59 protein-coding genes and 2 pseudogenes (1 of these 61 running past the window's edge) are annotated in these 56,510 nt (G+C 45.7%); 30 read left to right on the top strand and 31 right to left on the bottom strand.

All coding sequences use genetic code 11. The features are described from left to right. Both VHA02S_RS04205 and VHA02S_RS04200 read left to right on the top strand, forming a co-directional pair. Positions 1 to 337, top strand: partial view of a LysE family translocator gene (locus VHA02S_RS04205; protein ID WP_038899311.1) — the 3' portion only. It extends 275 nt beyond the left edge of the window; 337 of the gene's 612 nt are visible here — the last part of the coding sequence; the start codon falls outside the window, past its left edge; it ends in the stop codon at positions 335 to 337. Between the two features lie 108 nt (positions 338 to 445). Next, complete coding sequence (locus VHA02S_RS04200; protein ID WP_038899310.1) at positions 446 to 796, top strand: rhodanese-like domain-containing protein; 351 nt, start codon at positions 446 to 448, stop codon at positions 794 to 796. Between the two features lie 79 nt (positions 797 to 875). Here the strand turns inward: VHA02S_RS04200 and VHA02S_RS04195 are convergent, their stop codons facing one another. Then, positions 876 to 1,958 carry a protein kinase family protein gene (locus VHA02S_RS04195; RefSeq protein WP_038899309.1) on the bottom strand — a complete coding sequence of 361 codons (1,083 nt, stop codon included), beginning with the start codon at positions 1,956 to 1,958 and terminating at the stop codon, positions 876 to 878. 128 nt (positions 1,959 to 2,086) lie between these two features. After that, positions 2,087 to 2,956 carry an SDR family oxidoreductase gene (locus VHA02S_RS04190; RefSeq protein ID WP_038899308.1) on the bottom strand — a complete coding sequence of 290 codons (870 nt, stop codon included), beginning with the start codon at positions 2,954 to 2,956 and terminating at the stop codon, positions 2,087 to 2,089. Positions 2,957 to 3,143: 187 nt separating this feature from the next. Here VHA02S_RS04190 and VHA02S_RS04185 point away from each other — a divergent pair, with 187 nt between their 5' ends. Beyond that, on the top strand, positions 3,144 to 3,689 hold the full coding sequence (locus VHA02S_RS04185; RefSeq protein ID WP_038899307.1) for a TetR/AcrR family transcriptional regulator: 546 nt from the start codon (positions 3,144 to 3,146) through the stop codon (positions 3,687 to 3,689). Positions 3,690 to 3,781: 92 nt separating this feature from the next. On the opposite strand, the pseudogene VHA02S_RS04180 reads toward VHA02S_RS04185, so the two are convergent. Next, positions 3,782 to 4,237 (bottom strand): annotated as a pseudogene (locus tag VHA02S_RS04180) (LysR substrate-binding domain-containing protein); the annotation flags it as partial. Between VHA02S_RS04180 and VHA02S_RS04175 the strand changes: the two are divergent. From VHA02S_RS04175 to VHA02S_RS04165, 3 genes and pseudogenes are all read left to right on the top strand, one after another. After that, a pseudogene (locus VHA02S_RS04175) lies at positions 4,230 to 4,484 on the top strand (enoyl-CoA hydratase/isomerase family protein); the annotation flags it as partial. The pseudogenes VHA02S_RS04180 and VHA02S_RS04175 sit on opposite strands and share 8 nt — an antisense overlap. A gap of 216 nt (positions 4,485 to 4,700) precedes the next feature. Continuing rightward, positions 4,701 to 5,132, top strand: a complete 432-nt coding sequence (locus VHA02S_RS04170; RefSeq protein WP_038899306.1) for a DUF2000 domain-containing protein — start codon at positions 4,701 to 4,703, stop codon at positions 5,130 to 5,132. A 340-nt stretch (positions 5,133 to 5,472) separates the two neighbouring features. After that, on the top strand, positions 5,473 to 7,209 hold the full coding sequence (locus VHA02S_RS04165) for an ABC-F family ATP-binding cassette domain-containing protein (RefSeq protein WP_038899305.1): 1,737 nt from the start codon (positions 5,473 to 5,475) through the stop codon (positions 7,207 to 7,209). A 45-nt stretch (positions 7,210 to 7,254) separates the two neighbouring features. Here the strand turns inward: VHA02S_RS04165 and VHA02S_RS04160 are convergent, their stop codons facing one another. Both VHA02S_RS04160 and VHA02S_RS04155 read right to left on the bottom strand, forming a co-directional pair. After that, entirely contained in the window at positions 7,255 to 8,139 is an 885-nt protein-coding gene (locus tag VHA02S_RS04160) for a glutathione S-transferase C-terminal domain-containing protein (protein WP_038899304.1), read from the bottom strand. Between the two features lie 63 nt (positions 8,140 to 8,202). Beyond that, complete coding sequence (locus VHA02S_RS04155; protein WP_038899303.1) at positions 8,203 to 8,742, bottom strand: NADPH-dependent FMN reductase; 540 nt, start codon at positions 8,740 to 8,742, stop codon at positions 8,203 to 8,205. Between the two features lie 149 nt (positions 8,743 to 8,891). Between VHA02S_RS04155 and VHA02S_RS04150 the strand changes: the two genes are divergently transcribed. Next, entirely contained in the window at positions 8,892 to 9,842 is a 951-nt protein-coding gene (locus VHA02S_RS04150; RefSeq protein WP_038899302.1) for a LysR family transcriptional regulator, read from the top strand. A 116-nt stretch (positions 9,843 to 9,958) separates the two neighbouring features. Here VHA02S_RS04150 and VHA02S_RS04145 read toward each other — a convergent pair whose 3' ends face one another. From VHA02S_RS04145 to VHA02S_RS04120, 6 genes are all read right to left on the bottom strand, one after another. Next, positions 9,959 to 10,390, bottom strand: coding sequence for a VF530 family protein (locus VHA02S_RS04145; RefSeq protein WP_005436283.1), 432 nt, complete (start codon positions 10,388 to 10,390; stop codon positions 9,959 to 9,961). A gap of 165 nt (positions 10,391 to 10,555) precedes the next feature. Beyond that, positions 10,556 to 12,160: an ABC-F family ATPase gene (locus VHA02S_RS04140; RefSeq protein WP_078609968.1), complete on the bottom strand. Its 1,605-nt coding sequence runs from the start codon at positions 12,158 to 12,160 to the stop codon at positions 10,556 to 10,558. A 206-nt stretch (positions 12,161 to 12,366) separates the two neighbouring features. Next, positions 12,367 to 12,825, bottom strand: a complete 459-nt coding sequence (locus VHA02S_RS04135) for a hypothetical protein (RefSeq protein WP_038899301.1) — start codon at positions 12,823 to 12,825, stop codon at positions 12,367 to 12,369. 13 nt (positions 12,826 to 12,838) lie between these two features. Beyond that, a complete protein-coding gene (locus VHA02S_RS04130) occupies positions 12,839 to 14,512 on the bottom strand; it encodes an LruC domain-containing protein (RefSeq protein ID WP_038899300.1) in 1,674 nt (557 codons plus the stop codon). A gap of 226 nt (positions 14,513 to 14,738) precedes the next feature. Further along, complete coding sequence (locus VHA02S_RS04125) at positions 14,739 to 15,158, bottom strand: VOC family protein (RefSeq protein ID WP_038899299.1); 420 nt, start codon at positions 15,156 to 15,158, stop codon at positions 14,739 to 14,741. Between the two features lie 4 nt (positions 15,159 to 15,162). After that, complete coding sequence (locus VHA02S_RS04120) at positions 15,163 to 15,963, bottom strand: PhzF family phenazine biosynthesis protein (protein WP_038899298.1); 801 nt, start codon at positions 15,961 to 15,963, stop codon at positions 15,163 to 15,165. 346 nt (positions 15,964 to 16,309) lie between these two features. On the opposite strand from VHA02S_RS04120, the gene VHA02S_RS04115 reads away from it, so the two are divergent. From VHA02S_RS04115 to cydX, 8 genes are all read left to right on the top strand, one after another. Then, on the top strand, positions 16,310 to 17,266 hold the full coding sequence (locus VHA02S_RS04115) for an MBL fold metallo-hydrolase (RefSeq protein WP_009702263.1): 957 nt from the start codon (positions 16,310 to 16,312) through the stop codon (positions 17,264 to 17,266). Continuing rightward, entirely contained in the window at positions 17,256 to 17,570 is a 315-nt protein-coding gene (locus tag VHA02S_RS04110) for a hypothetical protein (protein WP_005453102.1), read from the top strand. The genes VHA02S_RS04115 and VHA02S_RS04110 overlap by 11 nt, the downstream gene beginning before the upstream one ends. Then, entirely contained in the window at positions 17,558 to 18,424 is an 867-nt protein-coding gene (locus VHA02S_RS04105; protein WP_038899297.1) for an MbnB/TglH/ChrH family RiPP precursor modification enzyme, read from the top strand. Before VHA02S_RS04110 ends, VHA02S_RS04105 begins: the two co-directional genes overlap by 13 nt. After that, positions 18,417 to 19,148, top strand: coding sequence for an HvfC/BufC family peptide modification chaperone (locus tag VHA02S_RS04100; RefSeq protein ID WP_038899296.1), 732 nt, complete (start codon positions 18,417 to 18,419; stop codon positions 19,146 to 19,148). The genes VHA02S_RS04105 and VHA02S_RS04100 overlap by 8 nt, the downstream gene beginning before the upstream one ends. Beyond that, positions 19,145 to 19,744 (top strand): HvfX family Cu-binding RiPP maturation protein, encoded by a 600-nt coding sequence (locus VHA02S_RS04095; protein ID WP_009697956.1) that lies wholly within the window; start codon positions 19,145 to 19,147, stop codon positions 19,742 to 19,744. The genes VHA02S_RS04100 and VHA02S_RS04095 overlap by 4 nt, the downstream gene beginning before the upstream one ends. Before the next feature lie 89 nt (positions 19,745 to 19,833). Continuing rightward, on the top strand, positions 19,834 to 21,429 hold the full coding sequence (locus VHA02S_RS04090) for a cytochrome ubiquinol oxidase subunit I (protein WP_038899295.1): 1,596 nt from the start codon (positions 19,834 to 19,836) through the stop codon (positions 21,427 to 21,429). A 9-nt stretch (positions 21,430 to 21,438) separates the two neighbouring features. Further along, positions 21,439 to 22,575: a cytochrome d ubiquinol oxidase subunit II gene (cydB, locus tag VHA02S_RS04085; protein ID WP_029788296.1), complete on the top strand. Its 1,137-nt coding sequence runs from the start codon at positions 21,439 to 21,441 to the stop codon at positions 22,573 to 22,575. A 10-nt stretch (positions 22,576 to 22,585) separates the two neighbouring features. After that, a complete protein-coding gene (gene cydX / locus VHA02S_RS25195) occupies positions 22,586 to 22,693 on the top strand; it encodes a cytochrome bd-I oxidase subunit CydX (protein ID WP_010453186.1) in 108 nt (35 codons plus the stop codon). A 78-nt stretch (positions 22,694 to 22,771) separates the two neighbouring features. On the opposite strand, the gene VHA02S_RS04080 is transcribed toward cydX, so the two are convergent. The 6 genes from VHA02S_RS04080 to VHA02S_RS04055 all read right to left on the bottom strand — a co-directional run bounded on the left by VHA02S_RS04080 (position 22,772) and on the right by VHA02S_RS04055 (position 26,470). Then, the gene (locus VHA02S_RS04080) at positions 22,772 to 23,263 is read right to left on the bottom strand and encodes a GNAT family N-acetyltransferase (RefSeq protein ID WP_038899294.1); all 492 of its coding nucleotides are present in this window, start codon (positions 23,261 to 23,263) and stop codon (positions 22,772 to 22,774) included. 94 nt (positions 23,264 to 23,357) lie between these two features. Then, positions 23,358 to 23,825 (bottom strand): Sbal_3080 family lipoprotein, encoded by a 468-nt coding sequence (locus VHA02S_RS04075; protein WP_009697960.1) that lies wholly within the window; start codon positions 23,823 to 23,825, stop codon positions 23,358 to 23,360. Positions 23,826 to 23,969: 144 nt separating this feature from the next. Beyond that, positions 23,970 to 24,434 carry an NUDIX domain-containing protein gene (locus tag VHA02S_RS04070; RefSeq protein ID WP_038899293.1) on the bottom strand — a complete coding sequence of 155 codons (465 nt, stop codon included), beginning with the start codon at positions 24,432 to 24,434 and terminating at the stop codon, positions 23,970 to 23,972. A 30-nt stretch (positions 24,435 to 24,464) separates the two neighbouring features. Then, positions 24,465 to 24,794: a hypothetical protein gene (locus tag VHA02S_RS04065; protein WP_038899292.1), complete on the bottom strand. Its 330-nt coding sequence runs from the start codon at positions 24,792 to 24,794 to the stop codon at positions 24,465 to 24,467. 141 nt (positions 24,795 to 24,935) lie between these two features. Then, positions 24,936 to 25,484 (bottom strand): nuclear transport factor 2 family protein, encoded by a 549-nt coding sequence (locus VHA02S_RS04060; protein WP_038899291.1) that lies wholly within the window; start codon positions 25,482 to 25,484, stop codon positions 24,936 to 24,938. An 11-nt stretch (positions 25,485 to 25,495) separates the two neighbouring features. Next, a complete protein-coding gene (locus VHA02S_RS04055; protein ID WP_038899290.1) occupies positions 25,496 to 26,470 on the bottom strand; it encodes an alpha/beta hydrolase in 975 nt (324 codons plus the stop codon). A gap of 191 nt (positions 26,471 to 26,661) precedes the next feature. Between VHA02S_RS04055 and VHA02S_RS04050 the strand changes: the two genes are divergently transcribed. Next, positions 26,662 to 27,567: a helix-turn-helix transcriptional regulator gene (locus VHA02S_RS04050; protein ID WP_038899289.1), complete on the top strand. Its 906-nt coding sequence runs from the start codon at positions 26,662 to 26,664 to the stop codon at positions 27,565 to 27,567. Between the two features lie 145 nt (positions 27,568 to 27,712). Here the strand turns inward: VHA02S_RS04050 and VHA02S_RS04045 are convergent, their stop codons facing one another. Both VHA02S_RS04045 and VHA02S_RS04040 read right to left on the bottom strand, forming a co-directional pair. Then, on the bottom strand, positions 27,713 to 30,136 hold the full coding sequence (locus VHA02S_RS04045) for a formate C-acetyltransferase/glycerol dehydratase family glycyl radical enzyme (RefSeq protein WP_038899288.1): 2,424 nt from the start codon (positions 30,134 to 30,136) through the stop codon (positions 27,713 to 27,715). 2 nt (positions 30,137 to 30,138) lie between these two features. Next, positions 30,139 to 31,080, bottom strand: a complete 942-nt coding sequence (locus VHA02S_RS04040) for a glycyl-radical enzyme activating protein (protein WP_038899287.1) — start codon at positions 31,078 to 31,080, stop codon at positions 30,139 to 30,141. A gap of 254 nt (positions 31,081 to 31,334) precedes the next feature. Between VHA02S_RS04040 and VHA02S_RS04035 the strand changes: the two genes are divergently transcribed. Further along, positions 31,335 to 32,009 carry a fructose-6-phosphate aldolase gene (locus VHA02S_RS04035; RefSeq protein WP_038899361.1) on the top strand — a complete coding sequence of 225 codons (675 nt, stop codon included), beginning with the start codon at positions 31,335 to 31,337 and terminating at the stop codon, positions 32,007 to 32,009. 239 nt (positions 32,010 to 32,248) lie between these two features. Here VHA02S_RS04035 and VHA02S_RS04030 read toward each other — a convergent pair whose 3' ends face one another. The 4 genes from VHA02S_RS04030 to VHA02S_RS04015 all read right to left on the bottom strand — a co-directional run bounded on the left by VHA02S_RS04030 (position 32,249) and on the right by VHA02S_RS04015 (position 36,232). Beyond that, positions 32,249 to 32,677 (bottom strand): ribosomal maturation YjgA family protein, encoded by a 429-nt coding sequence (locus VHA02S_RS04030; protein ID WP_038899286.1) that lies wholly within the window; start codon positions 32,675 to 32,677, stop codon positions 32,249 to 32,251. After that, on the bottom strand, positions 32,664 to 34,004 hold the full coding sequence (gene creD, locus VHA02S_RS04025; protein WP_038899285.1) for a cell envelope integrity protein CreD: 1,341 nt from the start codon (positions 34,002 to 34,004) through the stop codon (positions 32,664 to 32,666). The genes VHA02S_RS04030 and creD overlap by 14 nt, the downstream gene beginning before the upstream one ends. Positions 34,005 to 34,079: 75 nt before the next feature. Further along, positions 34,080 to 35,522, bottom strand: coding sequence for a two-component system sensor histidine kinase CreC (creC, locus tag VHA02S_RS04020; protein ID WP_038899284.1), 1,443 nt, complete (start codon positions 35,520 to 35,522; stop codon positions 34,080 to 34,082). After that, positions 35,522 to 36,232 carry a response regulator gene (locus VHA02S_RS04015; protein WP_038899283.1) on the bottom strand — a complete coding sequence of 237 codons (711 nt, stop codon included), beginning with the start codon at positions 36,230 to 36,232 and terminating at the stop codon, positions 35,522 to 35,524. Before VHA02S_RS04015 ends, creC begins: the two co-directional genes overlap by 1 nt. A gap of 261 nt (positions 36,233 to 36,493) precedes the next feature. Here VHA02S_RS04015 and VHA02S_RS04010 point away from each other — a divergent pair, with 261 nt between their 5' ends. Beyond that, on the top strand, positions 36,494 to 37,006 hold the full coding sequence (locus VHA02S_RS04010; protein WP_038899282.1) for a DUF2799 domain-containing protein: 513 nt from the start codon (positions 36,494 to 36,496) through the stop codon (positions 37,004 to 37,006). A 26-nt stretch (positions 37,007 to 37,032) separates the two neighbouring features. On the opposite strand, the gene VHA02S_RS04005 is transcribed toward VHA02S_RS04010, so the two are convergent. Then, positions 37,033 to 37,491 (bottom strand): GNAT family N-acetyltransferase, encoded by a 459-nt coding sequence (locus tag VHA02S_RS04005; RefSeq protein ID WP_009697975.1) that lies wholly within the window; start codon positions 37,489 to 37,491, stop codon positions 37,033 to 37,035. Between the two features lie 91 nt (positions 37,492 to 37,582). Next, on the bottom strand, positions 37,583 to 38,053 hold the full coding sequence (locus tag VHA02S_RS04000) for a GNAT family N-acetyltransferase (protein WP_038899281.1): 471 nt from the start codon (positions 38,051 to 38,053) through the stop codon (positions 37,583 to 37,585). A 132-nt stretch (positions 38,054 to 38,185) separates the two neighbouring features. Between VHA02S_RS04000 and VHA02S_RS03995 the strand changes: the two genes are divergently transcribed. Further along, entirely contained in the window at positions 38,186 to 39,376 is a 1,191-nt protein-coding gene (locus VHA02S_RS03995; protein ID WP_038899280.1) for an MFS transporter, read from the top strand. After that, entirely contained in the window at positions 39,351 to 40,319 is a 969-nt protein-coding gene (gene yidZ / locus VHA02S_RS03990; RefSeq protein WP_009697978.1) for an HTH-type transcriptional regulator YidZ, read from the top strand. Before VHA02S_RS03995 ends, yidZ begins: the two co-directional genes overlap by 26 nt. A 47-nt stretch (positions 40,320 to 40,366) precedes the next feature. Here the strand turns inward: yidZ and VHA02S_RS03985 are convergent, their stop codons facing one another. Then, positions 40,367 to 41,257: an alpha/beta hydrolase gene (locus VHA02S_RS03985; protein WP_005453194.1), complete on the bottom strand. Its 891-nt coding sequence runs from the start codon at positions 41,255 to 41,257 to the stop codon at positions 40,367 to 40,369. A gap of 148 nt (positions 41,258 to 41,405) precedes the next feature. On the opposite strand from VHA02S_RS03985, the gene VHA02S_RS03980 reads away from it, so the two are divergent. After that, on the top strand, positions 41,406 to 42,323 hold the full coding sequence (locus VHA02S_RS03980) for a LysR family transcriptional regulator (RefSeq protein ID WP_038899279.1): 918 nt from the start codon (positions 41,406 to 41,408) through the stop codon (positions 42,321 to 42,323). A gap of 8 nt (positions 42,324 to 42,331) precedes the next feature. Here VHA02S_RS03980 and VHA02S_RS03975 read toward each other — a convergent pair whose 3' ends face one another. Further along, the gene (locus VHA02S_RS03975) at positions 42,332 to 43,207 is read right to left on the bottom strand and encodes an aspartoacylase (RefSeq protein WP_038899278.1); all 876 of its coding nucleotides are present in this window, start codon (positions 43,205 to 43,207) and stop codon (positions 42,332 to 42,334) included. Positions 43,208 to 43,268: 61 nt separating this feature from the next. Beyond that, on the bottom strand, positions 43,269 to 44,147 hold the full coding sequence (locus tag VHA02S_RS03970; RefSeq protein WP_038899277.1) for a 6-carboxytetrahydropterin synthase: 879 nt from the start codon (positions 44,145 to 44,147) through the stop codon (positions 43,269 to 43,271). A 201-nt stretch (positions 44,148 to 44,348) separates the two neighbouring features. Here VHA02S_RS03970 and VHA02S_RS03965 point away from each other — a divergent pair, with 201 nt between their 5' ends. The 8 genes from VHA02S_RS03965 to VHA02S_RS03930 all read left to right on the top strand — a co-directional run bounded on the left by VHA02S_RS03965 (position 44,349) and on the right by VHA02S_RS03930 (position 53,293). Next, a complete protein-coding gene (locus tag VHA02S_RS03965) occupies positions 44,349 to 45,218 on the top strand; it encodes a DMT family transporter (RefSeq protein WP_038899276.1) in 870 nt (289 codons plus the stop codon). A gap of 392 nt (positions 45,219 to 45,610) precedes the next feature. Continuing rightward, complete coding sequence (locus VHA02S_RS03960) at positions 45,611 to 47,785, top strand: FUSC family protein (protein WP_038899275.1); 2,175 nt, start codon at positions 45,611 to 45,613, stop codon at positions 47,783 to 47,785. 10 nt (positions 47,786 to 47,795) lie between these two features. Further along, positions 47,796 to 49,481, top strand: a complete 1,686-nt coding sequence (locus VHA02S_RS03955; RefSeq protein WP_038899274.1) for a TolC family protein — start codon at positions 47,796 to 47,798, stop codon at positions 49,479 to 49,481. Next, entirely contained in the window at positions 49,481 to 49,684 is a 204-nt protein-coding gene (locus VHA02S_RS03950; protein WP_005453214.1) for a DUF1656 domain-containing protein, read from the top strand. The genes VHA02S_RS03955 and VHA02S_RS03950 overlap by 1 nt, the downstream gene beginning before the upstream one ends. A gap of 12 nt (positions 49,685 to 49,696) precedes the next feature. Further along, positions 49,697 to 50,584 (top strand): HlyD family secretion protein, encoded by an 888-nt coding sequence (locus tag VHA02S_RS03945; RefSeq protein ID WP_005453216.1) that lies wholly within the window; start codon positions 49,697 to 49,699, stop codon positions 50,582 to 50,584. A 19-nt stretch (positions 50,585 to 50,603) separates the two neighbouring features. Then, the gene (locus tag VHA02S_RS03940; protein ID WP_005453218.1) at positions 50,604 to 51,290 is read left to right on the top strand and encodes a potassium channel family protein; all 687 of its coding nucleotides are present in this window, start codon (positions 50,604 to 50,606) and stop codon (positions 51,288 to 51,290) included. Continuing rightward, positions 51,283 to 52,428 carry an AI-2E family transporter gene (locus tag VHA02S_RS03935; RefSeq protein ID WP_005453220.1) on the top strand — a complete coding sequence of 382 codons (1,146 nt, stop codon included), beginning with the start codon at positions 51,283 to 51,285 and terminating at the stop codon, positions 52,426 to 52,428. Before VHA02S_RS03940 ends, VHA02S_RS03935 begins: the two co-directional genes overlap by 8 nt. 193 nt (positions 52,429 to 52,621) lie before the next feature. After that, complete coding sequence (locus VHA02S_RS03930) at positions 52,622 to 53,293, top strand: DUF2057 domain-containing protein (RefSeq protein WP_005453222.1); 672 nt, start codon at positions 52,622 to 52,624, stop codon at positions 53,291 to 53,293. 63 nt (positions 53,294 to 53,356) lie between these two features. Here VHA02S_RS03930 and VHA02S_RS03925 read toward each other — a convergent pair whose 3' ends face one another. From VHA02S_RS03925 to VHA02S_RS03915, 3 genes are all read right to left on the bottom strand, one after another. Then, entirely contained in the window at positions 53,357 to 54,193 is an 837-nt protein-coding gene (locus VHA02S_RS03925; RefSeq protein ID WP_005453224.1) for an outer membrane beta-barrel protein, read from the bottom strand. Between the two features lie 126 nt (positions 54,194 to 54,319). Further along, positions 54,320 to 54,763: an RDD family protein gene (locus VHA02S_RS03920; RefSeq protein WP_009697987.1), complete on the bottom strand. Its 444-nt coding sequence runs from the start codon at positions 54,761 to 54,763 to the stop codon at positions 54,320 to 54,322. 118 nt (positions 54,764 to 54,881) lie between these two features. After that, positions 54,882 to 55,646 (bottom strand): ferredoxin--NADP reductase, encoded by a 765-nt coding sequence (locus VHA02S_RS03915; protein WP_009697988.1) that lies wholly within the window; start codon positions 55,644 to 55,646, stop codon positions 54,882 to 54,884. A gap of 209 nt (positions 55,647 to 55,855) precedes the next feature. Between VHA02S_RS03915 and VHA02S_RS03910 the strand changes: the two genes are divergently transcribed. Continuing rightward, a complete protein-coding gene (locus VHA02S_RS03910; RefSeq protein ID WP_017818419.1) occupies positions 55,856 to 56,308 on the top strand; it encodes an acyl-CoA thioesterase in 453 nt (150 codons plus the stop codon). Positions 56,309 to 56,510: the final 202 nt, after the last annotated feature.

Here is a 56,510-nt window from a genome sequence, read left to right as displayed (position 1 = left end):
TTCTCAGCAGAAGATAGAGGGGGAAACACAAGAAAGCATCTCCATTTGGCAGTTCTTTTTCCAAGGCTTTTTGTGCAACGTACTTAACCCAAAAACCATGTTGTTTTTCTTAAGTATCTTTAGCCAAGTCATCGACCCGAATGCAGCATCGCAGCACTTAGCTTTAGGCTACGGAGTCTACATGATTGCGCTGCACGGGATTTGGTTTTCTATGGTTGCCATCTTATTTACCTCACCTCGATTACAGAGTTTATTACTGCACGTGAAACACAGGTTGAACCAAGCTTGTGGCGCTGGATTATTGGTGTTTGGTGCCATGCTAGGGTTAAAGTCATAACACACTGAATTACGACATTTCGACCAATGCCACATCGAAGTTTGATAATCACACGTATAATCCTCGTCAAGACTGTTTAGGGCAATTGACCTTGAGGAAAGGAACTCAATGAAAAAACTACTCCCGATCATATTCACTTGTTTGAGCTTAGCTTTCAGCGCGCCATCGGTATTGGCTTCTGAACGTGCAGTGCAGGGTTGGCAATGGATTGAGCAAGGCGCAATGATTGTCGATGTGCGCACACCACAAGAGTTTGCCGATGGTCACTTGGACAATGCGATTAACTTTCCGCTTTCTGAGTTGGATAAACACTTTGCTAATGTCGAGAAAGATACGCAAATCGTGCTTTACTGCCGCAGCGGCAATCGCTCAGGGCAAGCGTATCAGTACCTACAATCTCAAGGGTTTACCAACCTTCATAACGCGGGTGGCTTGGCTGAGATGCAACAAGCGAAGTAATGCCACTTAGCACCTGCCTAGACTATGGAATGGAAAAGCACACCTCTCGTGTGCTTTTTTGTTTTCTCGACACCGAAAACTAAAGTTGGTACTGCAGCACCAATTCGTGTTTCTCTTGGTAGGTTTGAATCAGTTCGGCTTTACTCTTAGCGGCATTTTGATAAAACAACGCACCTCCTTCAACCAACAAATCATAATGTTGCTGCAGCATATCTAAAACAAACTGCACACGTTTAATTGTGGTTGGCGTGCAACTCTTACCATCCAAATCATCTTCAATATCGAGCACATGCGAACGAAACATCTCAAGCGTAAAAAGATGTTCCAACTCAGCATCAGATTTTAGCGCTGTTTGTATCTTTTCCATCGACGTTTGCACTCGCTCTACGATTTCTGGCACGGCATAGTTTTGAACTAACCAGTCCCGCTTGTATTCAAGCATCTTAAAGCCTTGTTGTTTAACGTTTTTGAATAGCTGCATTGCCTCTTTTCGGGAATAATTTTGCTCCAATAACCAACCAGAGAAGAAGCGCGTTTCAAATCGCTCACAAGTATCAAACATAGGGTCATGCATACCATTACTGTTGAACTCTCTTAAAGGGTCAAACCGATACATATAACCAAAATCGAACAACTTTAGCTGACCTTGTTTATCCACCAGCAAGTTCCCTGAACACAAATCCCACTCAAACAACCCACTTCGCTCACAGACAAATAGAGTCGAGAATAGCTGCCCTAATAAGTCCTCAGTTAGGGCTTGAATTGGCGAACCTTCAATCCAATCTGAAACAATGATTCCTAAACGATAATCAGCATAAACAGTCTCAACAATATGTTTAAAATCCTCAGTTAAATTCGGATTGTCTTTTTGAGTTTGAAAATCAAGACGACGTTGAACTTCATTCAGAAAGGAGTACTGACCATCAGGGTTCTGCACTTTCGCCTGTGGGCGTTTTTTCTTGAGCGTATAGTCTCGTCCGCCGACACGAATATGAAATACCTGCGCCGTCAAACCACTTTCAAACGTTTCGACAACATACTCTGAGTTCGCTGTCGTAAACGCCAAGATTTCTGGTGGCAATGGACATTGATCCACATTGCCGACAATTAAGTTTTGATCACTTAAGTCAAATGCTTGCTGCTGTAATTGGCGTTGGTTCATGAAGTGCTCCCTGCTAACGATTCAGATATTGTTTACTTTATCGACAATGAAGCACATGACCTCCCCCTTTCTAACCAAAGTCATGGTTGAGTACTTGGGTGGAGTCCCGTTTAAATCGATGAATTGATTCAGATGTTGTCTTCTTCAGAGAGCTTGCGAAAGTAGTCTTCCAGTCGATGATGACCATAAGTCGGTGCGATATTGTCACCGCCTAACATGGTCAGGAAGAACTCAGCAGGACCGCCCCACTTCTCTGGTAGGTGGCTGACCATTACGAGAGCAGCTCTGCGCAACAAATCCGGCAAATGCGTATTTTTCTCCGGCTTATTCTGAGATTTGAATGCAAGCTGAGCAATTTGGTTCACTGAAAACACATTCGGTCCGCCTACGTTAATCTCCGTTTCAGTGCTATCGATAGCCTCAACACAAAATCTCGCCAAATCTTTTCCGTGAATGGGGTTAAGCAAGTTTTCACCATCGCCAAAAGTAAACACTCGACCCGATTTCGCCATGTTGTACACCTCGGTAATATCAGAGAAAAAACCATTCGGACGAATCACACAAGGGGTTAATTTTGTTGATTGCAGAAGCCGACCCGCAAAGCGCTCTTTCGCCTCTAGCAGACGAACTTGAGGATATTTCTGAGCATTGAACGCAGAGATGTAAATGAATTTACCAACACCTGCTCGTTCTGCTTCTTCGAGTAAGTTCAAGTTTGCTTGGTAGTCGACATCCAAATAACCTAATCCATCTTGCTGACGAGTAATGCCCAAGCATGAGATAACAACGTCCACACCCTCGCAAACTCCTTTTAGCTCATCGGGGTGAGTCACCTGAGCTTCTACTGCCTGCGACTCTTGTAAGCCCATCGCAAGGAGCTTGGTTTTGTTTCTCGCCAACGCTTTAAACTCGGCGTGCTGCGCCATGAGAAATTCAACAATATTCGATCCTAAATAACCCGTTGAACCGACGATTAAAATTCGAGGCTGCGTTTTCATATCGATGTTTCCTATTCTTGGTAGAGGAACAAGACAAAGAGTCCCTTCGTCTTTATTTAGACCAACCGGTCTTTTTAAGTTAGTACGATTCAAACACAAGGTAAAGATCTTTCTTGCCCACTTGGTCTAAAAAAAGAATCTTGTGATATACTGCCGTGATTACGCTAACCATCGAAAAGAGAAAAATATGCCTAAAATCGTCGATCACGATAAAAAACGAGAAGAAATAGCGCTAAAAGCAACAGGTATATTTCTTGAATTTGGCTACAAAAATCTTGGGATGAGACAGCTTTGTGAACAGCTTGGCATGAGTAAAAGTGCGGTCTATCACTACTACAAAAGTAAAGATGAGCTGTTCAAAGCCGCTACCGAGGCAATGGTTAACTTCGATGCAGAAATATTGGCAGGAAGACCGAGCGCAACAAGCGCTAGCCCTGAACAACAAGCAGAGAACTTTGTATTAATTTTCCAACAGATGGCACCGCGTTTCTTCCAAGAGATGAAGTTAGTGTCTGATTATATTGATGTGATTGGGCAAGAAAACGTAGCTACCGATCCATGCATGTTACTAGCGAATCAAAAGTACATGACGATGCTGGAAAACTACGTTTCAGCACAACACAAAGAATCACTTTATACCCTAATGCTTGGACTGCTAAACCACCAGTTGATGTTAGGTAAAGCACTAGAAGAAGCGTTTATTATTGAGCAAGTTGATCGCATTTTAGTTTAGATTCAGACTCGCCTTTAAAATCAACGTGAAAGAGGCTCCGTCGAGCCTCTTTTTTCTAGGTTAATATGGTGAAGCCTAGTCGCTTAATAGCTCTACTTCCCTTGCCCATACATCTTGTCGAAGTTTGGGATGTTCTTCTCCCAAATGGGCGTCTCTTCTCCCACAATGGATTTGAGTGTATCGATAAACAACTTGGTTTTGATTGGTGCATCTCGGTGCGGATACACGGCGTAGAAGGTGCCGAAATCATCAATATTCAAGTGCGTCATGATCGGCACTAACTTGCCTTGTTTGATTTCGTCTTGAACCATTTGTGCAGTCACCACAGCAAGCGTATTTCCTCCTGCAGCGCTTCTTGCCAACATTTCCACATCATTCACTTTATAAGCGACATTAAGCTGAAAATGCTGTTGTTTACCTTGCTCATCTTGATAGCCGAATTTATCGAATAACAAACCTGGGGCGGCGTAAATAGTGGCGGGTAAAGATTCCAACTTCTCCAGACTGTTCACCTCACCATGCTTTTCTAAAAACGCAGGGGCGGCAACATTGGGCGTGATTAGCCAATTAGAAGTGCGTGACATCGTAATGTACAAAGAGATCATCGCAACCTCTATCAAAGATGAAGACGCAGGTGCAGAGCTAGAGTTGCGTTACTTCTTAGAGCGCGCAAAAGAGCAGAAAACCGCAGCGATCATCGATGCGTTCCTAAAACACGGTGGTCAAACAGAGCGTGAAGCGAAAGACATCAAAGGCATCTTTGTTGATACCGCGGCAGAGCTAAACAAACAATAAAATTTAGTTCATCATTTACTTAGGCACCGACCTTCCGTTGGTGCCTTGTCTATTTGCAAACTCTGGGGAATCTTATTGCATGAAAAACGATTAAATCATTCGTTTATTGCAAACTTGGCTTTCCGACAACAATGTTAGAAACAAAATTGCGCGTGCGAGGAAATACAATGGAGACAGTTAAACAATAGCCAGATTATTAGAGAAACGAGGTCCTCCATGAATCAACTTCCCGACGAAAACCAAAAACGATTTGTTGCCGTAATCAGTAAAAAAGTCGAGGTGGGACGTGCCGTTAACGTATTAGGACACTTGAGTGTAAGCCTTGCGGATCAACTTTCTGATGGAGACGCAGTCTATACCGACTATCACGACCTCGACGGCAATGTTCATCCAAATATCTCGCACTATCCGTTTATCGTCTTGAGAGCGGATAACTCCAACAAAATCAGAAAGCTTCGCCAAGAAGCACTCGATAAAGGTATCCCCTTCTCTGATTTTACTCACACCATGGTAGAAGGTGGCTCTGAAATACAACAGCAAACCACCAAAAACACATCAGAAGCAGAGCTAGAGTATTTGGGTATTTGTTTGTTCGGCGAGACTGAAACTCTTCGAGAATTGACCAAGAAGTTCAGCTTATACCGCTAAAAGCACGTGATACCTTGGTGATCCTCTCATCATTTTTTCATCAAGCTATCTGTACATTGCCACTTTTAGGGTTAGAATCTAGCGCATCTATCAACCAAAAGTGGCAACACTTACAACGAAATTAAGGAGGAATTTATGTCTTTGTGGTGTTCAATCAACCCACGTTTTTATGGCATGAAGGACCGCTCAAGAGTTTCAGATTTCGCGCTGCGATAATCTCGACTTGAGCGAATAATTACCTTTCGACGAAAACACGTCACCCGAGTACTTTCCCTCAAGCTCGAAGAATTATTGTCAGCTATGACAAAGGCGTCTTACGCCCAAAATTCTTGAGAACACTATGAGTACTTTTTTAACTGCACAATCATTAACCCTTTCTCACACAGCAACACCAATCTTCAAAGATCTAACGTTTACGATTCATCGTGGCGACAAAATTGGTCTTATCGGTCATAACGGCTGTGGTAAAAGCTCCCTACTCAAACTGCTTAGCGGTCAATTTGAACCAAGCCAAGGCACGGTTGCCAAAGCCAGTTCATGTTTGATGCGTTATGTTGAGCAACATTTACCTGAATCTTTAAGCACACATTCTGTCTTAGATGCGTTAGCGGAATCCTTATCCGATGATGAGATTTGGCGCGCCGAACTCTTATTGGATGAACTCGGATTTTCAAACACAGAACGACACATGCCGGTTGAGAATTGCAGTGGTGGTCAGCAAATGCGACTCCTGCTTGCTCGTGCGATTATCCATCAACCTGACTTACTGCTTCTGGATGAACCAAGCAACCACTTGGACTTGCCATCGCTCCTTTGGTTAGAGCAATTCCTATCAAACTGGAAAGGCTCATTCGTATTGGTATCTCACGATCAAACCTTACTCGATCGCGTCACCAACACCACTTGGGTCATGCGAGATCGATCTCTGCGTCATTTCTCTCTGCCTTGTTCTCAAGCAAGACAAGCATTGAAAGAGAAAGATGAAACCGATCAACTTCGCCATGCCAACGAGCAGAAAGAGATCGACCGAATCGAAAAAAGCGCCAAGCGTTTAGCCACTTGGGGCAAAGTCTACGACAACGAAGATCTTGCTCGAAAAGCCAAGACGATGTTTGCGCGCAAAGAACGTTTAGAGGAAGAACAAACCGAACTGACAGAAGGCACACCGTGGGCGCTACAACTTCAAGGTGAGTCAATGCCAGCAAATCGACTGTTAGAGATTTTGCCTTTCTCGGTAATGCCACCAGACAGTGATTATCACTTGTTTGATATGGCAGAAATGCGCGTGAAAAGTGGCGACCGAATTGCCGTTCTAGGCAGTAATGGTTGCGGTAAATCGACTTTGTTGAATCTGCTTTATCGTCAGTATGAAGCATTCCAAAATGACCTAGGCAACCAACATGAGAGTGTGACTTTCCACGATCGCTGTCGCTTGGGTTACTACGATCAATCCCTAAAGCAACTCGACGATCATCAATCCATCACGGATGCGTTGCAGTCGTTTGCCAGCATCAGCAGTGAACAGGCAAAACGTTCGCTAATTGGTGCAGGATTTGAGTACGCAAGACACGAGCAGAAAGTCATCAGTCTAAGTGGTGGAGAACGAGCAAGGCTGCTGTTTGTCGGCTTAACCCTCGCTCGTTACCACATGTTGTTTTTAGATGAACCGACCAACCATTTGGATATGGAAGGCAAAGAAGAGCTGATTGAAACTCTGCAAAACTTCGAAGGTGCCGCCTTATTGGTGAGTCACGACCGAAGCCTGATAGAGCAAAGCTGTAATCGATTCTGGTTTATTGAAAATGGCTTACTGACGGAGTATTTAATCGCGGAAGATGTGTATCAACGCGTAACTGATACAGCACCGAAATCAGCCATCTCGCATCATTGCAATGAAGTAATGTCGATGGAAACAAACACCGCGCCTGATGAGCAATCCGAAGAGCAAGTGCTGGAAAGACTGTTGGAACTGGAAAGCTTGCTGGAAGCCGATTTGGAGCGAAAACCCAAACATCAAAAACCAGCGATGCAAAAGCAGTGGCAGCAAGAGATAGAGGAAATTACGGCGCAGCTATAAAAACAAAGCCGGAGGTAATCTCCGGCTTTCTTTATTAGATTCAAATTAGATCCACTCAATCTCAGGTCCTGCGGGCACAATCCCATTTGGGTTGATGTGCTTGTGCGAGAAGAAGTAATGCAGCTTCATGTAATCAATATCGATTGTGCTGCGAATGCGTTCATCGACAACCAAATCCAGCATGTAACGATACAAGTTTTGGTGCGCCTTTAGGGGCTTTTTGTTGGCTTTGAAGTGCACTTCATACACCGCCTCGAAGCGCACTAACGTTGGCAGCAAGAACAAGTCTGATAGGGTAACGTCTTCACCATGCAAGTAGCGCGACTGCCCCAAACGCTTATCCAGCTGCTCTAGCGCATCAAACAAGGTTTCACTCGCTTGGTCATATTGCGCTTGCGTGGTTGCAAAGCCGAGTTGATATACCTTGCCATTCACATTGCTGTGAAGCCATCGATTTAGGCTTTCGATCTCTTCACGCAATACGGCTGGTACCAACTCCACCGGATGTTTTGCCAAAGGTAGCCAATTCGTAGCGAGGTCCATTGCCATTGCGGCTGAATCATTGCCCACAATCGCATGGTTTTGCTTATCCCACAGTAGAGGGACGGTTACGCGTCCGGTGTAATCGCTTTTCGCTTTCACATACAACGCCGCTAGATTATCCGCGCGGTATAGAGGATCAGGATGTGCACCATCAAACTCCCAACCATTGCTGTAACGCTTTGCTGCAACGGAAGATATGGAAATGACCTCATCCAAGCCAAGGTAATTGATCACTAGGTAAGGGCGATGGGCAAATGGACAAGCCAACGACATATACAAGTGATAGCGATCCGCTTCGATCTGACTTGGTAACGCGAATTGATCTTCTGCTGTCAGCTCACTTGCGTCTTTGTTTGGATACCAAACGCCTTGTTCTAATACCGCCATACCTTACCTACCTTTCTTGATTAGCTACCCTGATGAATCACTACTTATGCGAGTATAGATAACTTACAGAGACTTCTCGAAAGACATCATTAGCTCACTCAGTTCCGCTGAGGTCGCAGCATCAAATTTGCCATCTTGGAACTTGTCGTAGAAGCCGCCTAGGCTGTATGTGCCTTTTACATCGCCACCCCACCACGGCATCAACTCAGCCATGGTTTTGATGTTAGTTGCGCCGCCGTTTGCACCTGGAGATGTGCTCACTAGCAGAACCGGTTTCTTGGTGTCACCAAAGAAAGACGTACCTTGGGGTGCAACACGCGATAGCCAATCAATCGCATTTTTCAGGAATGCTGGCATTGAGCCGTTGTGCTCTGGTGATGCAATGATGATCGCATCGTATTCGTTTAACGTTGCACGCAGTTTGTGTGCGTTTTCTGGGATGCCCTGACCTTCAACGTCCAAGCCGTACATTGGCAATTCAAAGTCATTTAGGTCAATGGTGTTTACTTCTGTTTGTTTAGCTTGGTTTGCCAACGCTTGAACTAAAAGGCTGTGGATTGATTGGCTGTTGTTGCTACCAGTAAATGCGACAATCTTTTTCATAGTGGAATCCTAATTACGTTTGCCCCTACTTATGTCGGGCACTCAGTGAATGAGGTGATATTAATTAACTCCCACCAGTGAATAAACACTATAATAGTGGCTATATAGTTCACCATTAGTGAACAATAAAAACATGAGGAAACTAATGCGTGGATAAGATCAGAGCATTAACCGTATTTCGTCGAGTGGTGGAGCTAGGTAGCTTCGTCGCGGCAGCAGAAGATTTAAATCTCTCAAAAGCCGCAATAAGTAAGAACATCAATGAACTAGAGAGCTATTTGAAAAGCCCTTTGATTAACCGCACGACGCGTAACTTGCACATTACCGATAATGGTCAGCTCTATTATCAGCAAGTGTGTCAGGTTATCGATGCACTCAACAACGCAGACCGCTCGGTGATTGAGTCTTCCCACACATTAAAGGGCACACTCAAAATCAGTATGCCGATGTCATTAGGGTTGATTGAGCTGAATCCCATCATCTGTGAGTTTATGAAGCTGCATCCAGAGCTATCCATCGAAGTGGTGATGAGTGATGAACATATTGATTTGATTGAGCAAGGGGTTGATATTGCCATTCGTGGCGGAGGCGAATTGGGTAACTCTAGCCTACGCTCGCGTAAACTATTGGATATCCGCCGTGTACTTTGCGCTTCCCCTCAATACCTTGAAGAGTCGCAGCCGTTTCAATCTCCACGTGACGTTATAAACCATCGCCTACTTAGCTATAGCCTCTCTTCAACGTCTCGCCGTTGGACATTTCAAAATGGCAGTGAGGTATTGGAAGTTGATCTGCCTGCGAGTGTTTACACTGTCAACAGTGGTTTGGCGCTCACCCAAGCGGCATGTGCCGGACATGGGGTTGCGTTGTTGCCAGACTTCTTTGTTGAGCCTCAATTAACTTCAGGTGAATTGGTTGAAATTACTCCTGAATGGCAGATGGAAAAGCACGCGCTGTATATCGTTTACCCTTACCACAAAGAGCAATCGCAAAAGTTACGAGCCTTTATTGATTATGTGGTGGAGAGCTTCCAAGCGCGATTCAGCCGTCAGTCAGACCCGCAGCAGATGTACTCTTCGATTATCAAGCTAGGGTCTTGATAACGAGGTTTAGCCAAAGAAAATACAATAAAAAAGCCAAACTGGATAGTTTGGCTTTTCATCAAAATCATCCTTGCTCTTAGATATCAAGCCTACAGAACAAGAGAATTGAAAGTTTATCGACGGCGGTTATTAAAGCGAGCACGATCTGAGCGTTGCTTTGCTGAACGCTCTTTGTGCGCAGACGCAGCCTTTGCTTGTGAAGCCAGAATCGATTCTACCGTCAGCTCCATTGGTTCACGTGGCTCCAATCCATGACGGAAAGTACGTGCGCGTGGTGGCAGGTTGTACTCGTATTCAGATGCCTTTGGCATGCGCTTGTAGCGGTATAGGTAAAAGTTCTCTACACGCTCGCGAGCCCATTCTGTTTTCTTCAGGTACTTAACACTGCTCGCAATACTTGGCTTGGTGTTGAAACAGTTCATACGCATTGCTGTGTCGAGGATTTCCCAACCGTAATGGTCAACAAGCTGCTGCAACATGTCTTCTAATTTAAGACCATGCAGAGGGTTGTTCTTCTGCAGTTCAATACGTTCTTCGTCGGTCATAAATTCATGGCTCATGAACGGCTCCTTAATTGTGGGTGGCGAGCGTTGTACTCACCACCTTACCTCTATTAGGTTTAGATTAAATCATTATTGCGAATAATCTGTTGTTTTCTTCGTCTCAAAGACGATCTTTACGTCCAATTATTCACGATGATCGGCGCTTGGTTACGCAGCGCTAAGCACCTTTTGTTGGTGTGCCATGTACTCTTCAAATGTACCTTGGAAACTCACCAACTGTTTGTCTTTTACATCAATGATTGAAGTCGCCAATGACGATACAAACTCACGGTCATGACTAACGAAGATCAAAGTGCCAGTGTAGTCTTTTAACGCGCTGTTTAACGCTTCAATTGCTTCCATATCCATGTGGTTGGTTGGCTCATCCATAACCAAAACGTTGATGTCTTGCATCATTAGCTTACCAAACAGCAGGCGGTTCTTCTCACCACCCGAGCAGTTTTTCGCTTTTTTGTTGGCATCGTCAGCGGTGAACAGCAAGCGACCTAGAATGCCACGCACCATTAGGTCATTGTGCTTCACGGTACGCCATTGTGAGATCCACTCAAAGATGGTCAGATCATTATCGAAGTCCGCGCTACTGTCCTGTGGGCAGTAACCAATCGAAGCGTTTTCAGACCATTTTACTACGCCCTGAGTTTGCTCTAGTTCGTTCACTAGGCAACGTAGCAAGGTCGTTTTACCCACACCGTTTTCACCGATGATCGCAAGGCGAGTGCCCGCTTCAAGTAACAAGTTGCCTTTTTCAAACAACAACTCATCACCAAACGAGTGCCCAAGGTCTTGCAGTTCCAATGCTAAACGATGCAGTTTTTTGCCCTCACCGAAATCAATCGATGGGCTAACACGGCTACTTGCTTTCACTTCGTCGAGTTGGATTTTTTCCATCTTCTTAGCGCGAGAGCTGGCTTGTTTTGCTTTCGATGCATTCGCACCAAAACGGTTTACGAATTCTTGAAGTTCATTGATTTCAGCGGTTTTCTTCGCGTTGGAAGCCAATAACTGTTCACGACGAAGACCAGATGCTTCAAGGAAGTATTCATAGTTGCCAGGGTAAATACGCAGTTCGCCGTAATCGATATCTGCCATGTGAGTACACACAGAGTTTAAGAAGTGACGGTCGTGCGAGATGATGATCATCGTACACTTACGTTGGTTCAGCTCTTCCGCCAGCCAGTTGATGGTGTGAATATCCAAGTTGTTGGTTGGTTCGTCGAGCAGCAAAATATCTGGGTTAGCAAACAGAGCTTGCGCCAAAAGCACACGCAGTTTCCAGCCCGGAGCAACTTGTTGCATCAAACCAAAATGCAGCTCTTCTTCAATACCCGCTTGAAGCAAAATATCGCCAGCACGGCTTTCTGCTGTGTAGCCGTCCATTTCTGCGAATTCGCTTTCCAGCTCAGCGACTTTCATGCCGTCTTCTTCACTCATTTCAGGTAATGAATAGATGCGGTCACGTTCCTGCTTCACTTCCCAGAGCTTGCGGTCGCCCATGATCACAGCATCAATCACACTGTATTGCTCGAACGCAAACTGATCTTGGCTCAATACGCCCAGTTTCAGCCCCGGAGTAATAGAAACGTTGCCCGAGCTTGGCGCTAATGCTCCGCTCAGGATTTTCATAAATGTCGACTTACCACAGCCGTTTGCGCCAATCAGACCATAACGGTTGCCGTTGCCAAATTTAGCAGAGATATTTTCGAACAGTGGCTCGGCACCAAATTGCATGGTGATATTGTTTGTACTAATGATAGCGGCGTCCTCGAAGGAAATTTCTTTTAAATAACAAGTTGTTAAATCACTTTCGAGATACGGTTAGAAAAGGGCATATTGAAAGTGGACGCCATTCTATCTGATTCGTTCAATAGGTGATATAGATCACGCTAATGTTGCGAAGGATTTTTATCAAAAACAAAGCGCAACTTTCGCCACGCTTTGCTTACTGACAATATCTTGGATTAAAAATCGAGATGGTAATTGTTGTTGGATTGGTTCAGCGAAATCACCCAGTTCTTCTCAGATTCACCAGCGCTCATTGGCACCCATTGTGCGTACAACTTGGTCCAATTACCATTCACCTCCAACTCAACCTGGCTGGTTCGCGTTGGGTAGACTGTTGTGATCCGTGACATAGGGTCCGCGATCACATCCCCATTCTCAGTGGTAAATGCCGCTTTAGTATAGAGGTGTAATGCACCATCAGCAGAGCCTTGGTAGTTCATGGACAGAGTAATCGTCTCACCAATATCAAAAGAAAAGTCGCGCTGCGCCACAATGTCTTGCGTATCATCAACCTCGTCAGCAACAGGTGTTGGTGCTGGCGTAGAAGAACCGCCACCTCCGCCGCCCCCGCCTCCACAAGCAGCGACTAAGGTTGAAGCAAACATGATGGTCAGTAGTTTTGTCGAAGTATTCATGTGATGCTCCTTGTTATTCCGTTGCTGAGATAGCTTTGCCGCTGGCTGCCGTCTTGTACCAATCAGTATCCGTTTCGCCACTGCTGGTTACCCATGTTGGGAATCCTGTGTAGGCGTGACTGATGTCAGTATTCTCGGTTGGGTGATCCCATTCATCACGAATGTTGATTGCCCAAGGCATATTGTTACTGGTTAGGAAGTATTCTGAACCGCCCGTGTCATCGTCATGCAAGTTGTACAAAGCGTTATTCATCTCGCTTGTGCCAGAAAACGACTTAAGGTGGGTTTGCCACGTCATCCCCGGGAAGGTTGCGACAAAGTCACCGTGGTACGTGCCTTCTGCCGCAAAGATGAATGAGTCATAAGGCGGGTAGCCGACTTGGTCTCGTGCGACTGGCGTGGTCAGTTCAACCACCATTTGGTAGCTGAGAATATCGGTCGCTTGCTGATTCAAACAATTGCTCTGAGTACGATAATAAGTACAACCTGATGTCAAAACGCCGAGTGCATCCAGTTCCGCTCTTAAGTTCTCAGATACCACCAACACTGTTTCACTGCCAGATTGAAGCACCGTATGTTCCACCGCTTGACCATTTTTGGTCACCGTTACTGATGCTACGTTGGACGAATCCACATTAGGGAGATTCACGGCAAAACCATTGGAATAGCCTGCTCCCATGGCTTGCAGGGTGTAATCGACGGTAATGGTCTTTAATTCACGTTGACCATTCAAAAGTTCGGTTACACGATAGCGCCACACCACATCGTTGAAGTCGTAGTCACCCATTAACGGCCAGCGATCTTCGAACGCCATCGTCGCGTAAGTATCAGAGCTTGGGTAAACTGATGTCACTGTGACTTCCGGATCATTTTCTTGAACCAAGACTTCGTATTTCGAGTCGGTCGTGCCATCGGTATTCACGCCATCTACCGCAGAGAAAGGTGAAATATCCACAGTAAAGATCAAATCGTTGAAGTCGTTATCACCACTTGGGCGGCGAATGTCTTCAAAACCAAGCACTAAAAATTCGTTCTCAGTATCCAAGAACGCGACATTGTGGCGACGGTAATTAGCGGTCGTTTCTGGATTCAAGCTGGATAGACTGTAGAAAGGCGTATTCCAGGGACCAAGATACGGAATGTTATTGTAAGTACTTGCACTCCAACCATTTGGAATAACAAAGAAAGCTAAGGTTTGTCCTGCGGTCAGTTGAACATCAAGTTCAATCGTGTCCCCTTCTTGCATATCCCCATCAGGCGCTTTGGATGCGTTCGGGAAGATAACCATATGAGTGACAATATCGTCTTTGCTTGCTGGCGGGTTGTCAGTGTCATAAACAAAATACCCGAGAGAATTACGATACCCAGCCCCTTCGTTTAAAAAAGTGACAGACGCTGTCGCATAATCCGCACCGTTGAGTTCATCATCGATGTCGATATTAGAATAACGGTCCGGCGCGATAAATGCGGTATTGACGTAAGTACCTTCTGGCAGCATCGAATAGACATTCGTCAGGGTATCTTGAGGCAAAGTATCCGCAATAGAAATGGTCTCAAGTGGTTTACCCTTGATGGTGTAATTTGAATTGTCGCTGCCTGATTCGAACGATAAATCACTGGTAGTGAGTGCGTATCCGGACATCGATACGCAACAACTGGTTAGCGCAATAAGTTTCCCTGCTTTCATATTATTCCCCTCATCAACTGAATCGTTGGTCGTAGAGGGTTAACGCAAATATGATGCCGAAAACACCTTATTTAAAAACAACAAGTTATATTGACTAAAATGCCATTATCAATTTGAGAATTAAGCTGATAAGCAAAGTGAAGCACATTGGGAAGAAACGGAAGGGGCAAATGCCCAAAACAAAAAAGCGTCCCGAAAGACGCTGTTAATATCAATTAGTATGAATCTATGAACGCGAAGCCATTGGGTGGCTTGGACTCATCTCTAGTAAGTCCCACAGGTTGCCATAGAGATCTTCAAATACAGCGACTGTGCCGTAGTCCTGCTCCGTTGGCGGGCGAACAAACTGAATGCCCAGCTCTACCATTCGGTTGTAGTCGCGCCAGAAGTCATCGGTGTTCAAGAATAGGAATACCCGTCCACCAGTTTGATTACCGATGAAGTCATGCTGCTCTGGCTTAGACGCTTTGGCTAGCAATAATGTCACACCATTAGAACCCGGTGGAGAAACCACAACCCAGCGCTTATCTTGCTCTGGTTGGTACGTATCTTCCATCAGCTCAAACTTCAGCTTATTCACATAAAAGTCTATCGCTTCATCGTAATCTTTTACGACCAAAGCAATATGGATAATGGATTGTTTCATCGCGTTATACCTTTAGTTTTCCGCTGATTACCGTCTTTGCGGAGCCAATCAGTTTAATGCGTCCGTTCTCTAACAGTTCGGTTTGTAAATGTCCACCGCGGGCTGAGGCTTGATAAGCGCGGAACTGATTTTGACCGAGTTTTTGCGACCAAAACTGAGTCAGTGCGCAGTGGGCTGAGCCTGTGACAGGATCTTCATTCACGCCCACCCAGGGGGCGAAGTAGCGCGAGATAAAGTCGAGATCCGGAGAATTCGATTGAGCAGTTACCACCACACCACGCCCTTGAATGTTCTTTAATGCGTCAAAGTTAGGCTCGAGTTCCAACACGGTTTTTTCATTGTCGACTTCAATAAAGCCTTTGCTGTCAAATTGAGCATAAGAAACCACTTGCTTTGCTTTCAATCCAAGTCCTGCTAGCAATGCGATGTCTTGTTCAACATCCATTTCAAACTGAGTAGCAGGAAAATCGAGCTCAATCGTCGACTGGTTTACTTTTGCATGTAACTCACCTGAGAGGGTTTGAAAGGCAATGGTATCGCCAACCTTTGCTAATCCTTGTTCTTTTAAGATTTGCGCTGTAGCTAATGTGCCATGACCGCATAGCGCCACTTCGACTTTAGGTGTGAACCAACGCAGTCGCATGTCTTTCAAACAGAGAAAAGCGGTTTCTGATACCGCCATTTCTTCAGCGATAGAGAACATCAATGCTTCTGGTAAAGGTTCTTGTGAAAGGCAAACTCCGGCAGGGTTTCCTTTAAAAGGTTCGGTGGTGAAAGAGTCCACTTGGTAGATATCGAGATCCATGATGCGCTTCCTAACATTGCGATTTTGGCAAGGTGCCAAACAGCTTATCGGTTTCATTGTAAAGCGACAATGCATGCCCTGATTGTTCTTACAAAACACAAATAAAAGGCACCTTTCACGGTGCCTTTTTACATTCCGATGCTTGTTCAGCTCAAACTAATAACGTTCAATTTACCTGAACGAAACTTTAAAATTACTAGATATAATTAACCATTCATATTGGATATCTTATTCCCGTGCTTTGACGGACATCAAAAACAAATCGTTTTTCCTGCCTCTTCAACACTTCTTTGGATGCTCACCCAAAGGAAATAAATAAGAAAAATCAAACTCATAGGTATTTGATATGAAACAGCCTTTAAAAGCGTTAGTGCTGGCTCTGGGGTTATCTCTCGGAGCCGCCAACAGTTACGCACTCTCTCTCGAACCGCTAGACAAAGATTTTACTTTGCAACTTCTTGGTTCTGGCGGACCAATCTCTGATGACCTTCGTGCCTCGTCTGGTGAACTGGTTTGGTGGAAAGGAAAATCACGCGTGATGATCGATGCCGGTGGTGGTGTCTATCTGCGTTTTGGGCAGGCGGGCGGCAAACTGGAAGACTTAGATTTCCTTGGTTTAAGTCACTTTCACACCGACCACGTTGCCGACGTTCCAGCCCTGCTAAAAGGGGGATACTTCTTTGATCGTGAAGATCCTCTCGATATCGCGGGTCCAGAAGCGGGCTCTGCATTTCCTAGCTTGACTGGTTACATGAAAGCGCTTTTCGACGGTGATGAAGGCGCGTACGCATATCTGAACGGTTTGTTTGATGGCAGCGATGGCTTGTTCCCTGTCACCATTACCGATGTGCCATACAAAACTTCCCAAGGCACCAAGGTGTACGAGCAAGATGGGTTAACCATTTACGCACTGGGTATCCCACACGGCGACGTTCCTTGTCTCGCTTTTCGAATCGAAAGTGCCGAAGGCGTGATGGTGATTTCCGCTGACCAAAACGGCAGTAACCCTGACTTCATCGACTTCGCTAAAGGTGCAGACATCTTATTGATGCCATTAGCTATTCATGAAGAAGCCGACGAAGTCTCATCGTTTATGCACGCTAAGCCATCGGTTGTCGGCAAGATCGCCGCAGAAGTGAATCCAAAACTTTTGGTGCTTAACCACTGGATGGGCTTAGGTCTAAAACTCAAACCAGCTTCCATCAAGATCGTTAAAGAGTACTACCACGGTCAAGTTATTGCTGGTCACGATTTATCTAGCTACCCAATGAGCGCAGCGAAGGAGATGTCTCATGAACAATAAACTTGCTCTATCTATCGCGATGACGTCTGTCATTACTTTGAACTCAGGCATGGCGTTTGCCGATGCACCCACAGAAGCTCCCGTAGAGGCTCAATCCAGCTCTCAACATGGCGGTAAGTGTGCGGCTGGTAAATGTGGTACAGAGAAACGCTTTGAGAAACAAGAACTAAAGAACGATCCACAAGGTCGCTTGGTACGCGCTCGTGACGGCAAATGTGGCGTGACTGGCGAAGGTATTAACCCTTCAGAAGAAACCATCAAACTCACCAAAAGCAAAGTAACAGGTGGCGTATGCGGACAATAACCGATACATCAAAAGGGATTGGGCTGCGCAGCGAACACGTTGATTTGCTGTGTCAGTTGCCCGAGCACCCAGATATCGATTTCCTCGAATTAGCACCGGAAAACTGGATGAATATTGGCGGCTTGAAACGTGAACAGCTGCAAGACATTGCGAAATATTATCCGCTTGTCGCTCATGGCTTGAGCTTATCGATTGGTGATTGCCAACCGTTAAACGAGTCTTTTGTACGAGACGTCGCACGCTTTCTCGATGAATTTAATATCGACATCTATAGCGAACATCTGAGTTTCTCTAGAGACAATCAGGGCTATTTGTATGAACTGCTTCCGATCCCTCGACATAAAGAGAACATTCCGTATTTGGTCGAACGCATTCAACGCGTGCAAGACATTATTCAGCGTCCATTGGCGTTAGAGAATATCTCTTACTACCACGATTACGGACATGAAATACCAGAGGACGAGTTCATCGCTGAAGTGAGTGACCGAAGTGGATGTGAGCTGCTTATCGACATCAACAATGTGTTCGTCAACAGCCGAAATCATCATTTCTGCCCGTACGACATGCTGAGCACTTTACCAAGCGACGCGATTCGTTATTACCACATTGCGGGTCACCTGAAAGAGCGTGATGACTTCTTGCTCGATACCCATGGTAAACCAGTGCCTGATGAAGTGATTGATCTGGCTCGTTACACCTACTCGGTGCATGGTAGCAAGCCTTTGCTTCTTGAGCGCGACCACAATGTGCCGTCGCTGCTTGTTCTGGCTGAAGAGCTTCGCAGCATTCATGGCGAGATCTTGGATTTCAGCCAAACCCTCGAAGTTTTATGTAAGGAGGTGCTCAATGCTTAATCCTCCGAGCAAAATGCGCGCGCAAACCGAGTCCCTAACGGCTCTAATTCGCACGCCTATGAATCAGCATGCGCTGTGTCGATATAGCGAATTTATCCGCGACAACATCTTGGGTGTCGTTGCGAATACGTTCCCTCTATTTTCTTCGCAGTTCGCTGATGAACAACTTGAGCGCATGGTGGATGACTTTGTGGTGATGCATGGCGCATCCGAGCCTGAGTTTCATCATATTGCCACCGAGTTTGTTCAATTTTTGCAGCAGAAAGTGCATCAAGACTCTAGCTCTATTTCTGCCGATCAGATGGCGTTGTTGGAATATGAATGGGTGGCGTTCAATGTAGAAATTGACACCTTAGTCGCGGCATTCACTTCTTCATCGAATCCGATACTAGAAGAGAACCAAGTGCTGCAACTCAACCCAACATTAAGGCTGCTAGAAGTGCCTTTCTTGCTGCATCAAGACTCCGTGACTTTCCTAACTGACAGGCGTCACCCTGTGTTTTATGGCGTGTTTCGGAACTCACAACATCATGTGATATCGCAAAAGCTCAGAGAAGTGGATGTCGCATTGATTCAGCTATTACAACAGCAACCAAACCTGACTCTGGCGCAACTACAACAAATGATTGCTCAGCAACTCGCCAGATTCAGTTTCATGGAGTGGGCTCAACACTTCAGTGAACTAGGACTCGTCAGCGTCCGCCCTTCAGGAGAAAAATTATGATTAAGTCAGCCCTCAATTGGTTCGACGGTCTCGTCGAGAAATGCAAAAGATACGATTACTTAGCGTTGCTTGCGATTCGTCTCTACCTCATTCCGGTCATTTTCGTTGGCGCTCGCTCTAAGGTGCTGGGCTTCTCTGGCACCGTCGCGTGGTTTGGCGCGTCCACCGCAGATGGAGGTTTGAACTTACCATTTCCCGAGTTGTTAGCGTTTCTTGCCGCAGGTACGGAAGTGCTTGGCTGTATTTGTATCGCTTTGGGTTTGTTTACTCGAGTGATGTCGATTCCGATGATTTTCTTGATGAGCGTTGCGAGCGCAATGGTGCACTGGAAACACGGTTGGGATGCCATCGCCACCAGCGGCATGGAAGCAACGGTACGTTTGAACGGCTTTATTGAATGGTTAGCAACCAACTTCCCAGGTCGATACAACTACATCACCGAATTGGGCGACCCAGTAATGCTCAACAACGGTATGGAGTTCGCAGCCACCTACTTTGTGATGTTGCTGGTGCTGTTCTTCTACGGCGGTGGTCGCTATGTAAGCTTGGATTACTGGTTGAGAAAACCTTTCTCTCGCATACCAGCAAAGGCGTAATTCAAGTGCACCCAAGCTTTAACGCTTAATTAAACAGACTAATAATAACCTTATCTAACCCGCTACTCTGGTAGCGGGAAGGAGTCCTTATGTTTGCAGATGTCGTTGATCTGTCGCGGTTTCAGTTCGCTAGTACCGCACTCTATCACTTTATATTCGTCCCACTGACCATAGGTTTGTCTTTCTTGCTGGCTGTTATGGAGTCTTTGTACGTCATGACGGGGAAAACCATCTACAAGGACATGACCAAGTTCTGGGGTAAGTTATTCGGGATTAACTTTGCCGTGGGCGTGGCGACCGGTCTTACCATGGAGTTTCAATTTGGTACCAACTGGGCGTATTACTCTCACTATGTGGGCGATATTTTCGGGGCACCGCTTGCCATCGAAGCCTTGATTGCCTTCTTCCTCGAATCCACCTTAGTCGGCATGTTCTTCTTCGGTTGGGATCGATTGTCAAAACGCCAACACTTGTCGGTCACTTGGCTGACAGCGCTAGGTTCTAACTTCTCTGGGTTGTGGATTTTGATGGCGAATGGCTGGATGCAAAATCCAGTCGGCGCAGAGTTCAATTACCAGACCATGAGAATGGAAATGATCAACTTTGCTGATGTGGTATTTAACCCCGTCACGCAAGTCAAGTTCGTTCATACCGTGGCTGCCGGTTACACCACAGGTGCTTTGTTTGTGATGGGCATCAGTGCTTACTACTTACTCAAAGGCCGAGATATCTCTTTCGCTCGCCGTTCGTTTGCGGTGGCGTCCGCATTTGGCATGGCGGCGATTGTGTCGACATTGATGCTGGGTGATGAATCAGGTTACGAGCTTGGTGACGTGCAACAGGTAAAACTCGCGGCAATTGAGTCCGAATGGCACACCGAAGAAGCACCCGCCTCGTTCACGCTATTTGGCTTACCAAACCAAGAAACCATGGAAACCGACTACGCCATTAAGATTCCATATCTAATGGGGATCATCGCGACTCGATCGCTGGATGAACCTGTGATGGGCTTACGCGATCTGATGGCGCAGAACGAAGATCGTATCCGCGATGGTATCCAAGCTTACGGCATGCTAGAGGAACTTCGCGCAGGTAACGACAGCCCTGAAAACATCGCTCAATTCGATGAGATGAAGAAAGACCTCGGCTACGGTCTGCTCTTGAAGAAATACACCGAGAACGTCACCGATGCGACTGAAAGCCAAATCAAGCAAGCGGCGCAAGATACGATTCCTCAAGTGGCACCACTGTTCTGGAGCTTCCGAATCATGGTGGCGTGTGGGGTATTAATGTTCTCCATTATCGGTTTGTCTTTCGTCCAAGTCTGCCGCAGAAAATTGGGTTCGAGCCCTTGGTTATTGAGAGCGGCACTATGGGCGATTCCATTGCCTTTTATAGCTTGTGAAGCAGGTTGGTTCGTTGCCGAATACGGACGTCAACCATGGGCAATTGGTGAGGTACTTCCGGTCAATATGGCGGTATCTAACCTCGCACCAAGTGACATTTGGATTTCGCTCGGCTTTGTTTATGTACTCTACACAGCGTTCTTGATTGTAGAAATGTTCTTGATGGTGAAGTTTGCCAAACGTGGACCAAGCGTGCTTAAAACGGGTCGCTATCACCACGAAGAAAACAACAAAAAAGACAAACAATCCGACACATTCAAACTGATTGATCAGCACTAAGGAGGCACTATGTTTGATTACGAAAACCTACGCCTATTTACTTGGGCGATCGTTGGTGTGCTGTTGATTGGTTTTACCATCACTGACGGATTCGATATGGGGGTAGCCGCGCTGCTCCCTGTTATGGGGAAAAAGAACCTAGAACGTCGCGTAATGCTTAACGCTATCGCGCCGCACTGGGACGGCAACCAAGTTTGGCTGATCACCGCTGGCGGTGCCATCTTCGCGATATGGCCCTTGGTATACGCCGCAGCGTTCTCCGGATTCTATATTGCCATGCTCTTGGTACTCGCATCCCTTTGGTTGCGCCCTATTGGTATGGATTACCGAGCTAAAATCGATAATCCGCAATGGCGCAATGTGTGTGATGTCGCCTTGTTCATCAGTGGTGTGATTCCACCGATTATCTTTGGGGTTGGCTTCGGTAACTTGTTGGTTGGCGTACCGTTCGAGTTAAACAACTTGCTGATGCTCGATTATCAAGGTGGGTTCTTTGACTTGCTCACTCCATTCCCAATTCTGTGTGGCTTGGTGAGTTTGACCATGGTGGTGACGCAAGGTGCTGCTTTCCTTCAAATGAAGACAAAACATGATCTACGTGCACGAGCACAAAACATTACGTTGTGGGGTGCGGGTGCAACCATGATGTTGTTTATGTTCGGTGGTTTGTTTGCGGCATCGCAATCAGGTTACATCATCATCGGCGCGATGCTAAAAGATGGCATTTCAAACCCACTCAACAAACAAGTGGTGAGTATTGCAGGTGACTTATTGCATAACTTCAGCGAAATGCCACAACTTTGGCTGATTCCGTTCACTGCGGTAACCAGCTTACTCGTGTGCTTTTGGGCAACAGTCTCTCGCCGTGCTGGAGTGGCGTTCACTATGTCGAGTATTGCGATCGCTTGCATCATCTTAACCGCAGGCGTCACCTTGTTCCCGATGATCATGCCATCAAGCATCAACCCATCACACAGCTTAACGTTATGGGATGCGACATCGAGTGAGAAAACGCTCGGCATCATTTCTATCGTTGCCATCATCGTTGTTCCTGTGATTTTGGGCTACACCGCATGGTGTTATTACAAAATGTTCGGACGTTTGGATAACAACTACATCCGCAGCAATAGTTCATCACTCTATTAAGGAGGCAAGTATGTGGTACATGTGTTGGGTACTTGGCGTATTACTCGCCTGCGCCTTTGGCGTCATCAATGGTTTATGGCTAGAAAACACAGGACGCTTTGAAGAGGAAGAGTTCTAACCTCTCACTTCAGAACGGAGCATTCCCAATAACAAACGCCCTTAATCACGAGGGCGTTTGTTCATCTCAATGAGCTTACTATGCCGACAATCGATAGCGGCGCACTTCGTATTTATCTTGCTCTGAATAGAATGTATTGAGGAACTCGCCACCCGCTTTTTCGATCACGCGTCTTGATGCGGTATTGTTCACATCACAAGTCACGATAGCAAAGTCCTTAATGATTTCGGTTTTCACCCAATTCAACATAAATGTGGCGATGCCTTTACGTTGAACATCAGGCGCAGTTTCGTAACCAATGTGCCCAATCACATTTTCAAGGTAGTCGTTATTACCATCACGAACCCGGATCGAACCAAGTATCACTCCTTCCTCTATACAGAAATATGTCGAAGACGGCGTCCAACCTTCCGGCAAACCTTCGTCTTTCGCGTATCCAATTCGTTTTTTCAGCAGCGCTTCACTGTCGCTTTGGGCGATGATGTACATTTCCATTCCCGCCAGAGCACACTTTTCAACATACTGCTCAAACGCTTCAAAATGGCTGAGATTGGCTTTAACTATTTCCATATAGCACCATCTTTCAGGCTTAAATATCACAAAAAATAAAGCTCAAAAGAAGGACATTACTTTTGAGCTTTCATTATGTTCTTAAGCTATGTATTTAGATTTCACCAGATTTAATTTTCTGTTGAGCATCGCTAATTGTCTGCTCTCCAAATAAGATCTTAATCATCGACTCGATACGCTTGGTATCTGTACCAAATTTGTCCAAATTACCATTGTTTGGTGCTTTAAATTCAACTTGACCAACTTTCTGGTCATTTTTATAAGCGTTAATCTTTGCATCCGCAATAAAGGTTCTAAAGTCCCAACTCCAGCGAGACACATAGGTTAGCGTCAGTTCATCTGCCTTAGGTGCAGTGCCATCACTGACCACTGTACATTTACGCGCAGTGTCTAAGCACCATTCTTGCAAAGAATCTAAGAACACTGCTCTTGTCGCATTATCTTTTACGATGGTGATTTCTTTGCTTTGATTCGACTGCGCAATCGGCTCAGCCGTATATTTAGGTGCGGAACAACCTGCTAATACAACAGGAAGAGCTAGAACTAGAGCTTTTTTAAACATATTTTTTCTCTGCTTATAAATAACAACCAATGACGCCAAATGAATAATCAGCATCGAATGTTGGATACTGACAGTTTTCATTCAATGCCTCAATAATCTTTCTCACAAAATCAACAGGATAAATACATTCTAGTTCGATGATTATTACGAAACTAATGGCTCGATGTTTTCTGCAAATAAGCACTCAAGAGGATAAGGCAAAGCAAGTGTCGGCATATCTGATCTCGAGAACCAAGCCAGCTCGATCGTCTCCTCATCTAAGTCTTCTGCAAACTGTCCTGTTTGTTGACACTTAAACATGATCACTGTGTATTCAACTTGGTCTCCGTTTGGATAAGCAAAACCAAATCCCTCTCCACCAAAAACACCGAGCACACGTTCAACTTCAACCGCGAGTCCGGTTTCTTCTCTTACTTCTCGAATCACAGCTTGCGAAGGTGACTCACCTGGTTCAATCATGCCTGCTGGTAAGCTCCAACTGCCATCAGATTTCTTTTGCAACAGAAGTTGGTTGTTTTGATTGAGGATCACCGCAGCAACACCTGGGATCATTAATACTTGATTACCAACTTTGCTGCGTAGCTCTTTTAGGTAGTGACTGGCACTCATTTATCTTCCTTGAACTTAGTGTTTAGTTTCTCACCAGACATTCATTTTGAAATACAACAAGAAACAGCTGATAAAGAGCAAGCCACACCATGAAAAAAAGCTTATCGCCTTCTGTTCAGTCGTTGCTTCCTCAGGATCTGGGTGCAAAATGCCATAAAGGCAGGCAATGGGGATCAACTCGTAAGTTTTGCCAATGTATTGATGCCCCATTTCGAGAAATGGTGGAATGTACAAATACACCACAGCGTAAGTAATAAAATAAAGTATGCCGAGGATCCGGTTCAAGCCAATGACTTGCCCTTCTCGATAAAACCAAATTAACGCCGCTACCCCTGCAAGTATTGCGATGAGTAAAAACATCCGTTCTTCTACCCTTCTTTTTAATTTTCTCCCACCCTATTGAAACCACTCAATTAATCAATCAGTTATGCAACTAAACACGATACAGCTCAAATAGAAAAAGGCACCAATTGGTGCCTTTGTGACGCTCTGACGCGTTTATTAGTACGTCACTTTCAGTGCTTCGCGCACTTTTAAGTTCTGCGCTGCATGCTTAGGCGCGTCTGCCAAGATATTTCGGCTACCTTGTTCTGATTTTCGATTCAGTGTCACTGAAGTGATTTGCCAGTTATCGCCCGCCCGTTGCAAACCAAACTCGTATTCACCCGAAACCGCCCAAAAACCCTCTTCATCGAGCCAATGACTTGCAGTGAAATCCACTGTCGCACTCGCCTTATCGCCATCAATAGAGACGTTCAGATTGCTCAAGTCATGGAATGTCGCATCAAACCCAGGCAAGAATCCCGCCCACTGCTGCATTAAATCTTGGCGTTTGACTTGTTGGGCTTCACCGCCAAACAGCGTGGTGTAATCCACCGTCAATTCTGGAGCGAACAATCGACCTAAGTATTCAAATGCGCCTTGGTCTGCCAAAGCCGAGAAGCTGTTAATGTTGCTACGAATTTTCGCTTCGTCCAAAGACATGGTTTGAGCATTCACATTCATGGCAATCACTCCGACAAACAGCAACCATAGTTGTTTAAGCTTCATCACACGATTCCTTATAGGTTCGCTTCGAAATGCTCGACAACTTCATCGACAGCCAGTTTTACCGCTTCTGACTGGTCATAGAAATCGAATTGATTGATGTCGTATAACCATACTGCGTTAACGTTGCTACCAGCATTCTCGATGTAACGATGCGCACCAGCAGGCAGAGCCATGGCTTCAGATGCCACCATTAGCACTGGTTTATCTTGTGTTGCTGCGCTTGCTTGAGCGTCGTAGTTCAACCAACCAGCCCATGATGCAACGTTGTATTGGTTGTCATATTCAGGAATCAAACCGCGGTCAGTCTCCGTGTAGTAAGGCGCTTGGAACATCAATGCGCTCTCATTGGTTGTGCTTGCCGCTTCGATGTAAACCGGAGTCGATGAATGTGCTGCCTCTTCCGCTGCTGCAAGTAGGTTTTTCGCGCTTTCTTCGCCGCCATAAATTTCAGTCGCCATCGCTTTATCGTGCAGCCAAGGAGCAACCACTGCCGCGGCTTTTACTTTGTCATTACCGGCAACCGCATCTAGCATGTAACCCGCCGATGCACAGATACCCAAACCACCGATGCGTGATGCATCAACGCCATCGAGTTGACTCATCGCTTCAATCACTGCGCGAATGTCTGCGGTTTTACGTGCAGGGTCTTCTAAGTACATCACGTGGTCTCTGCTTTCACCCCAACCACGGAAATCAAACGTCAATGCCGCGTAATCTCGCTCTGCCAATGCTTGGGCATAAACCGCCGGCATCTGCTCTTTCACTGTTGTCCACGCCCCCGTCACGATAACAACTGGGGCATTCTTCGCACCTTTTGGTAGGTAAAGGTTTGCAGCTAGTTGACCAACTTGAGTATTGAGTTCGATGTGTTTCATGGTGGTGTCCTCTAAAGCTAGGTTCGTGTTGTTGTCATTTGCAGAAACTGAGTGAGCAAAGGTGGTGAACGGCAAACTACCTAATAGTAGTAAAAGCGATTTCTTAAACATGGCATCCTCTCTGTCTTATATTTTGCCTGAGCTGTCCGGCTAACTTGGGTATAGATTAGCGCTGCACCGCGAGAGAAGATTGAACATTCCTGCCCAAGTTTTTGTACTTTATTGCCCCCTCAATGAGTTGACGAAATGTGCAAAACTCGGCTAATTTCAGCTAGCAAGTGGAAGAGTACAAAGGAAAGAAAATGAAGTCCGAGCTTAAGTTTTATGACTCTGAATCTAATGCGCTATCAAGCTGTGGCGACGTGCTGGATATTGAGTTTTCAAACCATGGATTAGATTGGTCGGGCGTATTGGTAGAAAAAGGCACGTCCCCTTATTTCTACCCGAAGAATGTCTACACCCCTTACTTCTACTTTGCATTGGCACTAGAAAAAGATTTGAACTGGAGCGTCGAAAAAGATGGCACGTTCGCCGATCTGAAAACCAGCCCGGGCAACATTTGGATTAATCCACCTAAAACCCCGTTTACCCATGATGTGGCAGAGCCTTGTTACTTCGTGATTTTGGCGATTGAAGAACAAGAGTTTTTCTCACACTGCCCGCTAAATTTAGAGGGAATTGAGCTGCAATTTTTGAACAACTACAACGTGTTGGATGAAACCATCAAAGGCATCATTGAGCTGTTTATGTTGGAAGCGAAAGCCAAAGGACGAAATGGCAAAACCTACCTCAACAACTTGGTTTCACTCCTAGCAACCCACTATATCCAAAACTACTCCAACTACTTTGACCTTAAGAACAACCAGCTTGCAGCCTCTAAATTTGACCAACACCAAGTCGATAAGATTGACCAATACATCGAAGAAAACATCGGCAACAACATCTCGGTCGATGATCTCGCAGACTTGCTCGGTTGCAGTAAGTTTTACTTTCTGAGGGAGTTCAAAAAGCTCATCGGCGTAACGCCTTATCAGTACCTGATGAATAAACGTTTAGAGCAAGCACGAGTGGCGCTCTCTTCTGGCTCAGTCAATATCGCTTTAACGGCGCACGAGCTTGGCTTTAATGACCAGTCCCACTTTACTCGAGCATTCAAAAACCATTTCGGCATGACACCGGGACAATTCGTCAAACAACAAGAAAGCTAATCTTAAGACTGGTTAGCTTTCTTCCACTGTAAGGGGTGTAGTAGATCTTGCGGTAAAATACGCCACGAGCATATGGGTAAATAAACTCATACCAAAACGCAAAAAGGCACCAATTGGTGCCTTTTGTTTTACTTAATCAGTGTACTTACAGTTCGTGCTCAGTACGTGCGATGATGTCGTCTTGCGCATCTGGTGATAGCGCGGTGAAGAAGGCTGAGTAGCCTGCAACTCGCACAACAAGATCACGATATTGCTCCGGGTTCTTCTTCGCAGCTAGCAAGGTCTCACGAGAGACGATGTTGTATTGCACGTGCCAACCTTTGTGGTGGTTGAAAAAGGTGCGAATCAGCATAGAGAGCTTGAGCTTATCCCCTTCAGACTCAACCGCCGCCGGGCTTAACTTCTGGTTAAGCAGCACGCCACCAAGGATCTTATTCGCTTGGATCTTACCGACCGAGTTGTATACCGCTGTTGGACCTAAACGGTCTGAGCCAGACGACGGGCTTGCACCTTCTGCCAATGGTGTTTTCGCTTTACGACCGTCCGGCGTTGCCATGGTTGAAGCACCGAATGGGACGTTTGCCGAGATACTTGAAGTACCTGCGTAATAACCTCCGCCAATTGGACCACGCCCATGACGCGTATTAACAAACTGCTCTAGCTCATCAATGTAAACTTGGTACGCGTCTGCCAGTAGTTGGTCTACCGCATCATCATCGTTACCGTATTTTGGTGCAAAGTTGATAAGACGTTGGCGAAGTTGCTCGTTCTCCATGCCGTCGAAATCTTCTGCCAATGCTTTTGCTAGCTCAGGCTGAGTAATCTGCGCGTCATCGAAAACAAGGTGTTTGATTGCTGCTAGGCTGTTACCCAAGTTCGCGATACCGACTTGCAAGCCAGATACCCAATCGTATTTCGCGCCACCTTCTTTCACGGTTTTACCGCGAGCCAAACAGTCATCCACCAGCGTTGAACAGAAGATGTCTTGTGCCTGCTGTTCAAGCACACTGTCGACTACCGTATCAATCTCAATCGATTTACGGGTGTAGTAGCGGATTTGCTCTGCCCAAGAAGCCGTCACTTGCTCAAAGTTCTCAAAGTTACCTTTTGCTAATGACTTATCGTGCGGCAAGAAGGCTTTACCCGTTGTTGCATCCACACCTTCGTTCAATGAAGCGAGCAGGATACGAGCGAAGTTAATGAAGCTCATGCCCGTACAACGGTAACCCCATTTGCCGGGAACCGCCGTCTCGATACAGCCGATAGAGGCGTAGTTGTAAGCGTCTTCTTTCTCTACGCCAAGCTTGATGAATTCAGGGATGACAATCTCATCGTTGTTGAACGCAGGCATACCGAAGCCGCATTTAATCACTTCGATACAACCCATCAGGAATTCTTGGTTCAAACCTTCATGGTAACGCACACTCAAGTTAGGTTGCGTCGAACGTAACTGACCACAAGATTCTAGAATCGCCCAAGAAAGTGGATTCACTGCGTCTTCAGGCTCACCCTTTTCATTCAACTTCTGACCACCGATACACACGTTTTGATACAGCGGAGAACCTGCCGATGCTTTCGAGTGCGCACCAGAGCGGATCTTGTTTACTTCAAGCAGCTTCAACCAACAGCTTTGTAAAAGCTCTAATGCAAAGTCTTTCTCAATTGTGCCGTTTTCGATATCACGAACATAAAACTCGTTGAGGAACTGGTCCATACGACCGAAAGAAACCGAGTGACCGTTCGATTCGATTTGTAGCATCAACTGAACAAAGTAGCTCAACTGCAGTGCTTGCCAGAAGTTTTCTGGCGCGTGGCTCGCGACATGACGACAGTTTGCAGCAATGCTTTCTAACTCAGCTTTGCGTAGCGGGCGCGTCTCTTCTAACGCCATTTTTGCCGCCAATTCAGCGTAGCTCACCATGTGTTCTTGAATCGCAAGCAGTACGATTTCGACTGATTTATAGAACTGCTCTTTCTTCAAGCCTTCAAAGGTCGAAACATCATTGTTAGCACGGTGCTGACGAACATCCTCTAGCAAGCCGTTCATGCCTAGCTTCAAGATTTTCTCGTTATCCACCGCTAGGTGTGCGTCACCCGAAGTCATGTTGCCTTCGGCTTTAATGATGGTGCTGGCTAAGATTTCTTGCTGCTCATCAGTAAACAAGCCATAACAACGGTCTTGAACGGTTTTACCGCGCCAGTACGGTGTGATGCTGTGGATGCTTTGCTTATCTTCTTCAGTAACCGCAAAGCCTGCACCAGGACGGTCGGCTAGCTCATCAATTTCCGCTTCAATCCAACGTACAGTATATTCCGGGAAAATAGGCGCAGCGCGTACTTTGCTCGCTTGGTTACCGACGATCAACTCATCGTGTTTAATCCAAATCGTACGAGTGCGCAAGTGCTCTTGCAGTGCTAGCGCACGTTGGACAATTACAGGTTTGTCTTCGTTTGCTTGATAAGCACGAGTGTATGCCTCTGCACGCTCGGTACAGACAGGTGGCGTTACGATATTTACCAGTGCCAATTTGTGCGCTTTGATACGCTCAGGAAGGTAATTCAGGTCCATAGTTAACCTCTTACAATCACGTTAAGTTGGGTGTTTTCGCTTGCGTATTGCATGGCGCTTTCTAGCAGTTCTGGTTTGTTTAATGGCTTGTCAGAACACTCGTAAGGCATATCGAGCAAACGGTATTTATTGATGCCGAGCGTGTGGTACGGCAGCAAGTGAAGTTCTTGGCAGCTTTCTAGTGAAGCCGCAAAATCGATGATGTCTTTCAACTCTTCGATGGTGTCATTGAACCCCGGCACAACGGGGACGCGAATCACAATGCGTTTCGCGATAGGTGCCAGTTTTCGGAAATTGTCTTTGATGCGTTTTAGTGAACCTTTCGCCCAGCTAAGAAACTTCTCTTCGTCGGTATGTTTTAAATCCGCCAACCAGCAATCAATATGCGGCGCGGCTTTTTCGACGTTCTTCCACGGCACATGCATGCACGATTCAATGGCAGTCGAGACTTGGTTGTCATGCAGACGCTGTGCGAGTTCTGCCACCAAATCCGCTTGCATTAGTGGCTCACCACCGGAGAAGGTCACGCCACCTTGGCTTTGGTCATAGAAAGGTTTGTCTTTCATTAAGGTGTCGAACAGCATGTCTGATTTTGCCTCTTCACCGCAGACGGTCAGTGCTTGCGTAGGACAGACGTTTCGCAGCGCGATCAGTTGGTCTTCTTTGATGGCTTTGCGATTGATGATGATCTGGTTGTCGATGCGTTGAATACCATCGCTCACCGTTTCACTACCCGCCGTGATTTGAGTTGTGGCTTGATACGCAGAAACGCACAGCTGGCAATCTTCCATGCAGCTTCGCTGATCAAACAACAGTGAATGCTTTTCGCTGCGGCTTTCTGGGTTTTGACACCAAGGGCAAGACAAGCTGCATCCTTTAAGAAAAAGAATGGAACGAATGCCATCGCCATCATGGGTAGAGAATCGTTGGATATTGAAATACATCTCTGCTTGCCTCTTGGTCTGTGCTACCGCTGTGTACTTAATCCGTTTCTTGCTGGTTAAGTCTTATCAGCGGCTTTTCTTTGTTCGAACTGAAAGCTTCATTTGAGCCTTTACAAGTTTCACTTAGCCTTCATTTAATGAAATTATTATAGTTTCAAATGAAATTTCAATTGATCAAAATCAAGATCTCGTTCGATTGTCAGATCTATAGTGATCCCATCATCAAAACGAAGATTTTGTTTAAGGTAGAAACCATGATTGAACTTTATTTAGATACTGCTGATGTGGCAGAAGTAAAACGCTTTAACCAGTGCCTACCGCTAAAAGGCGTGACGACAAACCCAAGCATTTTGGCGAAGTCAAAACAGGGACTGAATGAAACCCTAGCAGACATGCAAGAAGCACTTGGCGGTACACCTCGCTTTCACGCTCAAGTCGTGAGCTCAACCGTCGAAGGCATGGTGGCAGAAGCACGCCAATTGAATGAATTGCCTTACGATATGGTGGTAAAAGTGCCAGCAACAGAAACAGGCTTAGCTGCAATTAAGCTAATGAAAAAAGAGGGAATTCAGGTTCTTGCTACTGCTATCTATTCAGCTCAACAAGGTTTCCTAGCGGCACTGTGCGGTGCTGACTACCTAGCACCTTACGTAAACCGCATTGATGCGATGAACGGCAACGGTGTTGAAGTGGTCGCTGATCTTCAATTGTTGCTCGATCAAAACCAACTACCAGCGAAGATTTTGGCAGCCAGCTTCAAGAACACTCAACAAGCGATGGAAGTGATGAAGCTAGGCATCGAAGCCATTACATTGCCAACCGATGTGGCGGCACAAATGTTCGCTCACCCAGCAGTAAAACCTGCGGTTGAGCAGTTCGATAAAGACTGGAAAGAGACGTTCGGCGATAAACTTTCATTTGAAAGCTAATTAAAAGTAAGAACTCAATATCTTAGTCAATAGTAAGGGAATCTTAACTCACCCTGTGCGCCGGTGAGTTAAGATTCTCTTTTTGTATTTCATATAAAGAGGCGAGGTTTACAGCAGTTCTCTATTGGTCAGTGACCAAAGGTACACGCGTTTGAGTAAACTGATTTTGAGCCTCTTACGAATACCTCGTTTGGAATGGCGGAGTCGGTTTGGTAGCACAATGGCTCTCATCTCGGTTTTCATTTCTTTTCCATCCACCAACACAGTAGACCTCCGATACAGTAAGCCAGCAGATCTTTCCAATCAAATGTGGCGCCCAAAATCACAGCCAGAGGCGATGAAGATTCGATACCAAGCCAAACCGCGACCTGTAACAATTGCCCTAACTCAACAGCGAACGCAATCAACACCACCAATGAAACCAGCCAGTTAACGGGCATAGAGAACATACTTGCAAGAAAGTAGTAGAGCCAAACCACAACGAGAACATCACCAAATGTCGGACGAATAAAGCTGTCTCGAACATAGAGTGCAATAACGACCAATGCGATAAAACACACCAAGCTTTTGAGTCCATTTTTTGCAGAAAATCGCAGGTGGATAGCAGACGTCTCTTCCACCATATCGCTTGGCTGCCCAGTGAGAACTGCTCGCTTAAACGTCTTCATGATTCGCCTTTGCACTTTCTTCTGCTTTCTTATTTCGTGCGTACCAGTCGATGTTGCGTGTAATAACCATAGTGAAACTCAAAATCGCGAAACACAGTAATGTCCCCATCACCAATGCGTAGCTTTCTGCTTGTAGCAAGCCAAACAGTAATCCGTAGAGAGTGAGCAAACACGCTCCGAATATCGCGCCGTGTTTGGTGTTGCTCAACATACCGCTCACGTACACACTTAAAAGCCCCGTCGATGCGACTGCTGACACCACATACGCCCAGTTAAAGCCCAGATGTTCACTCATCGAAATCAGCAATAGATAGAAAAGCGCTAAAGCCAGACCAATAAAGCCGTATTGCACTGGGTGCACCGGACGCGCTTGGAACAGCTCCAGTAAGAAGAAACTCGCAAATACTAATGTGATAACCAACAGTGAATAGTTAACGGCTCGGTGAGACTTCAAATAGTGATCAACGGGGTCAATCAAATCTACGCCCATTTGTCGCTGTTCAAGCTCGTGACAAGCGTGATTCGATGACAAACAGCTTTGGAACAGCTGCGCGATATTGGTAGAGAAGTTATTGCTCGCCCACTGTGCATTAAATCCATCTTCAGATACCTCTGACGACACTGGTAAGTAATCACCGATAAAGCTTGGATGCGCCCATGCAGAAGAGAGCTCAACTGTTGTTTGACTGCCGATTGGTGTGACTTGAAGCTGTCCCATCCCTTGTAGCAAGAAGTTAAGATCGAACGCCAAAGGTTGTGCTGGGTTTAGGTCTGCAAGTGTCAGATCACTGTGGAAGCCTTGTGGTAACTTATTTAACCCCGTTCCCGGTGCGACTTCAATATCAGAGCTCGCCATGGTCATGTCATCCAAACGAATCAATCCACGGCTGTCTTCAATGCCAACGACTAGGCTCATGTTGTCAATATCAAGCCCCTGCAACGCCGCGAGATCGTCTGCATCAAAAGTGCCTTTCAGTGCCACTTGTGCTTTGTATAAACGCGCGCGGTAAATGCCTCGGTACTTTTCAAAACTGTCCAGATTCGCGCTCATATCAAAAGTGCTAGGTAAAAGAAATTTACGACGCTCTTTAATCTGTACTTTGTCATCTCGGTAACTGGTTTCGGTGTAGTTAACCATGATGAATGGACCAATGATGCGCTGCTCGCCGCTGCTGCTGCGTGCGATGTCGTTTCTGACTTCATCTTGGCGATATGAGCGTTCTGAGATCAGCCCTGTGACCATTGAAAGCGGGATTTGCAGTAAGACAAACAAAAACAGCACGAAGGCGAACTTCGTGCCGAGTTGGTTATTGAGGATCTTTTTCATGTTTCATTCTCCATTTGCTGATGGAAGTAATCTAAATCAGCAATTTGGAGAACGAATGGAGCTAATGTGGAGTTTCTATGGAGTTGGTAAAATCAGGGTCACTTTCACGCCAGAATCGACGTTTTCGACTTGCAACTTACCTTTGTGCAGCTTGGTCACTTGCTCAACAAAATTCAGCCCAAGCCCAGTGCTCTTAACGCCATTTTCCCGAGCGAGGGAGTAGAAGCGTTCGGTTAAACGAGGCATTGCATAGTCGGGAATGTGAGGACCTGAATTGAAAATCGACAGGCACATTTTCTCTTTCGCGACCTCAGCTTTCCATTCAATGCATCCCTCCGAATCAACAAAATCCAGCGCATTGTCCATCAAGTTAAAAACGGCTTGTTTCAGTAAGAAGGCATCACCAAGCACGGAGAGATGGTCATCAATTTGGATGTTGGCAGTGACCGACTTAGCACTCAAGCGCGCATCCGCCGATGCAACCACTTCATTGACCATTTGTTTTAGCGAGATAGCTTCGACTTGTTCTAGTTCAGGGCGCTTTTCAAGACGAGCAAGTTCTAACAACTTATCAATCAATGACTGCATGCGATCGCTTTCTCGCTCAATGTTGCCAGCAAAGCGCGTGACCTTTTCTTCAGGCAACGGCATTTGCAATATTTCACTCGCGCCTTTAATCGCTGATAACGGGCTTTTCAGCTCATGAGTCAGCGTCTGTACGTACTCTTCCACATACTGCTTACCATCGAGCTGATTGCGCATTTTCTCTAATGCATCACTTAGCGTGCCGTACTCATAAAAGATACGAAATGTCGGCTTAGAGACCTTTTCACCTTCACCCATTTTGGTCGCGTAGTCTTCTAGCTTGTTCAGTGCCGAGTGAATTCGCCAAGCAAACAATGCCCCTGCCAAAAGCACTAAACCACTCATCCACACCATCCAAAACAACACATTGCGTTTAGACAGATCGATGAAGGGTTGTACTGAGCGATTGGATTTTGCCACCGTCACGCTGCCAATGATTTCGCCTTTGTGGTAAATGGGCGCAGCAACGTGCATAACGGTTGAGAGCGGATCTTTCGGGTCTTCGATGGTACTGCGCGCACCGTATTGACCGCGCAACGTGAGATAAACATCGTTCCATTGCGAGTAGTCTTTGCCTACGTCTTGCTGCCAAGAATCCGCAATCACAATCCCTTGTTTATCGGTGATGTAAATTCGATGGTTAATCGCTTTTTTGCCAATTTCCCAAATGCGCGCTTGAGGTTCTCGCTGCCCATAAGCCGCTAATAGTTTGGAGAAGCGACTCTCAGACAACTTTCCGTTTGCAACGTCCTCTTCTGCCAATACCGCGAGCAAGTTCGCCATATCCACCAGCGTCTCTTCGGTGGTTTGACGCACGGTTGGCTTAAGTTCTTGGACGACAGTTTTGCTCACCATGTAAGCCGTCATTCCGACTAAGATGAAGTAGAGAAAAAACAGTCTGAGTCCAAGTGGGATCTTCGGCCAGCGATTCATCATTCACCTTTAATGCAGTAAAAGTAACCAAAGCCACGTTTGGTACAGATGCGTTCAGACATCTCAAACGGCTTCAACTTATGGCGAATCGCTTTGATATGGGTATCGATATTACGCTCATATGCAGCCTCTGGCGCCATGTCTGCAGCGACCATGAGCTGCTCTCGGCTCAATACATTGGAAGAGACAGAAATCAGTTTATCGAGAATCTTAAACTCCACCGCAGTTAACCCAAGCATTTGCCCGCCAACACCGTAGTCGAAGTTTTGCGCAACCAAATCATGGTGCAATTGAGGTTTTTCTGGAACAGCCGCAGGCTCTGGTTTATGTTCCACCATCGGTGCTTTGGATTTGATTCGTAACTTGATGCGCGCCAACATTTCACGCGGACTAAATGGCTTAGTCACGTAATCATCCGCGCCAATCTCCAAGCCCACTACACGGTCAATTTCATCGCTTCTTGCGGTGAGAAAGATAATTGGAATATCAGAAAACTCACGGATAGCTTTGCAAAGCTCAAATCCGTTGCCGTCTGGCAAGCCAACATCCAATACAAGCAAAGCCGCGGTATTGTGCTGCAAAAAAGCGAAACCTTCTCCTGCCGTTGCAAACCACTCTACGTGGTAGCCATCCATCTCCAATACATGAATCAAGTTGTCGGCAATAGCAGATTCATCCTCGATAATGACAACGGTTGATTGGTCACTCAATGTCTAAACCTCATTGACTATATTTATCTTAATGTCGTTGTTGCGTGTCTACTTTGATGCAAAGGCTATCGAATTGATACAACAAAGGCAAAATCCGTGAACAATATTAATCAAACTCGAATTCATTCAGCGAATTGAACTTATCACTGATACTGATGACTCACTACAATTGCGAATACAATGATTTCAACTATTGATATGAACAGTGTTCATTTTACACTCAACCATATCAATTCGATTTTGTTTAAAGGACAGTAACTGATGAAAAGAGCGCTAATCCCCCTAGCAGTACTCACTTTGCTCTCTGGTTGCGCCAGCATGTCTCCAGATGAGTGTAAGACAGCAGACTGGTACAGAGTAGGCTACAAAGATGGGCAGGAAGGTAACAATCCGAGCATCATTAACAGCTACGCTGAAGACTGTGGTGAAGCGGGTGTCACTCCAGATCAAAAACAGTGGAAAGAAGGCTTTGATAAAGGCACGATTCTTTACTGCTCACCAGACAATGGCTATACCGTCGGTATTGAAGGGAAAGAATATTATGGTGTGTGTAGCAATAAACAGTTCATTGAAAACTATCAGTTAGGTCATCAAGAGTACCAACGCCAACAGCGCATCCAAGAGATCGATAATGAAATTTCTATCATCGATAATCAACTGGATAACAACCCAGATAAAGACAACGCTAAACGCTTAAAAGAGAAGAGAAAGCGATTGGCTGACGAACGTTCAAACCTCTTGTCGCCAACCATCAATTTCAATTTGAACTTCTAATTTCAACTCACTATCAATCAATGACCCTAGCTCAATTCTAGGGTCATAAACTGGCTATTTGGATCGAGTTCGTAGTCACCAAACGGATCGCAATACACAAAGCCATGCTTTTCATACAACAGGCGCGCAGGTTTAAAAAATTCCATCGAGCCAGTTTCTAAACTTAAGCGCTGCAAACCTTTTTGCTTCGCTTGCTCAATCACATGAATCAATAATTGAGACGCCACACCTTGGTTTCTTGCCGCTGGCGTGGTGCGCATGGATTTAAGCTCAGCATGTTGATCATCCAGCTCTTTAATCGCTGCACACCCAAGCAGTTGCTCATCCTTCCATCCGGTCCAAAATGTCACTTCTGGCGCTTTGAGCTTAGCTAAATCTAACGCATGCACACTCTCTGGCGGCGATGTGGCATACATGTCTTGTAGATGTTCTTCTAGTAATGCGATTACGGCTGTTCTTTCTAAATTGTCGACTTCAATTTTCACATATCGTCCTTGAGAGTTCGTGGTTATTCATTCAGTTGCATCAAATTTATTGCAAAATTTTAGTAGGTACAATCTATTGCTTTGTTCTTCTTTACAATTCCTGTCGCATGATGTGCTGAGGTCCAACTGGTCCACCATGATAAAGCTCATTAGTATCTTCAAAACCCGCCTTTAGGTAACACTGATAGGCGGGGACGTTTCGACAATTAGCCGTTAGGTAGAGAAATTCAAATGTTGGATAGTGCAACTTAACAAAGTCCCTAAACAAACCAATGGCTTGCTTCGCAATACCTTTGCCTTGATGGCGATGATCCACCAGTAATGAGCGAACACCTAAACTTCTTTGAGGGCAAAAGTCATAATCTTCACTGTACGCAGCATCAAATAAAAAGAACCCGACCACACGATCATCTTCAAGGATCAAATGAGGCAGCTCTGTCGGTTTAAGACTTTCCAATCGCTGACCAATATTCTCAACCGTAAACTGAGCTTGATCTTCCAAGACTTGCAGCTCAATGGTTTGCGCGTGTCGACATGGCATATACTTTTCAATAGTAATCATGGTCATCCTTGTTGAATTTACGTTCGATTTATACAGGGTATGTCGTAAATGGAAATACCTACGGTCGCAATTCCCACTCGCAGGCAAACGTTTCACACATTATGATCCTCACCAATTGTTAGTGAGGTTGCCATGTTCCGTTTTTTGCTTTGTAGTTTTTCCCTTGTATTACTCTATCCTACCGCGATTGATCTTTACCTTGTAGGTTTGCCTCAAATTGCCGCGGATTTAAACGCCAGTGAATCACAGTTACACATTGCGTTCTCTATCTACCTTGCCGGTATGGCAACGACTATGTTGTTTGCAGGAAAGATCGCCGACTCCATTGGTCGAAAACCTGTTGCTATGGTTGGCGCTGCGATCTTCATTGCAGCATCACTACTTGGTAGCATGGCTGAGCAGTCCGAGGCGTTTTTAATTGCTCGATTTACCCAAGGTATTGGAGCTGGCTCTTGCTATGTGGTTGCTTTTGCCATTCTTCGCGACACGTTGGATGACAAACGTCGCGCGAAGGTACTATCTATACTCAACGGCATTACCTGCATCATTCCTGTCATCGCCCCCGTTGTTGGCCATCTCATTATGCTCAAATTCCCTTGGCCAAGCCTGTTCACCACAATGGCAGGCATGGGTGTGGTGGTTTGTTTGCTTTCAACCTTGGTGCTCAAAGAATCAAAACCTAACGTAATACCACAACAAAGCGCCGCTTCAGCTTCTAACCAAGAAACCTTCTGTGAGCGCTTTTTTATTAGCCGACTCATCATTACTGCCATTGGCGTTGCCACCATTCTTACCTACGTGAATGTCTCTCCAATGCTGGTGATGGGCGAACTTGGTTTTGATCGTGGTGGCTATTCTTCTGTCATGGCAGGCACGGCATTAGTCAGCATGCTCACCTCTTTTTCTGCGCCATTGGCTTTGTCTTACTTTAAACAACGTACACTGATGCTGACGTCGCAAACCGTGCTTGTCAGTGCTGCGATGGTGATTGGTTTTGCGCATCTAGATCAATGGGGAATCCCATTTTACTTATTCGGATTTGGGCTGATTTGCGCTGGCTTCTCGATTGGCTTTGGCGTGGCCATGAGTCAAGCGCTCAGCCCATTCTCTCAACGTGCAGGTGTAGCAAGCTCATTGCTGGGCATCGCTCAAGTGTGTTGCTCTGCGATCTACATCTGGTTCATGGGATTGATTGGCGTTAATGCGCTGAATATGTTGGTGTTTATCTTAGCAATAGGTGGCGTAATCAGCTTGGCTCTAATACTATTTATTCCTAAGCCTGCTCATGAAAGCCACTATGAAGAAATCACTAGCCCGTCTTGATCTCAACTTATTGTTCACTCTGCAATTGCTGCTGCAAGAGCAGAGTGTTTCCAAAGCGTCGAAGAAATTAAACGTCACGCCGTCAACGGTAAGTAAATCGCTTAATAAGCTTCGTGACTGGTTTGATGATCCTCTGTTTGTGAAAACACCAAAAGGATTAGCACCGACTCCATTAGCGCAAAGCATGGAGCAAGATCTGGCGGAATGGCTACAAATTGGCAGCCAAATTGCGGAAAAACGCAGCGATATAGCACCAAAAGGCGTACGCTTTGATCTGACCATTGAATCCCCGTTAGTGCTGACGATTCTTGATGAGCTTCTTATCGCAATCCACCAGCGTTACCCGGATGCTAAAGTCAAAACCAGTAATTGGGATTATGATTCACTCGATGCGATTGTGCGTGGAGAAGCAGACATCGGCTTTACCGGAAGAGAGAGCCATCCCCGCTCGAAAGAGTCACTCGACCTGCTCCCTTACTTCCTCGATTTTGAAGTGCTGTTCTCAGACCTACCTATGGTGTACCTGCACAAAGATCACCCTGCTTTGAAGCAGGAATGGAATCTTGAGACCTTTTTGAGCTATCAACACATCAATATTGTTTGGGAAAAGAGTGAAACATGGGCATTGGATGAAGTATTGAGTGAACTGGGCTTACAGCGCTCAATTGGCTTAACCATGTCGAGCTTTGAGCAGTCTCTATTTATGGCCGCACAGCCACACCACAATATGCTGACCACCGCACCGCAATACTGTGAAAGTTACACCAAGAAGCTGCATCCAGATTTGATGTGCCTACCCATTCCATTGGAACAAACTCAACAAGATAAACTGCTGATCCCGTTCACCATGATTTGGCACAAACGTAATGCGTACAACCCAAAACTGGTGTGGTTACGAAATACCATTAAGTCACTTTATGGTTGTTCCAGTGACATCGATTAATAGCAAAAGGGGCGATATTCTCGCCCCTTTTTCTTCTAATGGTGTGATTAGCTAAAAAACTCAATGATCTGCTCAACAGCTTGATCAACGTATTCGTCTTCGTCATAGAGCCCAATGTGATTCGCACCTTCAATTCTAATCAATTGTTTAGGCTGCGAAGCCGCATCAAACATTTGCTCACTTTCGTATGCGGAATCCGCTTCTGTACCGACAATCATCAGCAGTGGTGTCGGTGTCAGGTTTGCAGCAATATCCAACGCAGAAAAGTTAGCCAACGTCTCATAAGACCAAGGCAAAAACTTGCTTTCGTATAAACCTTTTGCTCCGCGCTCTGTCATGTAGTACTGGTAGAACTCTCTAAACAGACGTGGCATTTCCTCACTGTCTTCAGTTGGTGCATGAGGCAGAAAATCAATCTGCCCAGTAGCAAGATAACGTTCTCTCGCTTCATTACCTTTAAGCAGTAAATCTAACAAACCCTCTCGACCAATTACGTTGTGATAAAAACCTCGGTGGTCAAAGTAAGCACTCACAGTCGCAAGTGATTTTACGCGTCGATCTGTCGCAACGGCATGAGCTAAATACCCGCCGCCAGAACAAACACCTAACCCATGGATTTGCTCGTTGTTCACATACGTTAAAGAACGTAAATAAGTGACCCCATTGCGGCAATCTTCCGCTTTACTGTATGGGTTCTCATGAAATCTTGGTGCACCTTCACTCGCGCCAAAACTGGCATGGTCAAACGTTAATACCACAAATCCCTTGGCAGCAATTTTCTCGGCGTAGATTCTTACCGTCTGCTCTTTCACACCCGCCTGTGGCGCTGCAATCAAAACCGCGGGTAAAGGATTCTCCACTACAGATGGACGATGAATTTCCGCTGCAAGTCGGTTGCCATTGCTGAAAAATGAAGCTTCATATCTTGTTACTGTCACTCGATTCACTCTCTATGGTTAACGGTTTTTTAGACGATAGAGACGAGCATTCACAAACATTTGTACTCTGCTCCTCTCTTTTAAACCAGTATAAGGAGCGCTATTATTCAGATATATATAGGCATTATGAAAACACTGTTAGGTTTACATGAACAATCTATCTTGGCGAGGTATTCGAGCGTTTATTTATGTGGCGGAATGTGGAAGCTTTACCTCCGCAGCCGAAGCGATGGGCGCATCAAAGGCAAACGTGAGTCAGCTCGTAAGTGAATTAGAGTCCTCGCTAGGTGTTCAATTGCTTTATAGAACCACACGTCAGCTTCGCCTTACTGAAATTGGCGATGGCTACTTTCGCAAGTGCAAAGAAGCAATGCTACAACTGGATGCCGCCGCAGAGTGGGCACAGCAAACCACCAGCGAAATTAAGGGTCGGATCCACATGAATTCTGTCGGAGGACCGATTGGCGAAGAGCTCATTGCACCATTGGTGATGAGTTTTCAATCCGCCTACCCGAACGTAGAAGTAGAGCTCGATTTCTCAAAACATCGCGTTAATCTTATTGAAGATAGCTACGACTTAGTCCTCCGTGTCGGCGAAATGCCAGACTCCACTCTCATCGCGCGCCGACTCACCACACTTCGCACGCACTATGTCGCAAGTCCAGATTTTCTGGAACGACACCCGAACATCCTCGTCCCAGAAGATCTTAAAGCCTTGCCTTTGATTCATGGCAGTGTTGATCATTGGATTATGAAAAATCACAAAGAGCAGCGCATTATCAATGTAGGGCAAGGTATTAAAGCGGCTACTGGCAGGACCATGCGGCACGCGGCGGTTTCTGGACTAGGGGTAACGCGACTAACCGATGTGTACTGCCATGCTGATTTGGCATCCGGAAGACTTATCGAGGTGCTCCCGGAATGGTCAGAAAAAACCTTACTTTCGCTCGTCTGTCCGCCAGTCAAATATCAACTACCAAGAGTCAAAATGCTTATGGACTGGATAAGCGACCGATTCGAAGAACACTACAAACAGTTCAGAATTGAGGGCGAACATTCAAGCTAAGCTCGGTTTCAATCACTCGTGCGAACGCATTTTTTCTCAGCAAGTGCCATAGCGATATTGGCTTTGCTGTACGCACTCTCGTTAATGAAATGCGGATAGATATCCTGTTTGCCTTCCCAGAAAATATCGTAGCCAAAGAAGGTCGCGAGTAATGGTTCGCCCGGTTTGACTACCTCGAAATCTCGTCCACAGATCATAGGATGTACTGTCGCGACACGCATACCATCGTGGTCGACAGGGATCATCACTTCTTCGGTGTAAAAATACGCGTCGTAGTCGTTCAACTCACCAACACGATCAAGGTTATGCTGTTCAAGGTAATCCAATACCATGGTCAGCATCTTCTTCATTAGCTCTAGAGTGTCGTACTTCAGTGAACCATGTGCTTGAGCTCCAACTTCGATCATCACGCCATGCTGCCCGGTGGTGCACAAATAAGGTTGGTCATCCCACGCTTTTCTGTCTTCAAACAAGATGTTGGCTTCTGGCATGCGTTGCTTCACATACGCCCCCATCTTGCGATAGAACACGTCATTAGAAACCAAAATCAAGGTCGCACCCATGTTACTGGTGGTGTTGTGCAGATCGATGATCAATTGATTCTCTTGGTGAGCATGTACTTGCGTGAATTGCTGCGCGATTTCAGTTTCTTGCTGAGTCGCAGGCGATGATTGATTCGCCAAGGCAAATTCACGGTTGAGATCGGTCTCCACATAACGAACGTTTTGCTTTACCGCTTCAGGGTTGCCAAGCACACACTGAGTATTGAACGTCGAACGGTCGGCAACATAGAGGCGATCTTTGATGAGCTTTTGAAGATAAATACCAGAAAGCTCGTTACCATGCGTACCTGCCACGAGCAGAACACGATTAAGTTTGTCCATAAAAGTGATATTCCAAATATTGAGTAAAAGTGAGTTTTAATTGAGATTGAGCAGCGCCCTCTTAGCGAAACGCCATCGCTCCTTTTCCCACACCTTCATAGGCGATAATTTGCAGTGACTGCCCCTCATTTAATGAAGGAGCAATTTCATTAGCGATAAATACGGCAAGCAGTTCCACCGTTGTATCCGTGTTCAGCACTTCGGTTTCACTGTGTGCAATCGCTAACTGGAAGTCCCCTTGAGACGTGGTGTAACGAAAGCCAAAGTGGGTATCGCTACTGCTGCCATTAGCGTGTTCACTCAACTCTAAATGCTCAACTTCAACTAAGTCTTCGATGGAGGCGAGATAGATATCTTGCCAACGCTGTGCAAAAGCGTGCTCGCGTTCGATATCACGCTGCCCATCCACTAGGATTTGGATCGGTGAACGATGTCCGTGTGCGATACGCTGACAATTACCATCATGTTTTTTTAAACCGTGGGTGTAGTGATAGTAAGCGCCATCGAGTTTTTCATGACGCAAGGTCACATCAATCGATGCCACATTGCTCGGTAGATGACCTTGTAGAACATGGTGAATGTGTTTCGTCACGCTTTCTATTGAGATTTCTTTAGCATCAACAAAGCAAAAGGCTTCATCCGGACAATGTAGATGAATGCCCTTTTCACCACGCATAAGGTCGACTTGGGAATAGCCTGATTGAATACTTGTGGTTTCCACCGCGTCATTATTTACGGGAACAAGCAAACGGTGATCAACATATTGATCGACCAATTGTTTGATTTGCTTCTTCACTTTCGAGAAATCCAGCACCATGCTCATCTCATTGAGATCGCCATGCATTACGACATCCAGAATCCAGCTCTCGCCGACCATGCCTCGTTTTTCACACAAGTACGATGCATCAATAACCGTGAGATCATTAACAAATAGATTCAACCCGAATTCCTCATTCTGTATTTATTACCGAACCAAATTGTTATGTTATAACAATTACTATTTTCACTCAATTTGGCAAGACTTCGATATCTCAATGCACCATGAGTGTGCGTTTTCAGCTATAACTAATCACTTTATCAACTAATTAGCTTCTTATGTTTGCGCTACACTGCGTATCTTGCTTAGGATTGAGGATAAGGAATGTCGACATTTTTACTGACCGCGATTGCTATGTTGGCGTTTGCTGCCAATTCACTGCTGTGTCGCTTAGCATTAGCAGCAGGTCTCATAGACGCGGGCAGCTTCACCCTTATCCGTTTACTCTCTGGTGCAGTCACCTTAGTTGCCATCCTACTTCTGAGAGGAAACTTTCGCAGCCAGCTACCGACAACCAAATTCAGTCTGTTTGCAGGAGTAGCCTTATTTGGATATGCCGCCCTGTTTTCTTACGCCTATATAAAACTAGCAGCTGGAACCGGAGCCTTGTTACTTTTTGGTGCTGTACAGCTGACCTTACTCGCCCTTTATTGGTGGCAAGGGCAGCGCTTTAAATCGCTCGAAGTGTTAGGCATTGCGGTGTCGTTAGCGGGGTTTGCTTGGCTCATGCTGCCATCGGCAACTCGACCAGATGTCTGGTCTGCTGTATTGATGGTACTTTCCGGTGTCTGCTGGGCAGGCTTCACCGCTCTAGGTAAACACGCCCCAACTCCGAGCAGTGGGATTACTTGGGGGTTCATTACCGCTTCCATCTTAGGACTCTTACTTTCCCCACTGTTATTAGATTCAATTCAAGTAACCTTAAAAGGTACATTATTAGCCATTGCATCGGGTGCCATCGCCTCAGGTTTTGGTTATGTACTTTGGTATCAGGTAATGCAAAAGTTATCTCTGTTACAAGCAGCGGTTAGCCAGCTTTCTGTTCCTGCCATCGCTCTGATTTTAGGTAGCATATTGTTAGGTGAAGCCCTGACCCTACATTCGTTAATAACCAGTGCTATCATTCTTGGCGGCATTGCATTGGTCTTTTTATCTCGCTCCCAAAAATCCAAAACCACATCTACAAGCCAGTAAAAAACAAAAACTTCCCTCTCAACTTATTCCTCATCATCTATGCTTTTTGTTAGGCACTTGTTTTCACAATAATTTGGAAGTGAGCAAGACCTAACATGCTGGCGATGAGCCTTGAATAGAAATTTGGTTTGATAATTCCTGCAAAACTGTATCAGTAATGAGACTTTCTAGTTAAACGTTTTCTTGGTCGTTTTTCCTCCCACGCTATGAGCAACGGGGCTCGAAGAACGATTTAGGCTTTTCAGTCCGATTGGGTTTTGACAAAGGATTTACAAACCTCTTCATTTCAATCGCTATATTCCGCGTCCGCAATTTTTTCAGAACGAAATTCTGATTATTGATTGAATAAATTCATCCACTTACAAGCATAAGCCTGAGCTAACGTTGACACTATGAACGAGAAAATCAAATTCGCCACAAAAGTAGCGCTTAGCCTAACTCTGGCTTATCTGATCCCGTTTGCAATGGGTTGGCCGCAAGCATCTACCGCGGCTACGACAGTCATGTTAATCGCTTCTACCGGTAGTCGACGTGAGTCTCTCGCCAAAGGCACATTGCGTGTGCTGGGTACTTTAGTAGGTGCGGTAATCGGTTTGTTGCTTGTCGGCATGTTTGCCCAAGATCGCTTGCTGTATATGCTCAGCGTTTCTGTCGTTGTTTCCTTTATTTTCTATTTCCGCAACGCGTACCAAAAAGACCCGACCTTACTTGCCTTAACTGGCGTAATGGTCTTAATGATGTCGAATGGTGGAGATGCAGAAGGCGCATTCATGTATGGCGTTGATCGCGCGTACATGACGATCTTTGGTGTAGTGCTTTACACCTTAGTGGGCACATTCCTATGGCCGACCAAGACAGAGCAAAATCTGCGTCAGCTCATTGAGCAACTGAATCAAGCTCAACAAGCGTTGTTTAATGCCATTTTGCAAAACTTCGAACAAAAAACAGCGCTACAACAGGATGTGGTCACCAATGTGGAAGCGACTGAAAACGATGAAGCACCGTCACCAACCATCGATGAGTTGTTAGAAAAAGTATTCGCCGCACAAAACGCGCTAGAACAACGCTTTGCAACCGTCAGCGTCGAGTGCAGTGATGTCTCGGCCTATATGAAAGAGTGGCAACTCGCGGTCCACTTCAATAAGCAAATCACTCAAGAGCTTAGCGTGGCTGCACATAGTCACTTTAGCCACCAGCAAGACCGAAGCTGTATCAACAACTTTGATCAAGCGACTCAAGAAATCCAACAACTGTTCAAGATCAGTCAAGAGATGTGGGCCAACGAGGGAGCGGCTTACCGAGCTCAAGAATTAAACATCGAATACAACCAAGCGGCGCTGGCAGACGCGTCTCACCTTGTGAAAGGCTCAGCACTCACACTTGGTCACTTACTTAAACTCATGCACCAAAGCTTGTCTCGCTTAGCTGAGAGCATTAGCTGTATTGATTCTGTGACCAACAATGTGTCGTTTAAGCAAGAATTGCCGAAGCAGAAGAGTAAGTTCCTTTGGTGGGATGCTGAGAACTTCAAAACCGCAGTGAAAACCTTCACCACCTACTGGGTGGCAGGGTTAATTTGGATTTATTTCAACCCGCCAGGTGGCTACTCGTTTGTTACCTTCTCAACCATCTTTATGTCACTGCTGTCGTTTGTACCTGTTCACCCATTCATGTTGCTGATTTTGTTTACGTTTGGCTTCCTATTTGCAGTGCCTTCGTACGTCTTTATTTTGCCGGGTTTAGAGCTAGGTGCCGAACTGGGCTTGTTCATCTTTATCTATACCTTTATCGGTTTCTATCTATTCAAAGGACCGGTGACCATCTTCTATATGATTGGCTTGTTCGTGCTCGGTCTCGACAACAATATGACCTATCACTTTGGCATCCTAATGACGATCATGACCTTGTTCTACATGGTGGTGTTCATGATCATTTTCGCTCATTACTTCCCTTTCAGTTCACGTCCAGAGCATTTGTTCTTAACGCTGAAAGAGCGGTATTTCAGGCATGTTGGTGACCTATTTGCTAGCTATCACCAACAATCTGAGTCCTCTTTTAAAAAGCTGAAACGTTCTTTGCATTTGGTGACACTAAACGTCTCTTCCAAAAAACTGATGGTTTGGGGCTCAAAGATCAACCACAAGTTATTTGATAAAACGCCGCCAGAGACCATCGGCGCATTCAGCAAGTCATGCAATGCCCTAAGTAACCACGTCAACATTTTGATTGCTGCCGAACAAAAGCTGTTAAGTAACCGACTTATCAAACAGTTACGCGGCAAGCATACCGATTCCATATTACCTCTGATGGCTGGCGCACTAGCAAGCCATCAGACGACCGACGAGCTCAATTCTGTGTTCGAACAATACAGCCAAGATTACCAATCCTTTGAAAATAAACTGGAAGAATTCTTTAGTGAGTTGGATTTATCTGACTACGCTTATTCAGAGATAGCCGGTTTTTATATCTTGCTGAATTTAAAACGGAACGTGTTCGAAGCAATAAACCAATGCAAGCAAACCTACGAGGATATCGATTGGGTGAACTTACGTCAGAAGCGGTTTTAAAGGTGAGGATATGATGCTTCTAAAACTAACTAAACCTAGCCTCGCCATACTCTCTGTACTCGGATTGAGTGCGTGTACGACTTTGGGTCCGGATTACGTCCATCCAGAGCAAACCGCCTTGCCAAGTGATTGGTCATTAGAAAAAGCGGCGCATGACACACAGCAATCCGAGCAAAAACTGCAGCAGTGGTGGCAGCAGTTCAACGATCCAACACTGAACCAACTGGTTGAGATGGCGAGCCAACAAAACCTCGATCTTGAGGCGGCGGGTTTGCGCATAGTCCAAGCACGTTCGCTATTGGGCATCTCCACAGGATTGCAATACCCACAAGTGCAAACTGTCTCCGGTAACTTAGCCAGAGCTTATGTGAACGACCAAGGTGTAAATAACGCCGCACTGTCATTTGATGCAGGGTGGGAAATGGACATCTGGGGCAAATACGCGCGTGGCATTGAATCTGCTGAAGCTGGCTACTATGCGTCGATTGCGTCTTACCACGACATCATGGTGACCATCACTGCGGAAGTGGCACGCAACTACATCAACTACCGCACGTTTCAAGAGCGTATTTTACTCTCTCGTCGAAACATCGAGATCCAAGAGCGCGTAGTGAATATTACTCAGGTGCAATTTGATTCTGGTAACGTAACCGAGCTCGACGTTCAGCAAGCGAAAAACCAGCTCTTCAATACTAAAGCGGCGCAACCTTCGCTTGAAATTGCAATGAAGCAGTCGCGCACTGCATTAGCATTGCTGTTGGGTGTGCTGCCAGAAGACGTTGAAAAGCTGTTGCAATCTGATGGCTTTGCTCAGCGGATGGCGGATTACGAAAACCAGTTTAAATCCTCAGGCAGAAAACCCGCACTATCAGGCAACGACGAACGCTCCATCGTACCTCGCCCACCTCTACTGGATAACAAAGTGGATGCAAATTTGGTGATGCGCCGACCTGATCTTCAAGTATCAGAAATGCAAGCTCGTGCTCAGAGTGCTCAGATTGGCGTTGCCGAAACAGCCTTGTACCCAAGCTTCTCTCTGTTCGGCTCTATAGGTATCGATAGCACGGTTCCAGATGGCAGCAGCTTCAGTTTCAGTGACTCGTTAACCATGGTGGTAGGTCCAACGTTCAGTTGGAATATCTTCCAATACGGACGAGTGAAAAACAACATTCGATTTGAAGATGCGAAGTTTCAAGAAACGCTGACCAACTACAACAAGAAGGTGCTGCAAGCGGTTAATGAAGTGACTAATGCACTGGAAGCTTATGACTTGTATTTGGAGCAAAAATCGCTGCGTCTGCAATCGGTCAATTCGTCGATTCGCGCGTTCAATATATCGATGACGCAGTACGAAAACGGTCAGATTTCCTTTGAGCGTCTTCTGAATTCAGTAGAAAAGATGACTCGCGCAGAAGACAGCTACGCCACCATCAAAGGTAACGTCGCAAACCAAGTTGTGGCACTTTACAAAGCGCTCGGCGGTGGATGGGAGGCTCAAACAGGTAAACCATTTTTATCTGAAACCGTCGCTAAACAGATGCAAGACCGCAGCGATTGGGATGGTTTGCTGGATGAAGAAGAACGTGTTCTGCCACCAATTCGCATCGAGCCATCTTCAGACAAAGCGCAAGCAGACAGTGCCGAGCAACTAAGTACCCAGAAAAATAGTTCCGAGCAAGATGGGGAGGTGCAGTAATGCCACACGAACTCTCTTGGGGGGACGTTTACTTTTCTCCCTTGTTACTGGTGCTGATTCTTGCCGTCACTGCCACATGGATAACGGTGATCATCTTGAACAAGACACGCTTGTCACGCTTCATTGCATTTCCGTCTCTGACATTCATTGCCATCATGGTGTTTTACGTGGTGGCCATCGACAGTTTTTATATACAGTTTTAGGTGCCCAACAAGATGAAAAAACTACTCGTTATTGCACTCAATCTTGTCATTCTTGGTGGCGCGGCGTGGTTCGGCTATCAGAAGTTCGAAGAGTATTTTAATAACCCATGGACCCGCGATGGTCAGGTACGTGCGAACGTTATCAAGGTTGCACCTCGTGTATCTGGTCCTATCGTTCATGTTGCCGTGATGGACAACCAAGAAGTGAAGAAAGGCGATCTGCTGTTTGAGATCGATCCAACCACTTACGACGTTGCCCTATCACAAGCAGAAGTGGCGTTAGAGAAAGCCATCGTCAGTTCACGCGGTAAAAAGATCGAATACGATCGTTTAAAAGACATCCGAGCCAAAGACCGAGGCGCAGTTTCTCACAAAGATCTCATTCGTCGCGAAATCACCTACGAAGAATCGTTACTGCAAATCAAATCAGCAGAAGAACAGCTTAAGTCTGCGCGCCTGAACCTTGGTTACACCAAAGTGTACGCATCGGTTGATGGCTTTGTATCGAACCTAGATATCCGTGACGGTACACAAGCGGTTGCAAACCAGCCGTTAGTGGCACTTATCGACAAAAACAGCTTCTGGGTCTTTGGCTTCTTCCGCGAAAACCAATTGGCTCAAATTGCTCCGGGCAATGAAGCTCGTGTCACCTTGATGTCTCACCCAGACACACCTATCGACGCTACGGTGGATTCCATCGGTTGGGGTATCGCCCCTAAAGACGGCACCGTTGGCTACAACCTTCTCCCTAATGTGAACCCTGTATTCCAGTGGATTCGCTTAGCCCAACGCATTCCCGTTCGCGTGTCATTGCATGAATTACCAGAAGGCGTCGACCTACGCTTTGGTCTTTCTGCTTCCATCATGGTGATGAAGGACTCATCACAAGAGCAAGAATAGGAGTTAAACAGACATAACCATGGCTATCGGAAAAAAACTCAAAAACATCAATGAAGAAAATAACTTCTTCTATCTGACCCTAGCGTTAATCGGGCTCTTAATTGGCGGTGCGTTTGTACAGGTTGTAGGAGAAGGAGCGATGGAACACCTGTTACAAGGGTTCACCATCATCACTTTTATCGTCTGTATGGCGAGCTTACGCTTTGACAAAAACTGGTCACGTTTTCTTTATACCTTGCTCGGTACTTGGGTATTGGTGATTGGTATTAAAGCCGCTCTCGGTATCAAAGAAATGGACGTGGTGATGCTCGCCCTCACCTTCGCCTTCTTCTTCGGGACATTCAAATCCATCGCAAGACAGATTCTGTTCACTGGGCATGTGAACACCAACAAAGTCATTGGTTCGGTTGCCCTATTTTTGCTGCTGGGACTGATGTGGGCAATTGCCTATCTCATCCTTCTTGAGTTCTCTCCAAACTCATTCACCGGGATGGAAGCCATCTCTTGGGGTCAGAACTTCTCTAATGCAGCGTATTTCAGTTTCGTCACCTTAACCACGTTAGGTTACGGCGACATCAGCCCTCTAACACCATTGGCACAAGTCGTTGTGTATTTAGAGGCCATTGTAGGCGTGTTTTATATGGCGATTGTTGTTTCAAGTCTCGTCAGTTCCAACATTGAACATCAGGTAAACAAAAATGGATAAACAATCGGAAAAAACAGAGAGTAAGATTTTCATCAGTAATATGGTGGAATCTGCGATACGTATCGGCTTGATCTTAGTCTTGCTGATGTTTACGTATGACATTATCAAACCTTTCATTCTTCCTGTGATTTGGGGTGCGATCATCGCGGTTGCATTGATGCCAATCTGTAAAAAACTAGAAAGAGTGTACGGTGGTAAACGAGGTCTCGCTGCAACGACAATTGCGTTGTTGGGTATCGCCCTACTGGTCACGCCTCTAGTGATGGTATCAGGCTCCATTGTTGATGGCGCAACGCACGCACTAGAAGTATTGCAAAATGGCGACATCAAAATCCCTGGTCCAAAACCTTCTGTTGCTGATTGGCCACTTGTCGGTGACAAGCTTTACGAAGTATGGACGCTGTTCGCGACAAACTTAGAGAAAGCAATTCAAACCTTTATGCCACAAATCAAGTCAGGCTTAACGTCTCTACTTGGCATGGTAGGCGGTGCTTTGGGTAGTCTGCTTCTTTCTATCCTATCGCTTGCGATTGCTGCTGGCTTTATGACTTACTCAGAGTCCTTGGCATCAGGTCTTAGCACCATTGCCGTTCGCACCGCTGGCGACAACGCCAAGAGCTGGACAACACTTATCGCCGCAACCATTAAGAGTGTGTTGCTTGGCGTGGTTGGTGTCGCTGCGATTCAAGCGCTATTGATTGGTGCAGGTTTCTTCATCTTCGGCGTACCTGCTGCAGGTCTACTCACACTTATTCTGATGATCCTGTGTATCGCACAGCTTCCCGCACTGCTTGCCGTACTGCCTGTAATTGGCTACATGTACATGACCCAAGACACCAGCACTGCGACTATGTTCACTGTGTGGGTTGTGGTTGCGGCATTGTCAGAGAACCTGTTCAAACCGATGCTAATGGGACGCGGTGTTGATGTACCGATGCCTGTGATTCTTCTTGGTGCCATTGGCGGCATGCTCTTCTACGGCATCGTTGGTCTGTTCTTAGGTGCCGTTATCCTAGCGATTTGGTATGAGCTATTCGTATGGTGGTTGAGCATAGAGAAAGCACAACAGCAAGAAGAAGCGGTCATCGAAGAGAAAGAAGCGTCGCAAGCGGAATCTGGTCACGGCGCTGGTATCTAACCTTGCAAGCATTTGAAACAAACCGCTGTCTTTGCAGCGGTTTGAGCTATTTAGCTCACAGTTTCATCGCTTGGAATCAGATTAAAATGACGTTCTTGTTAAATTTTCAATCTTCTAACATTCGAGAGTTGCAATCAGACAATGAACAATGCAATCTCGATGACCACTAATGACAGTGCTTAGGATAAAAACAATGAAATTGATCAAGCCTTTAACTTGCGCGCTTGCTTTGGCAATGAGTGGCATGGCATTCGCGGATGTGACGGTAACCGTTCCTGACGACGTTTCAATCTATGCGGCTAACGGTGAAAAAGTAAAACTATCTGGTGGCTTTTTTGCTTCTGAAAGATCATTCACTCTGCCTGACGGTGTAAACCAAGTTGTTTTCCGCTACGCACCTTACTTCAGCCAAGGCAATGATCGCCTAAGTGTTGAGAGTGACGTTATCGTAGCTCGTTTCGACGCAACCGATGCTGAGCTAGCGTTCCAGCTTCCTGAATACCGTGATCTTCGCCAAGCAGAAGAAAGAATCAAAGACCTAGATTGGAAACTGGTTGATGCTTCAGGCAATGCAATTGCGGTAGAGCAAGACAAGCTAATCAAACCAGGTATGCAAATTGGTCGTGACTACGTTCGCGAAGTGGAAGACTACAATAAAGCAGGCGGTGTAGCGGCAATCGGCGTTGCAACTGCAGCGGTCGTTCAGCCTGTAACGCTTCCAGCAGCAATTCCATCAGACATGAAGCAAACTAAGCCTGCGACGATGAAAGCAGATTCAACGGCTGAAGAAATGCTGCACTTCTGGTACCAAAAAGCAGACGCTGAGACACAAGCGCGCTTTAAAGACTATATCAACAAGCAATAGCTCGTTGTCTGGTAGACGAAATATTCAATACAAAAAGCCACACTCCTGTGTGGCTTTTTTAATTCAGAATTTGTACGCCATGGTCAGCATTGGACCATAGAATCGGTAGGTAACATCGAGCGCAGAATTGTCGCTTTCGTAATCAACCCCTACTTCGTAATAGTTAAATGAACCCGTCATGCTGAATTGGTCGGTAAAGAAGTACTTTGCGCCAATGTCCACCTCAAACAAATAGCCTTCTATATCATCCACAGCTAAATAGAACACCTGTGCGTGGCTTTTTAAAATCCAGTCTTGCGTCAGTGAATACTCTGCTCGAATCCCCAAATCAGGCAAAGGGGCAGTAACATCATTTAAAACCGCATCATCAACAAACATTACTGGAATTTCATCCACCCCACTCACTTTTGCGCCAAGCTTGCCATCTAAACCTAATGACAGCCACATCACGTGCAGCCCCGCCAATACATCCACCGCCCATTTATCACTGGTGTAAAACTGATAACCGTAACCTAGGCGTGCAATATCAATGTTCAGTTCTGTGGTCAGCTTAGAGCCAGCTTGAACCGCATAAGTGGTGCCATCAACGGTAATTTCAAAAGGTTTGGTTACCGCTGTGCGGGTTGCCTCACGGTGCAAACTACGCCAATCAAGATACACGCTATGTTTTTTATTGAAGTAATACTCCACCTCAACATAAGGCAGCACGGTAAACTCTTTCAAATCGAGATCAGATTCGAAATCAATGGTACGTATTTGGTCGAGGTAAGGGTCGTAGGCGTTAAGTTTGGTGTCAGTGCGAGAGAAAAATCCCCCCGCTTCAATCTCCCACTCTCCAGCAACAACGCCGGAAGAAATGAGAGTAGCGAGGCACACTGTCCAACCAGCTTTGTTCATCATCCTTGAGTCCTAAGCGATTGAATTTATGTTTGAAGTAAGTGTAGTCGTAGGAAGAAAGATATGGAAAGACGATTCGATCGCAACTCTGCATGAAACTGATCATTCAACGTCAAATCAGCAGTTGAGTTAACAATTCACCACTTTGGTACCTGAAAGCAAATCGTGCAACAAACGACGCTCAGGGTGAAATAAAAATAGAGCAAGGTTGACCAATGGTGTAAACGGGATAAGCATTTCAATCAAATAGCTCATACACAATCGTAAAGACGTGGTCACTTTCGTCGTGTCGTGACCGTTCTTCATCACCACTTTGATCCTAACCAAACGCATCCCAACAGTTTGCCCCTCACGGAGAAAATTCCAATTCGCCATCATCAACATAGGAATAGTTAGCACGTAGCTTGCTTTTGTGTCCTTAACTAATTGAAGGTTTTCACTCAAAGAAAGTTCGAAGCCATTTACAACAGAATTGATGGTCAAGGCGATTGTAAGCACTAAACCAGTCACGATCATCAGATCGATGAAACCACCAATAAATCTTCGCCTTCTATCGGCAATTGAGCACCACATACTTCCCCCTGAAATGCAAGCTGATGCATTCTAGGGATGGGTTGTAAGGCGCTCAATTGTGAGAAGCCATATTTGTGACCCTCTCTCAGAACTGAGATGGTTAAATATCAATCAAACCTTACCAATATCTCTCGTAAATGATATTGCCACCTGTTCGGGCACGATACTTCTCTAAGCCTAAACCTTGCAGTACTGGAGAGGTATCTTTGATCATCTCTGGGTTACCACACATCATCACAAAACTGCTTTGTTTAGAAAACGGCAAGTCAGCACGATTAACAAGCTCTCCCGACGCAATCAACTCTGGAATGCGGCCTTGAAGCTTACCCGGAATACTCTCACGGCTGACAATCGGCACATAACGCAGACGACCTTCATATCGCTGTTGGAGCTGCTCAATCAGGTATTTGTAAACTAAATCTCTTTCGTAACGCACACCATGCACCAGCACAATGTGGTCGCTGTGTGGAAGTAGATTGATGTCGTCTAACAAAGAGAGAAATGGACCAATGCCTGTCCCCGTTGAAAGCAGCCATAGATCGTTTGCGTGTTTGGGAATGGTATCGTGGATAAGATCGCCATGAGCCGTTTCACCAACATAAATGCTATCGCCAGTTTGAAGCTGTTGCAGCCTTGGCGTCAGTTGCCCTTCAGGGTTCGCGACGACTAAGAATTCGAGCCACTCGAACTGTTCACTGGGCGCATTCACCACCGAGTATGCACGGCTAATGGGATTGCCCTGTTCGTCGAGCAAGGCGAGTTTGGTAAATTGTCCGGCTTTGAAGGAGAGAGGCGCACCGGAAACTCGTAAACTGAACAGCTCACCTGTCCAGTCGATTCGTTTTTCTACTTTGGCAAGATTGAAACCTTTCAGTTCTGTCATTGGACATCTCCTTTTGGTTACGCTTACTTAAACCTACGCCTCACAACTGACTATGTAAAGTTTTTAGTTTACAAAAATAAGCATCTAATTCATTTCACATTTTACATACAATTTTATTACATCTTAATCAGTTCCATCTAGAATAAATACTCAAAGTGATAAGTCGCTTAGCAAATTGCGGCAACGTCGATGAAAAAGGAACATGAGTAATGGATACGTTATTAAAAGAATTCCCAGTGATTACGGAAATCAAAGTCGCCTGGGGAGAGATGGATGCCCTGCAACACGTCAATAATGCGGTGTATTTTCGTTACTTCGAAACTGCGCGTTTGGACTACTTCAACAAGATTAATCTGTTGGTAGATTTGCAGACATCTAACATCGGTCCGGTTCTAAGTGAAACCCAATGTCGCTATAAGCTACCCGTTACGTTTCCAGATACGCTTTTGATTGGCTCACGCGTAATCGACATGCAAGAAGATCGCATCACGATGGAATACCAAGTGCTGAGTAAGAAGTGGGGCAAGATTGCGACCATCGCGACCGCTACTGGTGTGATGTTTGATTTTAAGAACAATGTAAAAGCCGCGATTCCAGACCACGTCCGCCAGTCGATTTTAGACTTGGAAGGCACCGTGGGCAGTACGCATCATTTGGAGTGAAAAAAGAGGCAAGAAGCGAGAGATTAGAATCGACATTCCCGACTGTGCTCCTTCGTCGCTATCGGGAATGACGCAGAGGAACTATTCCAGCCAAAGAGATAAGAAAAGTTGTGTCATTCTAGCGAGCCAAGGCGAGACTAAGAACCTACTTACCGCTTGCTGCAAACCATAAAACAATGAATAAACTCAATATAATCTGAGA

This window comes from Vibrio harveyi NBRC 15634 = ATCC 14126 = KCTC 12724 (assembly GCF_001591145.1).
GTDB classification, from domain to species: domain Bacteria; phylum Pseudomonadota; class Gammaproteobacteria; order Enterobacterales; family Vibrionaceae; genus Vibrio; species Vibrio harveyi.
Note: the sequence above shows the minus strand (reverse complement) of the source record. Positions and strands in the feature narration are given on the sequence as shown.

Coding starts and splice junctions, on each gene's coding strand:
- creC (WP_038899284.1), bottom strand. CDS start 35,522: ATGAATCGCTGGCCGAAGATCCCACTTGGACTCAGACTGTTTTTTCTC.
- VHA02S_RS04095 (WP_009697956.1), top strand. CDS start 19,145: ATGATTAAGTCAGCCCTCAATTGGTTCGACGGTCTCGTCGAGAAATGC.
- VHA02S_RS04145 (WP_005436283.1), bottom strand. CDS start 10,390: ATGACCGACGAAGAACGTATTGAACTGCAGAAGAACAACCCTCTGCAT.
- VHA02S_RS04185 (WP_038899307.1), top strand. CDS start 3,144: ATGCCTAAAATCGTCGATCACGATAAAAAACGAGAAGAAATAGCGCTA.
- VHA02S_RS04030 (WP_038899286.1), bottom strand. CDS start 32,677: ATGAAGACGTTTAAGCGAGCAGTTCTCACTGGGCAGCCAAGCGATATG.
- VHA02S_RS03965 (WP_038899276.1), top strand. CDS start 44,349: ATGTCGACATTTTTACTGACCGCGATTGCTATGTTGGCGTTTGCTGCC.
- VHA02S_RS04050 (WP_038899289.1), top strand. CDS start 26,662: ATGAAGTCCGAGCTTAAGTTTTATGACTCTGAATCTAATGCGCTATCA.
- VHA02S_RS03975 (WP_038899278.1), bottom strand. CDS start 43,207: ATGGACAAACTTAATCGTGTTCTGCTCGTGGCAGGTACGCATGGTAAC.
- VHA02S_RS03980 (WP_038899279.1), top strand. CDS start 41,406: ATGAACAATCTATCTTGGCGAGGTATTCGAGCGTTTATTTATGTGGCG.
- VHA02S_RS03935 (WP_005453220.1), top strand. CDS start 51,283: ATGGATAAACAATCGGAAAAAACAGAGAGTAAGATTTTCATCAGTAAT.
- VHA02S_RS04125 (WP_038899299.1), bottom strand. CDS start 15,158: ATGAAACAATCCATTATCCATATTGCTTTGGTCGTAAAAGATTACGAT.
- VHA02S_RS04075 (WP_009697960.1), bottom strand. CDS start 23,825: ATGTTTAAAAAAGCTCTAGTTCTAGCTCTTCCTGTTGTATTAGCAGGT.
- VHA02S_RS03960 (WP_038899275.1), top strand. CDS start 45,611: ATGAACGAGAAAATCAAATTCGCCACAAAAGTAGCGCTTAGCCTAACT.
- VHA02S_RS04190 (WP_038899308.1), bottom strand. CDS start 2,956: ATGAAAACGCAGCCTCGAATTTTAATCGTCGGTTCAACGGGTTATTTA.
- VHA02S_RS04155 (WP_038899303.1), bottom strand. CDS start 8,742: ATGAAAAAGATTGTCGCATTTACTGGTAGCAACAACAGCCAATCAATC.
- VHA02S_RS04045 (WP_038899288.1), bottom strand. CDS start 30,136: ATGGACCTGAATTACCTTCCTGAGCGTATCAAAGCGCACAAATTGGCA.
- creD (WP_038899285.1), bottom strand. CDS start 34,004: ATGAAAAAGATCCTCAATAACCAACTCGGCACGAAGTTCGCCTTCGTG.
- VHA02S_RS04000 (WP_038899281.1), bottom strand. CDS start 38,053: ATGATTACTATTGAAAAGTATATGCCATGTCGACACGCGCAAACCATT.
- VHA02S_RS03915 (WP_009697988.1), bottom strand. CDS start 55,646: ATGACAGAACTGAAAGGTTTCAATCTTGCCAAAGTAGAAAAACGAATC.
- VHA02S_RS03910 (WP_017818419.1), top strand. CDS start 55,856: ATGGATACGTTATTAAAAGAATTCCCAGTGATTACGGAAATCAAAGTC.
- VHA02S_RS03945 (WP_005453216.1), top strand. CDS start 49,697: ATGAAAAAACTACTCGTTATTGCACTCAATCTTGTCATTCTTGGTGGC.
- cydB (WP_029788296.1), top strand. CDS start 21,439: ATGTTTGATTACGAAAACCTACGCCTATTTACTTGGGCGATCGTTGGT.
- VHA02S_RS04070 (WP_038899293.1), bottom strand. CDS start 24,434: ATGAGTGCCAGTCACTACCTAAAAGAGCTACGCAGCAAAGTTGGTAAT.
- VHA02S_RS04200 (WP_038899310.1), top strand. CDS start 446: ATGAAAAAACTACTCCCGATCATATTCACTTGTTTGAGCTTAGCTTTC.
- VHA02S_RS03950 (WP_005453214.1), top strand. CDS start 49,481: ATGCCACACGAACTCTCTTGGGGGGACGTTTACTTTTCTCCCTTGTTA.
- VHA02S_RS03955 (WP_038899274.1), top strand. CDS start 47,796: ATGATGCTTCTAAAACTAACTAAACCTAGCCTCGCCATACTCTCTGTA.
- VHA02S_RS04115 (WP_009702263.1), top strand. CDS start 16,310: ATGAAACAGCCTTTAAAAGCGTTAGTGCTGGCTCTGGGGTTATCTCTC.
- VHA02S_RS04035 (WP_038899361.1), top strand. CDS start 31,335: ATGATTGAACTTTATTTAGATACTGCTGATGTGGCAGAAGTAAAACGC.
- VHA02S_RS04195 (WP_038899309.1), bottom strand. CDS start 1,958: ATGAACCAACGCCAATTACAGCAGCAAGCATTTGACTTAAGTGATCAA.
- yidZ (WP_009697978.1), top strand. CDS start 39,351: ATGAAGAAATCACTAGCCCGTCTTGATCTCAACTTATTGTTCACTCTG.
- VHA02S_RS04040 (WP_038899287.1), bottom strand. CDS start 31,080: ATGTATTTCAATATCCAACGATTCTCTACCCATGATGGCGATGGCATT.
- VHA02S_RS04165 (WP_038899305.1), top strand. CDS start 5,473: ATGAGTACTTTTTTAACTGCACAATCATTAACCCTTTCTCACACAGCA.
- VHA02S_RS04160 (WP_038899304.1), bottom strand. CDS start 8,139: ATGGCGGTATTAGAACAAGGCGTTTGGTATCCAAACAAAGACGCAAGT.
- VHA02S_RS04170 (WP_038899306.1), top strand. CDS start 4,701: ATGAATCAACTTCCCGACGAAAACCAAAAACGATTTGTTGCCGTAATC.
- VHA02S_RS04120 (WP_038899298.1), bottom strand. CDS start 15,963: ATGGATCTCGATATCTACCAAGTGGACTCTTTCACCACCGAACCTTTT.
- VHA02S_RS04080 (WP_038899294.1), bottom strand. CDS start 23,263: ATGGAAATAGTTAAAGCCAATCTCAGCCATTTTGAAGCGTTTGAGCAG.
- cydX (WP_010453186.1), top strand. CDS start 22,586: ATGTGGTACATGTGTTGGGTACTTGGCGTATTACTCGCCTGCGCCTTT.
- VHA02S_RS04090 (WP_038899295.1), top strand. CDS start 19,834: ATGTTTGCAGATGTCGTTGATCTGTCGCGGTTTCAGTTCGCTAGTACC.
- VHA02S_RS04130 (WP_038899300.1), bottom strand. CDS start 14,512: ATGAAAGCAGGGAAACTTATTGCGCTAACCAGTTGTTGCGTATCGATG.
- VHA02S_RS04100 (WP_038899296.1), top strand. CDS start 18,417: ATGCTTAATCCTCCGAGCAAAATGCGCGCGCAAACCGAGTCCCTAACG.
- VHA02S_RS03920 (WP_009697987.1), bottom strand. CDS start 54,763: ATGTGGTGCTCAATTGCCGATAGAAGGCGAAGATTTATTGGTGGTTTC.
- VHA02S_RS04010 (WP_038899282.1), top strand. CDS start 36,494: ATGAAAAGAGCGCTAATCCCCCTAGCAGTACTCACTTTGCTCTCTGGT.
- VHA02S_RS04110 (WP_005453102.1), top strand. CDS start 17,256: ATGAACAATAAACTTGCTCTATCTATCGCGATGACGTCTGTCATTACT.
- VHA02S_RS03995 (WP_038899280.1), top strand. CDS start 38,186: ATGTTCCGTTTTTTGCTTTGTAGTTTTTCCCTTGTATTACTCTATCCT.
- VHA02S_RS03925 (WP_005453224.1), bottom strand. CDS start 54,193: ATGATGAACAAAGCTGGTTGGACAGTGTGCCTCGCTACTCTCATTTCT.
- VHA02S_RS04055 (WP_038899290.1), bottom strand. CDS start 26,470: ATGTTTAAGAAATCGCTTTTACTACTATTAGGTAGTTTGCCGTTCACC.
- VHA02S_RS04105 (WP_038899297.1), top strand. CDS start 17,558: ATGCGGACAATAACCGATACATCAAAAGGGATTGGGCTGCGCAGCGAA.
- VHA02S_RS03930 (WP_005453222.1), top strand. CDS start 52,622: ATGAAATTGATCAAGCCTTTAACTTGCGCGCTTGCTTTGGCAATGAGT.
- VHA02S_RS04060 (WP_038899291.1), bottom strand. CDS start 25,484: ATGAAGCTTAAACAACTATGGTTGCTGTTTGTCGGAGTGATTGCCATG.
- VHA02S_RS03940 (WP_005453218.1), top strand. CDS start 50,604: ATGGCTATCGGAAAAAAACTCAAAAACATCAATGAAGAAAATAACTTC.
- VHA02S_RS04135 (WP_038899301.1), bottom strand. CDS start 12,825: ATGAATACTTCGACAAAACTACTGACCATCATGTTTGCTTCAACCTTA.
- VHA02S_RS04065 (WP_038899292.1), bottom strand. CDS start 24,794: ATGTTTTTACTCATCGCAATACTTGCAGGGGTAGCGGCGTTAATTTGG.